This window comes from Streptomyces sp. NPDC051136, assembly GCF_044455745.1.
GTDB lineage: Bacteria > Actinomycetota > Actinomycetes > Streptomycetales > Streptomycetaceae > Streptomyces.
Window position 1 is genome coordinate 38,984 of the sequence record NZ_JBITFE010000011.1, and the last position, 57,671, is coordinate 96,654.

General features: G+C 72.6%; 43 protein-coding genes (1 of these 43 cut by a window edge). 11 read left to right on the forward strand and 32 right to left on the reverse strand.

Annotated elements, in window-relative coordinates; translation table 11 throughout:
• Positions 1-455 precede the first annotated feature (455 nt).
• The 7 genes from ACIBCJ_RS28955 to ACIBCJ_RS28985 form a co-directional block, all read right to left on the reverse strand.
• A complete protein-coding gene (locus ACIBCJ_RS28955) occupies positions 456-2,159 on the reverse strand; it encodes a proline--tRNA ligase (protein ID WP_362103797.1) in 1,704 nt (567 codons plus the stop codon).
• 73 nt (positions 2,160-2,232) lie between these two features.
• A complete protein-coding gene (locus tag ACIBCJ_RS28960) occupies positions 2,233-2,778 on the reverse strand; it encodes a GNAT family N-acetyltransferase (protein WP_362103795.1) in 546 nt (181 codons plus the stop codon).
• A gap of 69 nt (positions 2,779-2,847) precedes the next feature.
• Entirely contained in the window at positions 2,848-3,696 is an 849-nt protein-coding gene (locus ACIBCJ_RS28965) for a GNAT family N-acetyltransferase (RefSeq protein WP_365981526.1), read from the reverse strand.
• A 99-nt stretch (positions 3,697-3,795) separates the two neighbouring features.
• A complete protein-coding gene (gene ispG, locus ACIBCJ_RS28970; RefSeq protein WP_362103792.1) occupies positions 3,796-4,953 on the reverse strand; it encodes a flavodoxin-dependent (E)-4-hydroxy-3-methylbut-2-enyl-diphosphate synthase in 1,158 nt (385 codons plus the stop codon).
• A gap of 252 nt (positions 4,954-5,205) precedes the next feature.
• Positions 5,206-6,498, reverse strand: coding sequence for a site-2 protease family protein (locus ACIBCJ_RS28975; protein ID WP_365981187.1), 1,293 nt, complete (start codon positions 6,496-6,498; stop codon positions 5,206-5,208).
• Positions 6,499-6,506: 8 nt separating this feature from the next.
• A complete protein-coding gene (dxr, locus tag ACIBCJ_RS28980; RefSeq protein WP_362103790.1) occupies positions 6,507-7,763 on the reverse strand; it encodes a 1-deoxy-D-xylulose-5-phosphate reductoisomerase in 1,257 nt (418 codons plus the stop codon).
• 549 nt (positions 7,764-8,312) lie between these two features.
• Positions 8,313-10,286 carry an acyl-CoA dehydrogenase family protein gene (locus ACIBCJ_RS28985; RefSeq protein WP_365981103.1) on the reverse strand — a complete coding sequence of 658 codons (1,974 nt, stop codon included), beginning with the start codon at positions 10,284-10,286 and terminating at the stop codon, positions 8,313-8,315.
• A gap of 290 nt (positions 10,287-10,576) precedes the next feature.
• Between ACIBCJ_RS28985 and ACIBCJ_RS28990 the strand changes: the two genes are divergently transcribed.
• Both ACIBCJ_RS28990 and ACIBCJ_RS28995 read left to right on the forward strand, forming a co-directional pair.
• Positions 10,577-11,590, forward strand: coding sequence for a LacI family DNA-binding transcriptional regulator (locus tag ACIBCJ_RS28990; protein WP_362103785.1), 1,014 nt, complete (start codon positions 10,577-10,579; stop codon positions 11,588-11,590).
• 164 nt (positions 11,591-11,754) lie between these two features.
• Positions 11,755-13,830 (forward strand): glycoside hydrolase family 31 protein, encoded by a 2,076-nt coding sequence (locus tag ACIBCJ_RS28995; protein WP_365981104.1) that lies wholly within the window; start codon positions 11,755-11,757, stop codon positions 13,828-13,830.
• A 57-nt stretch (positions 13,831-13,887) separates the two neighbouring features.
• On the opposite strand, the gene ACIBCJ_RS29000 is transcribed toward ACIBCJ_RS28995, so the two are convergent.
• The 6 genes from ACIBCJ_RS29000 to ACIBCJ_RS29025 are packed head-to-tail and all read right to left on the reverse strand — an operon-like array spanning position 13,888 to position 22,574.
• Positions 13,888-14,610: a hypothetical protein gene (locus tag ACIBCJ_RS29000; protein WP_365981105.1), complete on the reverse strand. Its 723-nt coding sequence runs from the start codon at positions 14,608-14,610 to the stop codon at positions 13,888-13,890.
• Positions 14,611-14,648: 38 nt separating this feature from the next.
• Entirely contained in the window at positions 14,649-16,868 is a 2,220-nt protein-coding gene (locus ACIBCJ_RS29005) for a glycosyl hydrolase family 95 catalytic domain-containing protein (protein WP_365981106.1), read from the reverse strand.
• Entirely contained in the window at positions 16,865-18,859 is a 1,995-nt protein-coding gene (locus ACIBCJ_RS29010; protein WP_365981107.1) for a beta-galactosidase, read from the reverse strand. The genes ACIBCJ_RS29005 and ACIBCJ_RS29010 overlap by 4 nt, the downstream gene beginning before the upstream one ends.
• Complete coding sequence (locus ACIBCJ_RS29015) at positions 18,859-19,830, reverse strand: carbohydrate ABC transporter permease (RefSeq protein ID WP_393528055.1); 972 nt, start codon at positions 19,828-19,830, stop codon at positions 18,859-18,861. Before ACIBCJ_RS29015 ends, ACIBCJ_RS29010 begins: the two co-directional genes overlap by 1 nt.
• Positions 19,827-20,861 carry an ABC transporter permease subunit gene (locus tag ACIBCJ_RS29020; protein ID WP_365981108.1) on the reverse strand — a complete coding sequence of 345 codons (1,035 nt, stop codon included), beginning with the start codon at positions 20,859-20,861 and terminating at the stop codon, positions 19,827-19,829. Before ACIBCJ_RS29020 ends, ACIBCJ_RS29015 begins: the two co-directional genes overlap by 4 nt.
• Before the next feature lie 27 nt (positions 20,862-20,888).
• A complete protein-coding gene (locus ACIBCJ_RS29025; RefSeq protein WP_362513027.1) occupies positions 20,889-22,574 on the reverse strand; it encodes an extracellular solute-binding protein in 1,686 nt (561 codons plus the stop codon).
• Positions 22,575-22,923: 349 nt separating this feature from the next.
• Between ACIBCJ_RS29025 and ACIBCJ_RS29030 the strand changes: the two genes are divergently transcribed.
• Positions 22,924-25,818, forward strand: a complete 2,895-nt coding sequence (locus ACIBCJ_RS29030) for a glycoside hydrolase family 3 C-terminal domain-containing protein (protein WP_365981109.1) — start codon at positions 22,924-22,926, stop codon at positions 25,816-25,818.
• Positions 25,819-25,865: 47 nt separating this feature from the next.
• Here the strand turns inward: ACIBCJ_RS29030 and ACIBCJ_RS29035 are convergent, their stop codons facing one another.
• Both ACIBCJ_RS29035 and ACIBCJ_RS29040 read right to left on the reverse strand, forming a co-directional pair.
• Entirely contained in the window at positions 25,866-26,576 is a 711-nt protein-coding gene (locus tag ACIBCJ_RS29035; protein WP_365981110.1) for a response regulator transcription factor, read from the reverse strand.
• Positions 26,573-27,787, reverse strand: a complete 1,215-nt coding sequence (locus ACIBCJ_RS29040) for a histidine kinase (RefSeq protein ID WP_365981111.1) — start codon at positions 27,785-27,787, stop codon at positions 26,573-26,575. The genes ACIBCJ_RS29035 and ACIBCJ_RS29040 overlap by 4 nt, the downstream gene beginning before the upstream one ends.
• Before the next feature lie 142 nt (positions 27,788-27,929).
• Between ACIBCJ_RS29040 and ACIBCJ_RS29045 the strand changes: the two genes are divergently transcribed.
• Entirely contained in the window at positions 27,930-29,060 is a 1,131-nt protein-coding gene (locus ACIBCJ_RS29045; RefSeq protein ID WP_365981112.1) for a glycosyltransferase 87 family protein, read from the forward strand.
• Positions 29,057-30,229, forward strand: coding sequence for a glycosyltransferase family 4 protein (locus ACIBCJ_RS29050; protein WP_365981113.1), 1,173 nt, complete (start codon positions 29,057-29,059; stop codon positions 30,227-30,229). The genes ACIBCJ_RS29045 and ACIBCJ_RS29050 overlap by 4 nt, the downstream gene beginning before the upstream one ends.
• 58 nt (positions 30,230-30,287) lie before the next feature.
• Here ACIBCJ_RS29050 and ACIBCJ_RS29055 read toward each other — a convergent pair whose 3' ends face one another.
• The 3 genes from ACIBCJ_RS29055 to ACIBCJ_RS29065 all read right to left on the reverse strand — a co-directional run bounded on the left by ACIBCJ_RS29055 (position 30,288) and on the right by ACIBCJ_RS29065 (position 36,377).
• Positions 30,288-31,733, reverse strand: coding sequence for an aldehyde dehydrogenase family protein (locus tag ACIBCJ_RS29055; RefSeq protein ID WP_362513031.1), 1,446 nt, complete (start codon positions 31,731-31,733; stop codon positions 30,288-30,290).
• A 478-nt stretch (positions 31,734-32,211) separates the two neighbouring features.
• Complete coding sequence (locus tag ACIBCJ_RS29060) at positions 32,212-33,870, reverse strand: PucR family transcriptional regulator (RefSeq protein ID WP_362103768.1); 1,659 nt, start codon at positions 33,868-33,870, stop codon at positions 32,212-32,214.
• A 380-nt stretch (positions 33,871-34,250) separates the two neighbouring features.
• Positions 34,251-36,377, reverse strand: coding sequence for an ATP-binding protein (locus ACIBCJ_RS29065; protein ID WP_365981114.1), 2,127 nt, complete (start codon positions 36,375-36,377; stop codon positions 34,251-34,253).
• 295 nt (positions 36,378-36,672) lie between these two features.
• On the opposite strand from ACIBCJ_RS29065, the gene gabT reads away from it, so the two are divergent.
• A complete protein-coding gene (gabT, locus tag ACIBCJ_RS29070; RefSeq protein ID WP_362103766.1) occupies positions 36,673-38,007 on the forward strand; it encodes a 4-aminobutyrate--2-oxoglutarate transaminase in 1,335 nt (444 codons plus the stop codon).
• A 408-nt stretch (positions 38,008-38,415) separates the two neighbouring features.
• On the opposite strand, the gene ACIBCJ_RS29075 is transcribed toward gabT, so the two are convergent.
• Entirely contained in the window at positions 38,416-39,249 is an 834-nt protein-coding gene (locus ACIBCJ_RS29075) for a hypothetical protein (protein ID WP_365981115.1), read from the reverse strand.
• Positions 39,250-39,293: 44 nt separating this feature from the next.
• Here ACIBCJ_RS29075 and ACIBCJ_RS29080 point away from each other — a divergent pair, with 44 nt between their 5' ends.
• Entirely contained in the window at positions 39,294-40,007 is a 714-nt protein-coding gene (locus tag ACIBCJ_RS29080; RefSeq protein WP_365981116.1) for a phosphatase PAP2 family protein, read from the forward strand.
• Here the strand turns inward: ACIBCJ_RS29080 and ACIBCJ_RS29085 are convergent.
• The 8 genes from ACIBCJ_RS29085 to ACIBCJ_RS29120 all read right to left on the reverse strand — a co-directional run bounded on the left by ACIBCJ_RS29085 (position 39,946) and on the right by ACIBCJ_RS29120 (position 49,658).
• Positions 39,946-41,763, reverse strand: a complete 1,818-nt coding sequence (locus ACIBCJ_RS29085; RefSeq protein WP_365981117.1) for a glycoside hydrolase family 18 protein — start codon at positions 41,761-41,763, stop codon at positions 39,946-39,948. The two genes, ACIBCJ_RS29080 and ACIBCJ_RS29085, sit on opposite strands and share 62 nt — an antisense overlap.
• 96 nt (positions 41,764-41,859) lie before the next feature.
• On the reverse strand, positions 41,860-42,318 hold the full coding sequence (locus ACIBCJ_RS29090) for a hypothetical protein (protein ID WP_362103762.1): 459 nt from the start codon (positions 42,316-42,318) through the stop codon (positions 41,860-41,862).
• 123 nt (positions 42,319-42,441) lie between these two features.
• Entirely contained in the window at positions 42,442-43,869 is a 1,428-nt protein-coding gene (locus ACIBCJ_RS29095) for an FAD-dependent oxidoreductase (RefSeq protein WP_365981118.1), read from the reverse strand.
• Between the two features lie 34 nt (positions 43,870-43,903).
• The gene (locus ACIBCJ_RS29100; RefSeq protein ID WP_362508497.1) at positions 43,904-44,704 is read right to left on the reverse strand and encodes an ABC transporter permease; all 801 of its coding nucleotides are present in this window, start codon (positions 44,702-44,704) and stop codon (positions 43,904-43,906) included.
• Positions 44,705-45,634, reverse strand: a complete 930-nt coding sequence (locus ACIBCJ_RS29105; RefSeq protein ID WP_133889431.1) for an ABC transporter permease — start codon at positions 45,632-45,634, stop codon at positions 44,705-44,707.
• Complete coding sequence (locus ACIBCJ_RS29110) at positions 45,634-46,806, reverse strand: ABC transporter ATP-binding protein (protein ID WP_365981119.1); 1,173 nt, start codon at positions 46,804-46,806, stop codon at positions 45,634-45,636. The genes ACIBCJ_RS29105 and ACIBCJ_RS29110 overlap by 1 nt, the downstream gene beginning before the upstream one ends.
• Before the next feature lie 5 nt (positions 46,807-46,811).
• The gene (locus ACIBCJ_RS29115; RefSeq protein WP_365981120.1) at positions 46,812-48,059 is read right to left on the reverse strand and encodes a spermidine/putrescine ABC transporter substrate-binding protein; all 1,248 of its coding nucleotides are present in this window, start codon (positions 48,057-48,059) and stop codon (positions 46,812-46,814) included.
• Positions 48,060-48,122: 63 nt separating this feature from the next.
• On the reverse strand, positions 48,123-49,658 hold the full coding sequence (locus ACIBCJ_RS29120) for a gamma-aminobutyraldehyde dehydrogenase (protein WP_362103757.1): 1,536 nt from the start codon (positions 49,656-49,658) through the stop codon (positions 48,123-48,125).
• A gap of 202 nt (positions 49,659-49,860) precedes the next feature.
• Between ACIBCJ_RS29120 and ACIBCJ_RS29125 the strand changes: the two genes are divergently transcribed.
• The gene (locus ACIBCJ_RS29125) at positions 49,861-50,475 is read left to right on the forward strand and encodes an NADAR family protein (protein ID WP_365981121.1); all 615 of its coding nucleotides are present in this window, start codon (positions 49,861-49,863) and stop codon (positions 50,473-50,475) included.
• A 160-nt stretch (positions 50,476-50,635) separates the two neighbouring features.
• Here ACIBCJ_RS29125 and ACIBCJ_RS29130 read toward each other — a convergent pair whose 3' ends face one another.
• Both ACIBCJ_RS29130 and ACIBCJ_RS29135 read right to left on the reverse strand, forming a co-directional pair.
• Positions 50,636-51,094, reverse strand: a complete 459-nt coding sequence (locus ACIBCJ_RS29130; RefSeq protein WP_362508483.1) for a DUF4190 domain-containing protein — start codon at positions 51,092-51,094, stop codon at positions 50,636-50,638.
• Positions 51,095-51,152: 58 nt separating this feature from the next.
• Positions 51,153-51,866 (reverse strand): DUF4190 domain-containing protein, encoded by a 714-nt coding sequence (locus tag ACIBCJ_RS29135; RefSeq protein ID WP_362508480.1) that lies wholly within the window; start codon positions 51,864-51,866, stop codon positions 51,153-51,155.
• A gap of 157 nt (positions 51,867-52,023) precedes the next feature.
• Between ACIBCJ_RS29135 and ACIBCJ_RS29140 the strand changes: the two genes are divergently transcribed.
• The 3 genes from ACIBCJ_RS29140 (at position 52,024) to ACIBCJ_RS29150 (ending at position 55,132) form a co-directional block, all read left to right on the forward strand.
• Positions 52,024-53,085 (forward strand): adenosine deaminase, encoded by a 1,062-nt coding sequence (locus tag ACIBCJ_RS29140; RefSeq protein ID WP_399283710.1) that lies wholly within the window; start codon positions 52,024-52,026, stop codon positions 53,083-53,085.
• A gap of 14 nt (positions 53,086-53,099) precedes the next feature.
• Entirely contained in the window at positions 53,100-53,840 is a 741-nt protein-coding gene (locus ACIBCJ_RS29145) for a glycerophosphodiester phosphodiesterase family protein (RefSeq protein ID WP_365981122.1), read from the forward strand.
• 125 nt (positions 53,841-53,965) lie between these two features.
• Positions 53,966-55,132, forward strand: a complete 1,167-nt coding sequence (locus ACIBCJ_RS29150) for a serine hydrolase domain-containing protein (RefSeq protein WP_365981188.1) — start codon at positions 53,966-53,968, stop codon at positions 55,130-55,132.
• Positions 55,133-55,164: 32 nt separating this feature from the next.
• Here the strand turns inward: ACIBCJ_RS29150 and ACIBCJ_RS29155 are convergent, their stop codons facing one another.
• The 3 genes from ACIBCJ_RS29155 to ACIBCJ_RS29165 all read right to left on the reverse strand — a co-directional run.
• On the reverse strand, positions 55,165-55,716 hold the full coding sequence (locus ACIBCJ_RS29155) for an HXXEE domain-containing protein (RefSeq protein ID WP_362508474.1): 552 nt from the start codon (positions 55,714-55,716) through the stop codon (positions 55,165-55,167).
• 12 nt (positions 55,717-55,728) lie between these two features.
• Positions 55,729-56,919, reverse strand: a complete 1,191-nt coding sequence (locus ACIBCJ_RS29160) for an extracellular solute-binding protein (protein ID WP_362103752.1) — start codon at positions 56,917-56,919, stop codon at positions 55,729-55,731.
• A 225-nt stretch (positions 56,920-57,144) separates the two neighbouring features.
• On the reverse strand, positions 57,145-57,671 hold the end of the coding sequence (locus tag ACIBCJ_RS29165) for a gamma-aminobutyraldehyde dehydrogenase (RefSeq protein ID WP_365981123.1). The gene runs 913 nt beyond the window's last position; 527 of the gene's 1,440 nt are visible here — the last part of the coding sequence; the start codon falls outside the window, past its right edge; it ends in the stop codon at positions 57,145-57,147.

Consider the following 57,671-nt stretch of genomic DNA (forward strand, 5'->3'; position numbering starts at 1 on the left):
CGGTGGGGGTGCGGGGCCGGGGTGGGGGGTGTCCGTCCTCGGAACGGCGCGGAATCGGTCGGCCACAGAAGTGAACTCCGATGACGCGCCAACCGCTGCGGGCGAACACCCCCCACCCCGTCCCCTCCCCGCCGTACGCGGCTGCCCCCCGCCACCCCCGGCGGCCCTTTCCCGCCGTACGCGGCTTTCCCGCCGCGGCTGCGGGTCGCCGCCCCGTCGCCGCGTAGCTGCGGGCAGTCGTGCCGCTGGGGCGGCACGGGTGGGCGCAGCGGCACCCCGGCAGCGCCGGGCCACGTGTCTCCTCGCGCCCGCACCCACGCCGGGCACCGGGTAAGGCCCGCCACGCAACCCGCCCTCGCCGGGTGCCGCGGGGACGCCGGGTCACGCGACCCGCCCCCGCCGGGGTGGCGAGGGGACGCCGGGTCGCGGGGCGCGGCGCGGTGTGACCGGTCGGGTCAGCTGGTGAGGCGGGTGAGGGCCTCCTCGACCGTTACCTCCTCGCGCTCCCCCGTGCGGCGGTCCTTCAGTTCGACGACGCCCTCGGCCGAGCGGCGGCCGGCCACCAGGATCTGCGGGACGCCGATGAGTTCGGCGTCGGTGAACTTGACGCCGGGAGAGACTCCCGCGCGGTCGTCCACCAGGACGCGGACACCCGCCGCGGCCAGCTTGTCGGAGACGTCGAGGGCCAGCTCGGTCTGCAGGGCCTTGCCCGCGGCGACGACGTGGACGTCGGCGGGGGCGACCTCCTTGGACCAGACGAGGCCCTTGTCGTCGGCGTGCTGCTCGGCGAGGGCGGCCACGGCGCGGGAGACGCCGATGCCGTAGGAGCCCATCGTCACGCGGGCCGGCTTGCCGTTCTGGCCGAGGACGTCGAGCTTGAGGGCGTCGGCGTACTTGCGGCCCAGCTGGAAGATGTGGCCGATCTCGATGGCGCGGTCCAGCTTGAGGCCGGTGCCGCAGTTCGGGCAGGGGTCGCCCTCACGGACGACGACGACGTCGACGTAGGTGTCGACCTCGAAGTCGCGGCCCGCCACGACGTTCTTGGCGTGGGTGTCGGCCTTGTTGGCGCCCGTGATCCATGCGGTGCCGGGCGCGACGCGGGGGTCGGCGATGTACTTGACCTTGTCGCCCAGGCCCTGCGGGCCGACGTAGCCGCGGACCAGGTCGGGCCGGCCCACGAAGTCCTCCGCGGTGACCAGTTCGACGGCGGCGGGAGCGAAGTGCGCCTCCACCTTGTCCAGGTCGACCTCGCGGTCGCCGGGGACGCCCACGGCGACGATCTCGCCGTCCACCTTCACCAGGAGGTTCTTGAGGGTCGCGGACGCCTCGACGCCGAGGGACGCGGCCAGGGTCTCGATGGTGGGGGTGTCGGGGGTCGGGATGTCCTCCGCCGCGGGGGCGTCCGTCGCGTCCACGGGCGTGAGGGCGAAGGTGATCGCCTCCGTGTTGGCGGCGTAGTCGCAGTTCGGGCAGTCCGCGAAGGTGTCCTCGCCGGCCTCCGCGGGGGCCAGGAACTCCTCCGACTTGGAGCCGCCCATCGCGCCGGCGGTCGCCGCGCAGATGCGGTAGTCGAGGCCGAGGCGCTCGAAGATGCGCTGGTAGGCGGCGCGGTGCAGGGCGTAGGACTCGGCGAGGCCCTCGTCGGCGACGTCGAAGGAGTAGGAGTCCTTCATGAGGAACTCGCGGCCGCGCAGGATGCCGGCCCGAGGGCGGGCCTCGTCGCGGTACTTGTTCTGGATCTGGTAGAGGATGACCGGCAGGTCCTTGTAGGAGGACGCCTGGTCCTTCACCAGGAGGGTGAAGATCTCCTCGTGGGTGGGGCCGAGGAGGTAGTCGCCGCCCTTGCGGTCCTGGAGGCGGAAGAGCTCGGGGCCGTACTCCTGCCAGCGGCCGGTGGCCTCGTAGGGCTCGCGCGGCAGCAGGGCGGGGAGCTGGACCTCCTGGGCGCCGATGGCGTCCATCTCCTCGCGGACGATGCGCTCGATGTTGCCGAGGACCTTCTTGCCGAGCGGCAGCCAGCTCCACAGGCCGGCGGCGGTGCGGCGCACGTAGCCGGCGCGGACCAGCAGCTTGTGGCTGAGGACCTCGGCGTCCGCCGGGTCGTCGCGCAGCGTCTTCGCCATCAACTTCGACATGCGCTGGACCGGTGCGTTGGCCATGGTTCTCGTGTCTCCTGCTGCGTAAGGGTGGTGCTAGGAGGTTAGCCGGGCGGTCCGGTGCGGTGGAAATCGGTTATCGACCGGCCGGCGGCCGCCTGCGCAGCGGGAGCGTGGCGCCCATCACCGCGTACGGCTTGGGGGCGCTCGGGAAGTGGACCTGGCGGGCGAGGTCCTGGTAGCCGAGGGAGCGGTAGAGGCCGCGGGCGGGGCTCTCGGTGTCGATGGCGGAGAGGATCGAACGGGGCTCGGCGGCGCCGTCGGTGATCCGGGTGATCAGGGCGCGGCCCGCGCCGCGGTTCTGGTGGGCCGGGTGGACGTGGAGTTCCGTGATGACGAAGGAGTCGTCGAGCCAGTCGTCGGTCCCCTGGGCGCGCAGGCAGGGCTCGACGACCGTGGACCACCATTGGGTGCGGTCGTTGGGCATGCCGTAGACGAAGCCGACGAGACGGTCCCCGTCGGTGGCTCCGAGGGCTCTGGCGCCCGGCTGGGTCATGTGGCGCAGGACGATCTGACGGCGGACGGCCACCTCGTCGGGGCCGAGGCCGAACGCGGCGGCTTGGACGGACAGCGCCTCGTCGACGTGCGCGGACAGGTCCAGTGGGCCGATCACGAGGTCCATGGCCGGGAGCCTACAGGGGGGACCCGGCCGGTGGACGGTGCGGTTCGTGCGCCGGGAACGCGGGGGGTTTCAGAACAGCACGCTCATGAAGGCGTCGACTTCACGGAACCCGACGCGCCGGTACGTACGCCTCGCCGCGGTGTTGAAGTCGTTGACGTAGAGGCTCGCCACCGGGGCGACGTCGGCGAGGGCGTAGCGCAGGACCGCCGCCATGCCGGGCGCCGCCAGGCCCTTGCCGCGGTACTCGGGAGCCACCCACACGCCCTGGATCTGGCAGGCGCGGTCGGTGGCGGCGCCGATCTCGGCCTTGAAGACGACCTTGCCGTCGGCGTCGAAGCGGGCGAAGGAGCGGCCGGAGCCGACGAGTTCGGCGACCCGGGCCTGGTAGAGCAGACCGCCGTCGCCGGCCATCGGGGAGATGCCGACCTCCTCGGTGAACATCGCCACGCAGGCGGGCATGATCCGTTCCATCTCGTCCTTGCGGACGCGGCGGACGTACGGGTCGGGGGCGACGTCGTCGGGGAGGTGGTCGGTGACCATGAGGGGCTGGTGGGCGCGGACCTCACGGGCGGGTCCCCAGCCCGGTTCGAGCAGCCCCCACAGCTGGGCGGTGGGTTCGGCGGGGCCGACGATCGAGGAGCAGCGGCGGCCGGCCCGGCGGGCGCGGTCGGCGAAGGCACGGACGGCACGCTCGGTGGCACAGATGGGGACGAGATTGGCGCCCGCGTAGCACAGGGACGTGAGCATGCCGTGCTCGTACCAGCCCCACATCTCGCCACCGAGGCGCCACGGGTCGAGTCCGGCGATCTGCACGCGGGCGGTCACGAAGGCGTTCGCGACCGGCTCGCGGTCGAGGACGGCGAGCGCGGCTTCCAGGTCGCTCGGTTCGAGCACGCGGGAGGTGGTCTGCGTCAACACGTGCGGGGGCCTCACCCTGAGATCTGCTGGTCTCCGCACTGTACCTGTCGTGCATATGCCGCGCCGCCCCCCGGGGGTGACGCGGCATCGGCGGGCGGTTCAGCCGGCGATGGAGACCGAGGGTTCGCCGGAGGTCACGCCGTCCTTCTCCATCTGTTCGGCGATCTTCATGGCCTCCTCGATGAGGGTCTCCACGATCTTGGACTCGGGCACGGTCTTGATGACCTCGCCCTTGACGAAGATCTGGCCCTTGCCGTTGCCGGAGGCGACGCCGAGGTCGGCCTCGCGGGCCTCGCCGGGACCGTTGACGACGCAGCCCATGACGGCGACGCGCAGCGGCACCTCCATGCCCTCCAGACCGGCGGTGACCTCCTCGGCCAGCTTGTACACGTCGACCTGGGCGCGGCCGCAGGACGGGCAGGAGACGATCTCCAGGCCGCGCTGGCGCAGGTTCAGCGACTCGAGGATCTGGATGCCGACCTTGATCTCCTCGACCGGCGGGGCCGAGAGGGACACCCGGATGGTGTCGCCGATGCCCTGGGAGAGCAGCGCGCCGAAGGCGACGGCCGACTTGATGGTGCCCTGGAAGGCGGGGCCGGCCTCGGTGACGCCGAGGTGGAGCGGGTAGTCGCACTGGGCGGCGAGCTGACGGTAGGCCTCGACCATGACGACCGGGTCGTTGTGCTTGACCGAGATCTTGATGTCCCGGAAGTCGTGCTCCTCGAAGAGCGACGCCTCCCACAGGGCCGACTCCGCCAGCGCCTCCGGCGTCGCCCTGCCGTACTTCTGGAGCAGGCGGCGGTCCAGGGAGCCCGCGTTCACGCCGATGCGGATGGGCGTGCCGTGGTCCTTCGCCGCCTTGGCGATCTCCTTGACCTTGTCGTCGAACTGCTTGATGTTGCCCGGGTTGACCCGGACCGCGGCGCAGCCCGCCTCGATAGCGGCGAAGACGTACTTGGGCTGGAAGTGGATGTCCGCGATCACCGGGATCTGCGACTTCTTGGCGATCACCGGCAGCGCGTCGGCGTCGTCCTGCGTCGGGCAGGCCACCCGGACGATCTGGCAGCCCGAAGCCGTCAGCTCGGCGATCTGCTGGAGGGTGGCGCCGATGTCGGAGGTGCGGGTCGTGGTCATGGACTGCACCGACACGGGGGCGTCGCCGCCCACCGCCACGGAGCCGACCTGGATCTGCCGGCTCTTGCGGCGCTCCGCGAGCCTGGTCGGAACGTCCGGCATGCCGAGAGAAATCGCAGTCATCTGCTGTGCAACCCCAAGTCGTGGATCAAGGTCCGGTCCCGTTCAGCGGCGGGCTCCGGCAATCGAGATTACGGCACCGACGTGAACGCCGGGCACGCGGCGTACGGGAGATGCACCCTTTGGCGTCCATCTGCCGGGCGGGGCGAGTGAAGCCCGGTCCGGAGGGACAGGCTCTCCGGATCGGGCTTCTCATCTGATCGGTCGGACGGTCCGCAGATCGGGTGGTCGGGCCGGTGTCGCGGGCGTCCGGCGTCAGGTGATGCGCACCGGGTTGACGACGTCCGCCACCAGCACGAGCAGCGTGAAGCAGACGAAGACGCCCGCCACCACGTAGGCCACCGGCATCAGCTTCGCCACGTCGAAGGGGCCCGGGTCGGGCCTGCGCAGCACCTTGGCCGTGGCGCGGCGCAGCGACTCCCACAGCGCGCCCGCGATGTGACCGCCGTCGAGCGGCAGCAGCGGGAGCATGTTGAAGAGGAACAGGGAGAGGTTGAAGCCGGCCACCAGCATGACGAACATGGCGAGCTGCTGGGTGGGCGGGATGTCCAGGGTGGCGATCTCGCCGCCGACGCGGGCGGCGCCGACGACACCCATCGGGGAGTCGGCCTCGCGGGGCCCGTCGCCGAAGGCCGCGTCCCACAGGGCGGGGATCTTGGCGGGCAGCGCGGCGAGGTTGTCGACGGCGTCGCCGATCCGGTCGCCCATCCAGGTCACGGACTGGCCGAAGTCCTGCTTCACCACGCCGTTGGCGGAGCTGAATCCCAGGAAGCCGGCCGTGACGTACTCGCCCTGGACGATCTGCCCGTTGGAGTCCTTCTTGGCGACCTTGTTGGTGGCGATGGTCGCGTGGAGGGTGATCTCCTCACCCTTGCGCTCGACGACGACCGGCACGTCGTCGCCGGGGTTGGCGCGGATCAGGTCGGAGAGCTTGTCCCAGTCGTCGGTCCGTACGCCGTCGAAGGCGACGATCTTGTCGCCCGCCCTGAGACCCGCCGCGGCGGCCGGGGAGGCCGGGTCGGACTTGGTGCAGTCGTCGCGGTTCTCGCTCTGTGAGATGACGCACTGCGAGACGGAGCTGACGGTGGTGGTCTGCTGGGAGATGCCGAAGCCCATCAGCACGGTGAGGAAGAGCACCACCGCCAGAATGAGGTTCATGAACGGGCCGGCGAACATGACGATGACGCGCTTCCACGGCTTGCGCGTGTAGAAGAGGCGCTTCTCGTCACCGGGCTGCAGTTCCTCGAAGGCGGCCGAGCGGGCGTCCTCTATCATCCCGCGCCAGGGCGAGGTGGAACGTGCCTCCATGCGGCCGTCGGGCCCGGGCGGGAACATGCCGATCATGCGGATGTAGCCGCCGAACGGGATGGCCTTGACCCCGTACTCGGTGTCGCCCTTCTTCTTCGAGAAGATCGTCGGTCCGAAGCCCACCATGTACTGCGGCACGCGGATGCCGAACATCTTGGCCGTGGACAGGTGGCCCAGCTCGTGCCAGGCGATGGAGAACAGCAGTCCGACGGCGAAGAGGACTATGCCGAGGATGAACATCAGGGTCGTCATGCACGGGCCTCCGCCGTCTGTGCCGCCAGTTGCCGGGCCCGGGCGCGTGCCCAGGTCTCCGCTTCGAGGACGTCCGCGACGGTGAGCGAGGTTCCCGTACGGGGGGTGCCGTGCTCCTCGACCACCCGCGTGACGGTCTCCATGATCCCGAGAAACGGCAGCGCGCCGCGTCGGAACGCCTCGACGCACTCCTCATTGGCGGCATTGAACACCGCCGGGGCCGTGCCCGCGAGCTGTCCGACGTGCCGGGCCAGGCCGACGGAGGGGAAGGCCTCGTCGTCCAGCGGGAAGAACTCCCAGCTGGACGCCTTGCTCCAGTCGAAGGCGGGGGCGGCGTCGGGGACGCGTTCGGGCCAGCCGAGGCCCACGGCGATGGGCCCGCCCATGTCGGGGGGCGTGGCGTGCGCCAGCGTCGAACCGTCCGTGTACTCGACCATCGAGTGGACATACGACTGCGGGTGCACGACCACCTCAATGCGGTCGAAGGGAATGTCGTAGAGCAGGTGGGCCTCGATCACCTCCAGGCCCTTGTTGACGAGGGTCGCGGAGTTGATCGTGATCACCGGGCCCATGGCCCAGGTGGGGTGGGCGAGGGCGTCCTCGACCGTGACGGCGGCCAGCTCGGCCTTCGTACGGCCCCGGAACGGACCGCCGGACGCCGTGACGACCAGCTTGCGCACGTCGGCGCGGGTGCCGGCGGCCAGCGCCTGGAAGAGGGCGGCGTGCTCGGAGTCGACCGGGATGATCTGGCCGGGCTTGGCCAACGCCTTGACCAGCGGGCCGCCGACGATGAGCGACTCCTTGTTGGCCAGCGCGAGGGTGCGGCCCGCCTCCAGCGCGGCAAGGGTCGGCGCGAGTCCGATGGAGCCGGTGATGCCGTTGAGCACGGTGTGGCAGTCGGAGGCGGCGACCTGGGTGGCCGCCTCCGGTCCGGCGAGGATCTCGGGGAGCGGCTCCCCGGCGCCGTACTGGGCGCCGAGCGCCTCCCGGAGCGCCGGCACGACGTCCTCGCGGGCGACGGCGACGGTCCGTGCCCTCAGCCGGTACGCCTGCTCGGCGAGGAGGGCGACCCGGCCGCCGTTGGCGGACAGGGCGGTGACCCGGAAGCGGTCCGGGTTGCGCAGCACGAGGTCGATGGCCTGGGTCCCGATCGACCCGGTGGACCCGAGGATCACCACGTCCTTCGGGCCGTCGCCCGCCACCGGGTCGTAGACGAGGTGGGGGTCGGCGAGTGGGGCTGGACTGTCGCTCATCCCCCCATTGTGTCCGCAACGGCCCTCCGGGAGGACAGCGCGTCCCTCGCACGGGTGTCGCGCCCGCGCGCGAGGCGCAGCCGACGCGCGTCCCTCCGATCGCTGCCGCCCGGCCGTCGCCTCCTGTCCCGCCGTTGGCGGCCTGTCCCGCCGTTGGGGGCGGGACGGGCGGCGCCCGGGTGGCGGGGGTCAGGTGGCGGGGGCCGTCGCGCACCCGCACGACGGATCGCCGGACGGCCTGCCGCCGGCTCCTGTCCGACCGGTTGCACCGTCTCCGTCGGCGCGCCCCGCTGCGGGCGGCTCTGTTCAGCGGGCCCGTGGGCTGCCCCGGCGTCCGTCCGGGAGCGGGGGCGCGACGGCCTCCGTCCGGGGTCGGGGGCGTGGCCCCGGACGGTGCGAGCGGCTCGGGACGCCGCGGCTTCCGCGGCCCCGCCGCCGAGGCGCCACCCGCCCCTGTCGGCGGGACGCCCGGGTTCGCCCTCTCACGGCGCACCCCTGTGACGGGACCGCGGCCCGGCACCGCCTTCCCGTTCCGGCCGGGCCCACGGCTCAACCGATGGCGCGGCGGACGTTCTCCCGCTCGGAGGGGCCCGGTGCAGCGTCCGCGATCCACGGGCCGTTGCCCGACGGGTCGACGACGCCTTCCTCCAGCCACTCGTACGCGCCGCCCAGCACGCCCTTGACCACCTTGCGGTCCAGGTCGTCCGTGTTGCTCCACAGGCGGCCGAAGAGTTCGTCGACGCGGATGCGGGACTGGCGGCAGAAGGCGTCGGCGAGCTGGTACGCCTCACGGCCGTGTTCGCCCTTGGCGCGCAGGTGCTCGGCGCGGACACAGGCGGCGCTCATCGCGAACAGCTCCGCGCCGATGTCGACGATCCGGCCCAGGAAGCCCTGCTTGGTCTCCATCCGGCCCTGCCAGCGGGACATGGCGTAGAAGGTGGAGCGGGCGAGCTTGCGGGCGGTGCGTTCCACGTAGCGCAGGTGCCCGGACAGGTCGGGGTGTCCGGACGGGTGGAAGTCGGCGTACGAGCGCGGGAGTTGGCCGGGCCCGGCGACGAGCTTCGGCAGCCACTTCGCGTAGAAGACGCCGGCCTGTGCGCCCGCCCGCGCCTTGTCGGAGAGGGTCTTGTCCGGGTCGATCAGGTCGCCGGCGACCGAGAGGTGGGCGTCGACGGCCTCGCGGGCGATGAGCAGGTGCATGATCTCGGTGGAGCCCTCGAAGATGCGGTTGATGCGCAGGTCCCGCAGGAGTTGCTCGGCGGGGACCGCGCGCTCGCCGCGGGCTTCGAGGGAGGCCGCGGTCTCGAAGCCCCGGCCGCCGCGGATCTGGACCAGTTCGTCGGCGATCAGGCAGGCCATCTCGGAGCCGTAGAGCTTGGCGAGGGCGGCCTCGATGCGGATGTCGTTGCGGTCCTCGTCGGCCATCTGGGAGGAGAGGTCCACGACCGCTTCAAGGGCGAAGGTCGTCGCCGCGATGAAGGAGATCTTGGAGCCGACCGCCTCGTGCAGCGCGACGGGCTTGCCCCACTGCTCGCGCACCGCCGACCACTCGCGGGCGATCTTCAGGCACCACTTGCCGGCCCCCACGCACATCGCCGGGAGCGACAGACGGCCGGTGTTCAGCGTGGTCAGGGCGATCTTCAGGCCCGCGCCCTCGGGACCGATGCGGTTCGCGGCCGGGACCCGGACGCGGTGGAAGCGGGTGACGCCGTTCTCCAGGCCGCGCAGGCCCATGAAGGCGTTGCGGTTCTCGACGGTGATGCCCTCGGAGGCGGCCTCCACGACGAACGCGGTGATGCCTCCCTTGCCGCCCTCAGCGCTCTCGCCGCCCTGCGGCTTCGGGACACGGGCCATGACCACGAGGAGATCGGCGACCACGCCGTTGGTGGTCCACAGTTTCACTCCGTCGAGCACGTAGTCGTCGCCGTCCCGGACCGCCGTGGTGGCCAGCCGCGCCGGGTCGGAGCCGACGTCCGGCTCGGTCAGCAGGAAGGCGGAGATGTCGGTGCGGGCGCAGCGCGGCAGGAACGTGTCCTTCTGCTCCTGGGTGCCGAACATCTTCAGCGGCTGCGGCACGCCGATCGACTGGTGGGCGGAGAGCAGCGCGCCGATCGCGGGGTTCGCCGATCCGACCAGGGCGAGGGCCTTGTTGTAATAGACCTGGGTCAGGCCCAGGCCGCCGTACTTGGTGTCGATCTTCATGCCGAAGGCGCCCAGCTCCTTCAGCCCGGTGATCACGTCGTCGGGGATCCGCGCGTCCCGTTCGATCACCGCTCCGTCGATCTTCGTCTCGCAGAAGTCGCGCAGCTTGGCGAGGAACTCCTCGCCCCGCTGGACGTCCTCGTCGGGAGGGAGCGGGTGGGGGTGGAGGAGGTCGAGGCGGAAGCGGCCGAGGAAGAGCTCCTTGGCGAAGCTGGGCTTGCGCCAGTCCTGCTCGCGAGCCGCCTCCGCGACCTCGCGGGCCTCACGTTCGGTGACGGTGGGTCGAGTGGATCGGGAGGAAGGGGTGGATGGTGCGGACATGAGGCTCACCTCGCCACGAATCGTCCTGCACGAACATGCGGACGTACGTTACCGGTTGGTGCTACTCGATCGTATGTACCCGATTCCGGGCACCCCAGCCACCCCTCGCGCGGCCGTTCGGCCGATACTGCGGGAGGGACCCGGCGTGGAGAAAGCAGAGGAAAAGGCAGTCGAAGCGCTTCGACGGGCTATGGACACCCATCCGCACTGAGGCTACTGTCGAACCACCCTCGCCCGCCCCTGTCCGTACCGCGCGCTGTCGAAGCGCTTCACAATGCTTGGAGAGCTGGATGGTCACTCTCGCCGAGGTCGCCCAGCACGCCGGAGTCTCGGCCAGCACGGTGAGCTATGTCCTCAGCGGCAAGCGGTCCATCTCCACCACCACCCGGCAGCGGGTCGAGGAGAGCATCAGGAAGCTCGGCTACCACCCGAACGCCGGCGCCCGGGCTCTGGCCAGCAGCAGGTCGAACATCATCGCCCTCATGATCCCGCTGCGCACCGACATGTACGTGCCGGTGATGATGGAGATCGCCATCGCGGTCGCGGCCGGTGCGCGCACCCACGGGTACGACATCCTGCTGCTCACCGACGAGGAGGGCCCCGACGCGGTGCGCCGCGTCACCGGCAGCGGTCTGGCCGACGCGATGATCCTCATGGACGTCGAACTCGACGACGAGCGGCTCCCCCTGCTGCGCGCCACCGACCAGCCCTCCGTCCTGATCGGACTCCCCGCCGACACCGAGGGGCTGACCTGCGTCGACCTGGACTTCCGGGCGACCGGCGCGCTGTGTGTGGAGCACCTGGCGCAGCTGGGGCACCGCGACGTCGCCGTCATCGGCGAGGCCGCCGCCGTCTACGAACGGCACACCGGTTTCGCCGAGCGCACCCTCGACGGTCTGCGCTCCCGCGCGCGCGAGCTGGGCCTGCGGCTGCTGCACCGGCCCTGCGACGGCGGGTACGACGCGATGGCGGCGACGCTGGCCCGCGTCTTCGACGAACGCCCGGACACCACGGGGTTCGTGGTCCAGAACGAGTCGGCGGTCGAGCCGCTGCTCGCCCTGCTGCGCCAGCAGGGCCGGGCCGTGCCGGAGGACGTGTCGGTGGTCGCGGTCTGCCCCGAGCAGGTCGCCACCCAGGCCTCGGTGCGGCTCACCTCGGTCGCGGTGCCCGCGCAGGAGATGGGGCGGCGCGCCGTGGAGCAACTGGTCGCCAAGCTCGACGGCCGCGGGAGCGACGAGGTCGTACTGCTCGCGCCGGAGCTGACCGTCCGGGCCAGCACGGGGCCGGCGCCCGCCCGGCCGTAGCGCCCGGCCGAGCCGCCCTGCCGCAGCGCCCGTTCGCCGCACGTCCGCACCCCGCTGTCCTCGTCGCCCCACTGCCCTCGTCGCCCCGCTGCCCTCGTCGTTCCGCTGTCCTCGTCGCCCCGCTGCCCTCGTCATCCCGCAGGACTCTCCCAGGAGCGTGCCTCGTGACCCAGCCTGCCCAGACACCGTCCAAGGTCAGCCTCGCCCAGTCCTCCCCCACCGTCGGCACGCTCCGCGAGCGGGACGGCGCCCTGGAGTGGAGCGGTCGTCAGGAGACCGTCCGGATCGAGCCGTGGGGCCCCGACGCCGTCCGGGTACGGGCCCGGCTCGGCGGCCCGGTGCTGGAGGACCTGCCCGGGGCGCTGCTGCCCGAGGCCCCCGCGACCGCGAGCGCCGTCAAGATCGAGGACGGGCACGGTTCGCTCACCGTCGGCGCGCTGACCGCGCAGGTCGGCCCCGAGGGGCTGGTGCGTTTCGTGCGCACGGCGGACGGCGGTGAGCTGCTGGCCGAGGAGCGCGCCCACTTCTGGTGGCCCGGCCCGCGCCTGTACACGGCGGCCGGAGGCGGGCACCACCGGCTGGAGCAGCGTTTCGCGGCGTACGAGGACGAGAGGCTGTACGGCCTCGGTCAGCACCAGCACGGCAGGCTCGACCAGAAGGGCCTGGTCGTGGACCTGGTCCAGCGCAACGCCGAGGTCTCCATACCGGTCCTCACCTCCAGCCGCGGCTACACGCTGCTGTGGAACAACCCGGCGATCGGCCGCGTGGAGCTGGCGCTGGGCGGCACCCGGTGGGTCGCCGACTCGGCCCGGCAGATCGACTACTGGATCACCGCCGGAGCCCCGGCCGACACCCAGCGCCGCTACAGCGCGGTGACCGGTCGTACGCCGATGCTGCCGGCCTGGGCGGCGGGCTTCTGGCAGTGCAAGCTGCGGTACCGCACCCAGGACGAACTGCTCGCCGTGGCCCGCGAGTACAAGCGGCGCGGACTGCCGATCGACGCGATCGTCTGCGACTTCTTCCACTGGACGCACCTGGGTGAGTGGAGGTTCGACCCCGCCGAGTGGCCCGACCCTGCGGCGATGGTCCGCGAGCTGGACGAGCTGGGCGTCAAGCTGGTCGTCAGCGTCTGGCCGTCGGTGTCGCCGCTGTCCGAGAACCACCCGGTGATGGAACAGCGCGGCCACTTCATCGGCACCGAGTACGGTCCCCTGGCGCACGCCGACTGGCCGGACAAGGGGGTGGCGTCCACGGTCCAGGTGGCCTTCTACGACGCCACCAACCCCGGGGCCCGGGAGTTCGTCTGGTCCAAGGTCAGGGAGAACTACCTGGACCCGTACGGCATCACGGCCTTCTGGCTGGACGCCTGCGAGCCGGAGCTGAAGCCGGGCTTCCCGGAGAACCTGCGCTACTGGGCGGGTCCGGGCCTGGAGGTCGGCAACCTGTACCCGGCCGAGAACGCGCGCACCTTCGACGAGGGACTGCGCGCCTCGGGCGTGGACGAGGTGATCACCCTCAACCGCTCGGCGTGGGCGGGGAGTCAGCGCCACGGCGCCGCCCTGTGGTCCGGTGACATCGGTACCGACTTCGCGACCCTGCGCCGCCAGATCGCCGCCGGTCTCAACACGGCGCTCTCCGGCATCCCCTGGTGGAACACGGACATCGGCGGCTTCCACGGCGGCGACCCGGACGACCCGGCCTACCGCGAGGTGCTGGTCCGCTGGTTCCAGTTCGGGGCGCTGTCCCCGCTGATGCGGCTGCACGGCTTCCGCGACCCGGGCATGCCGCTCGGCCCGGACATGACCGGCGGCCCGAACGAGGTGTGGTCCTACGGCGAGCAGGCCTACCCGATCCTGGAGAAGTACCTGCGGCTGCGTGAGCGGCTCAAGCCGTACGTGCTCGACGTCATGCGCGAGGCCCACGAGGAGGGGCTGCCGGTGATGCGGCCGCTGTTCCTGGAGTTCCCCGGGGACGAGGCGGCCTGGGCGGTGGACGACGCCTACCTCTTCGGCCGGGACCTGCTGGTCGCGCCGGTGCTGGCGGCGGGCGCGACGGTCCGGACGGTCCACCTGCCGGCGGGGGCGCGCTGGACGGACGCGTGGACCGGTGAGGCGTACGAGGGCGGGGCGGCCGTGACGGTGGACGCGCCGCTGGACCGGATCCCGCTGTTCCTCAGGGACGGCGCCCGGCTGCCGATCGTGGCGGACGCGGACAGGGCCACGGACAGGGCCGCGGGGTGAGCGAAGGGGCCGGTCCCCAGGACCGGCCCCTCGGCTGGGTGGTGCGGCCTGCCGCGGTCAGCCGCCGCTGACGGTCAGGTTGTCGGTGCGGAAGTCCAGGCCGTCGGCGGACGAGGTGATCTCGTAGCCGAACTGCACGTCACCGATGGTCTCGTTGCCCATCCAGCCCTTGGTGTCCTTGATCCACTTCAGGATCGGGAGGATGTTCACCGTGCCGGCGTCCGAGTCCGAGGTGCGCAGGAACGAGAAGACCTCGTTGGCGCCGTTGTTCCCCTTGTAGACGTTCCAGGTGTGGCCGCCGAGGCTGACGGTCCCCTGCGAGGTGCCGAGGGGGCCGACGGCGCCGTTGTAGTTGACCCAGAGCATGATCTCGTAGTCGTAGTCCGTGTCCCAGATGTCGTACGACGTGTTGTACGCGCCGGACGACGGGACCGTGACGTCGTAGGTGCTGGTGAGCGAGGAGAGGGACGCGATCGGCTTGTTGATCACCTTCTTGGCGTTCGGGTAGGACTTGATGCCGCCGGTGTTCGGGTGGTCGGCCCAGACGCCCCAGTTGGTCCCGGAGTTGGCCCACACGCACTGGCTGCCGGCGCCGGAGCCCCAGATGTTGTTGTAGAGCGTGTAGCCGTTCAGCGTGGTGTTGCCCCACTGGTCGCAGGAGTTCCAGACGGCGGCCTGGGCGGGTGCGGAGGCGAGCCCGACGGTGGCGCCGAGCGCGAGGGCCGGGGCGAGGAGGGCGGTCAGGGTGCGCGTGCGGGTGGTGCGGGTGCGTGGTGCCATGGCGTTTCCTTCCATGGGTGGGGGGACGTGCGCTGGTGTCACCGCGCCTCGACGTGGACGACGCGGTCCTCCCCGGCGACGAGGTCGAGCGGTTCGGCGCCGGAGGGAGTCCTGAGTTCGATGCGGTGGGTGCGGTCCGGGCGCAGGACGGCCCGCGCGCTGCCGTCCGGCGTCCAGGTGAGGTCGAGCGAGGCCCCGAACCGGGTGCGTACGCCCGCGAGTCGGCCCTGTGGGCAGGCGGCCGGGAGGGCGGGGAGCAGGACCAGGCGGCCGGGGGTGGACTGCACGAGCATGTCGATGAGCACGGCGGGCAGGGCGTGTGCGGCGTCCGCGTTGTAGACGTCACGGTGGGGGTAGTGCGCGCTCATCAGGGAGGCGTGGAAGAAGTCGCCGTCGAGCACCTGGCCGAGGGCGTGGGCGACCCGGGCGCCGTCCCTCAGGCGGGCGGCGACCAGGGCGTGGTGGAGGTGGCCGTGGGCGGAGTCGTTCTCGGCGCCGCGCAGTTCGAGGGCCCGGCGGGCGGCCTCGGCGAGGTCGGGGGTGTCGTACGGGTTGATCTCGTCGAGGGGCCAGACGCCGTAGAGGTGGCTGAGGTGGCGGTGGTCGTAGGTGTCCGCCAGGCCGGGCCGCGCCCACTCGGCGAGGGCGCCGTCGGCGTTGACCCGGTGCGGGGGGAGGCGGTCGGCGAGGGCGCGCCATCCGTCGGCGTGCTCGGGGTGGTGGTCGGCGGCGGTCAGCAGGGCGTGCCGGGCGGCGGAGAGGTCCATGGCCGCGTCGAGGGTGCCCCAGCTCGCGTTCGCCGGGCGGTTCTCCGGTGAGTAGGAGGGGACGACGACCAGGTGCCCTTCGTCGTCGGTGCGGGTGAGGAAGTCCTCGTAGAAGAAGGCGACTTCGGCGAGCGCGGCGACGGTGCGCGGGTCCCGCGTGCCGTAGGTCTCGTCGTGGTCGACGAGGGGCTTGAGCAGCCAGTCGGCGCCCGCGGTCCACAGGTGCAGCGGGTAGGCGCGGCTGAAGTGGTAGGTGTGGCCGCTCTCGCCGTCGGTGTGGGAGGGCGCGACGACACCCCGGGCGCCGAAGATCTCCCGGGCGTTGTCCCGCCAGTGCGGGAGCTGGCGGTGGACCAGGGCGGCGTGGGCCTCGGTGACCTCGGGCAGGGCGGCGGCCGCGGCGGAGGCAGTCTGGAGGTTCAGGTTGGCGTTGGTGGTGAAGGCGCCGGACCAGGCGGTGTTCCAGTCGCCGGTCCACAGACCGGTGAGGCGGGGCGGCAGCAGGCCGCTCGCCGACAGCAGGTGGTAGCGGCCGGCGGCGAAGAGCCGCTCCAGCAGGGCCGCGCCGCCGGGCCGGGCGAGCAGCTCGGAGCCGGGCAGGGCGCGCTCTGCGGGGTCGGCGGCGAGATCGAGGGTGACGCGGTCGTAGGCGGTGCGGTGGCGGGCCAGGTGCCGGGCGAGGAGGTCGTCGTACGTGGCCGCGTACGGGGTCCGGCCCAGCAGCTCGCGCAGGGCGCGGCCCGCGGCGACGGTGTCCAGCTCGCCGGTGTGGCGCCGCACCCGGGTCAGCAGCAGCACCTCGGTGGCGCCCTCGACGAGGACGCCGGGCGGCACGAGCCGCGTGGTGCCGCCGGTGACGGCGACGAGGGTGACGCCGGTGTAGGAGAGGTCGCTGCCGGGATAACGGGCGCGCAGGGTGAGCTGGGCGCCCTCGGGGGTGCGGACGGTGCCGTGGCCGACACCGAGTGCGGCGGGGGCGCCGGGGAGGCGGGGATCGAGGGACAGGTCGAGGGTGAGGTGCGGGGCGGTGACGTGCTGGACGATCACGTCGTCGGCGCGGGAGACGAAAACGCGGCTGGTCCAGCCGGCGCGGGTGGCCGTGATCTCGCCGGTGGTGAAGTCGACGGTGCGGCGGTAGGGGGCGGGGCGGGTGTCGTCGGCGGGCGGCCGGTTCAGGCGGAGCTGGAAGGCCGGGTGGAAGGGGCGTACCCATTGCAGCGGCCGGCCGTCGGTGAAGGCCTCGGCGGCGGTGGTGTCGCCGGCCAGCAGACGGTCCTGGAGGGCGGGGAGCGCGGCGGCGAGCGCGGGCGGGCGGCGGTGCTCGTCGCCGCCGTTGGGGCGGACGAGGGTGTGGTGCGTGACGACGACCCGGTCGGCGTGCGGATCGCCGAACACCAGGGCGCCGTGGTGGCCGTTGCCGCTGAGGAAGGCGTCCTCCCAGCGGGCGGCGGGCTCGGGCTCCCAGGTGCCGTGGACGGGCGTGGTGCTCATGGCCTCGGCACCGCCGGGCCGTTTGGCCGCAGCACCGCCGCGCCGTAGCGGCCGAGGGTGATCCGGCCGGTCACGGTCGTCTCCGTCAGCAGGTCGTGGTGGGTGCCCGTGAGGTCGACGGCGACCGGTTCGCGGCCGTGGTTGAGCAGGAACAGCAGCGGGCCGCGCCGGACCGCCTCGACGCCGTCCGGGAGTCCGTCGAGCACCGGCCGGACGCCCGCGTCCGCGGCGACGCGGGCCAGCAAGGCGCGCAGCGCGTCCGGCTCGGGGAGTGTGGAGACGTACCAGGCGCGGCCCTTGCGCAGGACGGCGGGGAGTCCGTCGAGTTCCCCGCCCCGGTAGGCGAGGGTCTCGTCGGCGGTGCCGTCGGGCTCCAGCTCCTCGGACCACAGGGTGCCGCGCAGGCCGCCCTCGCACGCGGCGCCCTCGCCCGGCTCCAGCGGCCACCACTCGTGCAGGGTGTGGATGCCGAACAGCTCGCGCAGCCGGGCGTCCATGGCGCCGGGCCGTACCCGGTCGTCCTCGTCTGCGACGCCGGTCAGGAAACCGCAGACGAGGGCGCCGCCGCCGTGCACGTGGGCGAGGAGGTTGTCCACGGCGGCGTCGGTGAGGAGGTAGAGCTGCGGGGCGACCACGAGCCGGTAGCCGCTCAGGTCGTGCCCGGGGTGGGCGAAGTCGGTGGTGAGGCCGGCCTGCCACAGCGCGCGGTGCCAGGCGCCGAGGACGTCCGGGTAGTCGACCTCGCGGGAGGGCCGGGCCTCCTGGTCGCCGGCCCACCAGGAGTGCCAGTCGTGCAGGACGGCGACGTCCGCGGGGACCGCGGTGCCGGCGACGTGCGGGGCGATCCGGGCCAGGTCGGCACCGAGCTGCTTCACCTCCTGGTACGTACGGCCCTGCTCGCCCGCGTGGGAGACCATCCCGGAGTGGAACTTCTCCGCTCCCTGCCGCGACTGGCGCCACTGGAAGTGGCAGACGGCGTCGGCGCCGCGGGCCACCGCCTGGAGCGACCAGAGGCGGTTGAGGCCCCGCGGCTTGGGGTGGTTCACACCCCGCCAGTTGACGGGTCCCGCGGCCTGTTCCATGAGCATCCACGGGCCGCGTGCCTGGGAGCGGGTCATGTCCTGGACGAGCGCGCCGTGCTGGGCGCCGGACGGGTCGCGGGGATCCGGGTAGAGGTCGACGGAGACGACGTCCTCTTCCTCGGCCCAGCGCCACGCGTCCTGTCCCGCCCACAGCGGCATGAAGTTGGTGGTGACCGGGATGTGCGGGGAGTGGCGCCGGACGATGTCGCGCTCGGCGATGCAGCACTCCAGGAGCATGTCGGAGGTGAACCGACGGAAGTCCAGGACCTGGGCCGGGTTCTTGAGGTAGTGGGTGCGGCGGGCCGGCAGGATCTCCGCCCAGTCGCCGTATTCCTGGCTCCAGAAGGCGGTGCCCCAGGCGGTGTTGAGGGCGTCCAGGGTGCCGTAGCGGTCCCGCAGCCAGCGGCGGAAGCGGTCGGCGGCCTCGTCGCCGTGGTCGTAGGTGCAGTACTCGTTGTTGATGTGCCACAGGGTGAGGGCGGGGTGGTGCGCGTAGCGGGCGGCCAGGGCCTCGGTGATGGCGGCGGCGTGGCGGCGGTAGACGGTGCTGGAGTGCGAGAAGTGCTGCCGGCCGCCCCACCACTCGGTGCGGCCGTCCTCGTCACGGGGCAGGGTCTCGGGGTGGAGCCGGCCGAGCCACGGCGGGGGCGAGGCGGTGGGGGTGGCGAGTACGACGCCGATGCCGCTCGCGTGCATCAGGTCCATGAGCCGGTCCAGCCAGGCGAAGTCGTGGACGCCGGGGCGTGGTTCGAGCTTGGACCAGGAGAAGACGCCGAGAGTGACGGAGTTGACGCCGGCGGCCTGCATCAGGCGGACGTCCTCGGGCCAGGTCTCCTCGGGCCACTGCTCGGGGTTGTAGTCGCCGCCGTAGAGGATGCGCCCGCCGGTGGCGTTGGACAGGTCCGGCATCAGCCCTTCACCGCCCCGGTGAGCATGCCCTTCTTGAAGTGGCGCTGGACGAAGGGCGACAGGACGGCGACCGGCAGCAGGGCCATGACCATGACGGCCATCTGCACGGCCAGGCCGGACAGTTCACCGGTCTTGATGGCCTGGCCGAGGCCGACCGGCGCCTCCTGCTTCTGCACCAGCTGGATCATGACGTTCTGGAGGGGCAGCATGTCCTGGTCGTTGAGGTACAGGGAGGCGTTGAACCAGGCGCTCCAGTAGCCCACGGCGTAGAACAGCGTGATCACGGCGACGACCGCACGGGACAGCGGCAGCACGATCTGCCACAGGATGCGCAGGTCGCCGGCGCCGTCGATGCGGGCGCTGTCGGTCAGTTCCTGGGAGATCCCCATGAAGAAGCCGCGCAGCACCAGGATGTTGAAGACGCTGATCGCGCTCGGCAGGATCAGCGCGAGGTAGCTGTCGGTGAGGCCGAGGGACTGCACCAGCAGGTAGGTGGGGATGAGGCCGGCGCTGAAGAACATCGTGGCGAGCAGCACCATGAGGATCCAGCGGTGGCCCAGCGAGCCGCTGCGGGAGAGCCCGTAGGCGCACAGCACGGACACCGCCATGGAGAACAGGGTGCCGACGAGGGTGATGCCGACGCTGACGATCGCGGCGCGGGTGACCTGGCCGCCGCTGAGCAGCTCCTGATAGGCGACGAAGGTGATGTCCTTGGGGATCATCACCAGGCCGCCGGCCTCGTCGATGGCCCTGCGGGTGGACAGACTGGTGACGACCACGATCCAGAGCGGGAACAGGATGCCCAGGCAGGCCAGGAGGAGCACGAGTCCCTTGCCGGTGAGTCCGGCCCTGCTGGGCGGCTCCTCCCACACGGGCCGGGGCGGGGCCGCCCACCGGCGCGGGGTGCGCGCCGGTCCGTCGGCCGCGGGGGCCGTCTCGCGTGCGGCGCTCGCTTCGGGTACGGCGGTCACTTCTTGTACACCCCCTGCTCGCCCATGAGGTGGGCCACCTTGTTGGCCGCGAGGACCAGGCCGAGACTGATGACGCCCTTGACGAGGCCGGCCGCGGCCGCGTAGCCGAAGTCCTGGTTGCGTACGCCGTTCCACCACACGAAGGTGTCCAGGACCTCGGCGGCGCCCGGTCCCACGGCGTCGCGTTGCAGGAGGATCTGCTCGAACCCGACGGTCAGGGCGTCACCGACGCGGAGCACCAGGAGCAGGGCGACGACCGGACGCAGGGCGGGCAGGGTGACGTGCCACATGCGGCGCCACCGGCCCGCGCCGTCCATCGCGGCCGCCTCGTAGAGGTCGGGGCTGACCGAGGCGAGGGCGGCGAGGAAGACGATGATCCCCCAGCCGGCGTCCTTCCACACGCTCTGCGCGGTGATCAGGAACTTGAAGGTCTCGGGGTCGGTCATGATGTCGAGCCCGTCATACCCGTGCTGCCGCAGCAGCTGGGAGAGCAGCCCGGCGCCGCCGAGCAGTTGCTGGAAGACGGCGACCACCAGCACCCACGAGAAGAAGTGCGGCAGGTAGAGGATGGCCTGCGAGACCGCGCGCACCCGGGGCCTGACCACGCTGTTGATGAGCAGGGCGAGCAGGATCGGGATGGGGAAGTACAGCAGGAGCTGGAGGACGAAGAGCACGAGGGTGTTCCGGACCGCGTTCCAGAAGGCGGAGTCCTCGAAGATCCGCTGGAAGTTCTCCAGGCCCACCCACGGGCTGTGCAGGATGGAGACGACGCCGTTGTCGCTGAGGTAGGGGTCGTACTCCTGGAAGGCGACCACGTTGCCGAGGATCGGTACGTAGTTGAAGACCAGGAGCAGCACGACGGCCGGCAGCGTCATCAGCAGCAGGACGCGGTCGCGCCGGAATCTCAGCCGCAGGCTCAGCTTTCCGGCGGCCGGCTTCCTCGGCGCCTGCGGGCCGCCGCCCCGCGCCTTCGGGAGCTTCTTCTTGACTTCGGCCTCGGTGTCGGTCCGAGGCACCGTGCTGTGGGACACGGCGGTTCTCCTTGCCTCGGTACCCGGTCAGCCGGCCGCCGGACCGTTCTCGTCGAGGATCTTCCGGTACCAGTCGCGCAGCTTGTCCCCGCCCTTGCTCTTCCAGTCGGAGACGGCCTGCTGCACGTCGCCGATCTTCTTGCGGCCGCGGACGACGTCGTCCTCCAGCTGCTCGAAGTCGTTGGAGAGGTTGGTCCAGCGGGCGGGCTCGGTGATCTGCATGCCGTAGAACGAGGGCTTCTTCGTGACGGCGCCCATCCGCTGCTGCCACTCGACCTGCCCCTTGGCGACCTCGGGGAAGTCGGGGTGGGCGATGGTCGCGGCGGGGCTCGCCACCATCACGTAGGCGTTCATCACGTCGATGTTGCCCTGGTCGGTCTTGGTGGGCACGCCGTCCTTGACGGTGTAGTGGGTGCCCTCCAGGCCGTAGTTGGTGGCCATGTACTCCTTGGTGCCGTACGGAGCGGCGGTCACGTTGGCGACGGCCAGCACGTCACGGACGACGGACTCGGACGCCTTCTTGTTGACGAAGGCGAAGATGCTCGCCGGGTTCTGCGCCCACAGGGTGGGGGCGCCGCCGTCGTGCCCGAAGAAGTCCATGCCCCAGATCTTGAACTCGGGGTTCTGCGTGGCCTGTTCGGCCGTGCGGCTCCACCACTGGGAGATGTCCTGGTTGTAGATGATGAACTCGCCGGCGGCGAACTTGGGCCCGGGGTCGGCGGCGTTGCTCTTGCCCAGCATGGCGTCGGGGTGCACGACGCCGGCGGCGAACAGCTTGCGCGTCCACTCCAGGGCCTCGAGGTACTCGTCGGTCTCGATGCGGTGGACCAGCTTGCCGTCGACCTCGTTCCAGCCGAGGGACTTCTCGTTGCCGGAGAGCACGCCGAAGGCGTTGAAGGCGGTCCACTTCATGTCCAGGCAGGCCCAGCGCTTGGCCTTGGCGTTGGTGGCCTCCTTGGCCAGCGCCATGAACTCGTCGCAGGAGCGCGGGACTTCGTAGCCCTCCTTCTCGAAGACGTCCTGGCGGTACAGCGGCAGGATGCCGGACACGTACGAGGACGGCATCGGCAGGCCGCGCAGCTTGCCGCCGAAGATCGACCGCTGCCAGGCGTCGGTGGGGATCGCCGCGAGGTTGGGGTACTCCTTGACCGCGTCACCGGAGAGGTAGGGACCGAGGTCGGCGAACTTGCCGATGATGGCGCTGGGGATCTTGCCGGTCATGTTCCAGCCGGGCACGACCACGACGTCGGGCACCTCGCTGGAGGCGAGCACGGCCCCGAGCTTCTGGTCGTAGGTGTTGCCGTCCTGGTTCTGCCAGACCACGTCGACGCCGATGAGGTCGTTCATCGCCTTGTAGTAGGCGTTGCCCTCCTTGGGCGGCGAGCCCCAGAACGGCGACATGACGGTGACCTTGCCGCCCTTGCCGAGCTTCTCGGGCACCGAGGTCTTCAGACCGGCCAGGTCGAGCTTCCCGGTGAAGCCGACCGCGGAACCGTTCTTGCTCGGGATGTCGGGCGTGACCACGTTGCTCGCCACGTACGCCGGGAGAATCCTCTTGGCGTCCTTGCCCGACGTGGTGCCGTCGCGCGAGCCTCCGTCGGATCCGCCGCAGGCGGAGAGCAGCGGCACCCCTCCCGCCACCGCTGCGGTGGCGACCGCGGTGGAGGCGAGGAAACTTCTCCGGCTGGGTCCGGAGGCGGCGTTCGGCGTCATTTTGCGTCAACCCTTCGTGCCTTCGTGGCGCACCGGAACGCCGACGGGGACCGCCGGCCGCGGTGTCTTGAGGGAACTGGGAACTGCTGAACTCGGCTCGCGTCAAAGCGTCGAAGCGCTTCGATGTTGCAGCGAGGTTAAGTTAACCCCTCGGGGGGCACAAGGGCCGTCCACAAGATTCCTGCGCGGCCCCGCCGCGAACGACCTTGGCCGAACACCTCCGTTCCACGTTGCAATGCTTCCGGGGTCACAGCGCGATACACCGCGGTGTCTTGACACTCACCCGGCGCTGCGCCGAGCATCGAAGCGCTTCGACGTCCTACCCGCTCCATCGCAAGGGGACTTCCACGTGACCGCACCCACGCCGCCGTTCCGTGATCCGCACCTGCCGTTCGCGAAGCGCGTCGACGACCTGATGTCGCGGCTCACGCTCGACGAGAAGACCGCTTTCCTGCACCAGTTCGCCCCCGCCGTCGAGCGCCTCGGGATCGCCGCCTTCCGCACCGGTCAGGAGGCGCTGCACGGCGTGGCCTGGATGGGCCCGGCGACCGTGTTCCCGCAGGCCGTGGGGCTCGGCGCCACCTGGAACGAGGACCTTGTGCGCCGGGTCGGCGAGGCGGTCTCCAGGGAGGCCCGGGCGATGCGGGCACGGGACGAGCGGGTGGGCCTCAACGTCTGGTCCCCGACCGTGAACCTGCTGCGCCACCCCCTGTGGGGCCGCAACGAGGAGGGCTACTCCGAGGACCCGAGGCTCACCTCGGCCATCGCCACCGCGTACACCCGGGGGCTGCGCGGCGACCATCCGACGTACTGGCGCACCGCGCCCGTCCTCAAGCACTGGCTCGCGCACAACAACGAGACCGCCCGGGACACCTCCTCGTCCTCCGTCCGCCCGCGCGTGCTCCACGAGTACGACCTGCGGGCCTTCCGCGAGACGGTCGAGGCGGGCGCGGTGGCCGGGGTGATGCCGGCCTACAACCTGGTCAACGGCCGCCCCAACCACCTCTCCCCGTACCTCGGGCGGCACCTGCGCGCCTGGACGGAGGACGACCTCCTGGTCTGCTCGGACGCGGGCGCGCCGTCCAACCTGGTCGACTCGGAGCACTACTTCGACACCCACGAGGAGGCGACCGCCGCCGCCCTGCGGGCCGGGGTGGACAGCTTCACCGACCACGGCACGGACTCCTCCAAGATCGTCGCGCGGGTCCGGGGCGCGCTGGAGCAGGGCTTGCTGACGGAGGCGGACGTGGACGCGGCCGTGCGCCGGCAGTTGTCGGTGCGCTTCCGGCTCGGCGAGTTCGACCCGGAGCACGACCCGCACGCGGTGCGCGACGGGGGCACGGCGGACGACGGGGGCGCGGCCGGCACCGCCGGGGACTTCGACACGCCGGAACACCGGGCGCTCGCGCGGGAGTCGGCGGAGCAGGCGGTGGTCCTGCTGAAGAACGACGGCGTCCTGCCGCTGGCCCCCGGCACGCACGTGGCCGTCGTCGGGCTGCTCGCCGACGAGTGCAAGCTCGACTGGTACAGCGGCACGCTCATCCACCGCTCCACGCCCCTGGAGGGCCTGTACGAGCGGTTCGGTGCCGACCGGGTGAGCTTCGCGGAGGGCGTGGACCGCATCCGGCTGCGCCGGACCGACGGTACGTACCTGCACGTCCTGCCGTCGGACGGCTCCCCCGCCCGGGCGCACGGCACGGAGGCCGCCCTCGACCCGGCCCTGCTCGCCGGGCGGACCGACCTGCCGCCCCTGACCACCGACGCCGTCGGCACCGAACTGGCGCTCGTCGACTGGGGCGAGGGCGTGCTCACCCTGCGCGCACCCGACGGCCGCTACCTCTCCGTCGCCGAGGACGGTTACCTGCGCGCCTCCGCCGACCAGCCCGGCGGCTGGGTCGTGCAGGAGACCTTCCGGCTGGAACCCCATGCGGGCGGTCACCTCCTGAGGCACACGGGAACGGGTCGCCTCGTCCAGGTCGCCGCCGACGGCGTGAAGGTTGCCGCGGACACCGAGGCCGGCACCGCCGCCACGGACACCGAGGTCTTCGAGGTGGTCGTCACCGAGCGCGGCGAGGACGCGGTGGCGCGGGCGGCGGCCGCCGCGGACGTGGTCGTGGTGGTCGCGGGCAACGACCCGCACATCAACGGCCGGGAGACCGAGGACCGTACGACGCTCCGGCTGCCCGGCCACCAGGAGCGGCTGCTGCGAGCGGCCCGCGCGGCCAACCCGGCGACCGTGCTGGCGCTGGTGTCCGCCTACCCGTACGCGGTCGACGTGGAGACGCTCCCCGCGGTGCTGTGGACCGCGCACGGCGGTCAGGCGGCCGGCACCGCGCTGGCCGCGGTCCTCGCCGGCGACGTCTCCCCCGCCGGGCGGCTCCCGCAGACCTGGTACGCCGACGACGCCGACCTGCCCGGGCTGCTCGACTACGACGTGATCGGCGGCCGTCAGACCTACCTGTACTTCGAGGGGACGCCGCTGTTCCCGTTCGGGCACGGCCTGTCCTACGCGTCCTTCGGGTACGCGGACCTGAGCGCGCGGGTGCGGGACGAGACGGTGTCCGTGTCCTTCACGGTCACCAACACCGGCGGGATACCCGCCGACGAGGTGGCCCAGCTCTACGTCCGCGCCGAGGCACCGTCGGTCCCGCGCCCGCGCCGCGAACTGCTGGCCCACCGCCGGCTCCCGCTCGCCCCGGGCGCGTCGGCGCGGGTCTCCTTCGAGGTCCCGCTGGCCGCCTTCGCGTTCTGGGACGTCGCACACGACCGGTGGCGGCTGGAGCCGGGCCCGTACGCCCTGCTGGTGGGCGCTTCGAGCGAGGACGTGCGCCTGTCGGCGACCGTCACCCTCGACGGCGAGCCCGCTGTGCCGCGCCCGGTCCGCGAACGCGGTCTGGAGGCGGTCGACTTCGACGAGCAGAGCGGCACGATGATCGTCGACCGCACCAAGGCGGTGGGCGACGCGGTGACGCCCGATTCCGACTCCCCCGGCGAACTGCTCTACCGCGACTGCGACTTCGGCGCCGGTGTCGGCGGGGTGACCGTGTCGGTGGCGGGCGGCGGCACGGTCGAGCTCTCCCTGGACGGCGGCCCCGCGGTGGCGGTGCTGTCGCCCCACGCGCCCACGGCGGGCCCGTACGACTACGTGGACCTGGACGGCGCCTTCACCGCGGAGGGCGTCCACGACCTCCGCGTCAGACTGCGCGGCGCACTGCGGCTCGCGCACGTCGGCTTCTCCGGTTGAGGGTCCGGAGAAGCCCGGCCCGAGGACGGGGCCCGGCACCGGTGTGCCTACCGGTACCGGGCCCCCGACTCACCGCCCGCCCTGACCAGGCCCAGCTCGTAGGCGACGATCACGGCCTGGGCCCGGTCGCGCAGCCCCAGCTTGGCGAACAGCCGGTTGATGTGGGTCTTCACGGTGTGGTCGGTGATGGTGAGACGCTCCGCGATCTCCGTGTTGGACAGCCCCCGCGCGATCAGGGTCAGTACCTCCGTCTCCCGGGCGGTCAGGTCGCCGGCGGCGGGGACGGGAAGCCGCGAACCGCGCGCGTGCACGAACTCGGCTATCAGCCGTTTGGTGATCTCGGGCGACAGCAGGGCGTTCCCGCTCGCCACCACCCGCACGGCGTGCAGCAGTTCGGGGAAGGTGGCGTCCTTGAGCAGGAAGCCGCCCGCTCCGGCCGCGAGCGCGTCGTACACGTACTCGTCGAGGCCGAAGGTCGTCAGCATCAGGACCTTGGTGGCGCCGCCCGAGGCGGTCAGGATCTCGCGGGCCGCCTCGATGCCGTTCTTGTGCGGCATCCGGATGTCCAGGAGCGCGAGGTCGGGCCGGGTCGTGGCGGCCGACAGCACCGCCTGCACCCCGTCCTCCGCCTCGGCGACGACCTCGATGTCCTCCTGGGTGCCCAGGAGGTTCACGAAGCCGGTGCGGACGACCGCCTGGTCGTCCGCGACCAGTGTCCGGATCACGCGCGCCTCCTCCCCCCGCTCCACGGCACTCATCCGCTCCCCCACGGAAGCACCGCCTCCACCACGAAGCCGCCGTCCGGACCGGTCCCGGCGCTGAGCCGGCCCCCGACCAGGGCCGCCCGCTCCCGCATCCCGGTCAGGCCGTGCCCCGTGCCCGTACCGGGACGGGAGCCGGGGCCGGTGACGGCTCCGGCACCGGGTCCGTCGTCGCGGACCCGGAGGGTGAGCAGCCGGCCGGCGCCGTAGTCCACCTCGACCACGGTACGGGCGCCGGGGGCGTGTTTGCGGGCGTTGGTCAGCGCCTCCTGCGCGATCCGGTAGGCGGACAGCTCCCACGCGGCGGGCAGCGCCACCCGCTGTCCGGTGATCCGCAGCTCGGCCGTACCGCCCACGGCCCGGTGCTGGTCGACCAGTTCGGCCAGGTGGTCGAGGGTCGGCTGGGGGGCGGTGAGGGCGGTGTCGCCCCGGGGCGTGCGCAGGACACCGAGGAGGCGGCGCAGTTCCGCCATCGAGGAACGGGCGGTGGCGGCGATCTGCTGGAAGCCGTCGCGGGCCTCGGCGGTGAGGCCGGGCGTGGTGTACGTGGCACTCTCGGCCTGGACCGCGATCATCGACACCGAGTGCGAGACGATGTCGTGCAGTTCACGGGCGATCGCGGCGCGCTCCGCCTCGGCGGCCTGCTGCCGCTCCATCGCTATCAACTGGGCCTGTGCCAGTGACCGTTCGGTGCGGGTCTCCTCCCGGGAGCGGACCGCGTCGCCCATCATCACCGCGCCGAAGAGGACCACGGTCAGCAGGAAGGACTCGGCGAACAGGCTGAGCGACCCCCGCTCCCACAGCGCGGGCACCGGCAGGTCCATCCGCGACCACGTGTTGATGTGCACCAGGTTCACGCACAGCGCTCCGAGCGCGCCGCCCGCGACGGTGAGGGCCGGGTGCAGCACCCGGTTGCGGCCCAGCGCGTAGCAGCCGGTCAGCCCACTCACCATGATCGAGACGTACAGGTTGACGTCCCCGGCGAAGCCGATCAGCCCCGCCGCGACCGTGAGCACGGCGACGGGCGGGAAGGAGCGCCGCCACATCAGCGAGGCTGCCGACAGCAGCGCCCCGGCCGTGGTGGTCACCCCGCCCGGGACGACGACCAGCTCCACGACCGCGCCCGCCGTCACGGCGGCGCCGGTGATCCACGGGTAGGCGGGCGCCGCGAACCAGTCGCGCAGCCGCTGTTGGGGCGACGTACTCATCCCCCCATGATCCCGACCGGGGCCGGAGCGCGCGTCGCCGCCCGGGTGGAGTCTGCGGGCCGCCGTCGTACCACGGGTTGACTCCCGGGTGCGGAGCCTCGGTTGACGCCCTTCGACCTGCGGATTCCTAACGTCGACTGACATGATGAAGAGCTTTGGGGAGCGGGTCGCGCCGACCACCCGGCGGCCCGTCGAACGGTATGCGTGGGCCGGGTGTGCGGTGGCGGCGGCGGGCTTCGCGTCGGTGTCCGACCTGGCGGCGCATCAGGTGTGGGGGTGGTCGGCCGGTGCGGGGTACGCCCTCGCGGCGTTACTGGCGACGGGGTCCGCGCCGCGTCCGGCCGCCCGGGCGGTGGCCTTGGCGGGGGCCGCCCTGCTGCCGCTCGTCGGCATGGTGCTGGCGGGGCTCGGACAGTCCGAGGTGTCCGTGATCGAGCGGTCGGCGCGGCTGCTGACCGCCACCGGCAGCCCCTACCTCACGACGCCCGCGACCGTGGGCGACTTCAACCCCTACCTGCCGGGGATGGCGCTCTTCGGACTGCTGCCCGGAGACCCCCGCTGGTGGCTGGGCGGCGTGTTCACCGCGTCCCTCGTCGCCGCTGGGCTGCGCCGCGTCGGGCTGCTGCTCGCGTGCCCCCTGGTCGCGTTGCCCCTCGCGGTGGGCGGCGTCGACCTGCCGGTGGCCGGCCTGATGTGCCTCGGTCTGGCGCTGGCGGGGCGGGGGCGTCCGGGCAGGTCCGGCCTGGCGCTCGGGGCCGCCGCAGCCCTCAAGTGGACCGCCTGGCCCGCCCTGCCGGTGGCGCTGGCCCTGGTCGCCGTACGGCAGGGCGGCCGGCCCGCGCTGCGGTGCGCGTGCGTGGGCCTGAGCGCCGGGGCGGCGGTGGTCCTGCCCTTCGCCCTCACCGACCCCGCCGGCTTCCTCCGCAACGTCGTCGCCTTCCCCCTCGGGCTGACCGCCACCGCCTCGCCCGCCGGCAGCCCGCTGCCCGGGCACCTGCTCGCGGCTCACGTCCCCGGCGGCACGGTGATCGCGCTCTCGCTCCTGACGGTCGGCGCACTGCTGGTCGGTGTCTCGCTCGCGGTACGCCCTCCGCGTACCCCGGAGGCGGCGGCCGGCCGGCTCGCACTCGGCCTGGGCCTCGCGACGGCCCTGATGCCGGCGACGCGCTTCGGCTACCTGGTCTACCCGCTGGTCCTGGCCGCCGTGGCGCACCGTACGACGCACCGGGGACCCCAGGTCACCGGCCGTCCGGCCGAGAGGACTTCCGCATGACGCGCGACGCCGGTGCCGGTGCCGGTGCCCGCACGCTGATCGTCACCAACGACTTCCCGCCCCGGCAAGGGGGCATCGAGACCTTCGTCCGCGAACTGGCCGACCGCTTCCCGCCCGACGAGGTGGTCGTCCTCACCTCCGCGCCGACGGTCGCGGTCGACGACGAGCAGCCCTTCCCCTACCCGGTGGTCCGGCACTCGGCCCGCACCCTCCTGCCGACGCTCCGGGCGACCGCGCACGCGGCTGCGGTGGCCCGCCGGTACGGCTGCGACCGGGTGTGGTTCGGAGCGGCGGCGCCCCTCGCCCTGATGGCGGGGCGGCTGCGGCGCACGGCGGGGATCCGCACCGCCGTCGCCACCACCCACGGCCACGAGGTCTGGTGGGCCCGTACCCCGGGCACCCGCGGCCTGTTGCGCCGCGTCGGCGCGCAGGTGGACACGCTGACCTGGCTGGGTGAGAGCACGCGGGGCCCGATCGAGGCGGCCCTCGCCCCGGGCGCCCGGACCGCCCGCCTCGTCCCCGGCGTGAACACCGAGGCCTTCCACCCCGGCGCCGACGGCACCCGGATCAGGACCGGGTACGGCCTGGGCCACCGCCCCGTGATCCTGTGCACGGCCAGGCTGATCCCGCGCAAGGGCCAGGACACTCTGATCAGAGCGCTGCCCTGGGTGCGCAGGGCGGTCCCGGACGCCGTACTGCTCCTGGTCGGCGACGGCCCCTACGCGGCCGGGCTCCGGCAGCTGGCGTTGCGCGAGGGCGTCATGGACGCGGTCTTCTTCGCCGGCGGCCACGCCCACCACGCGCTGCCGTCCTTCTACGCCGCCGCCGACGTCTTCGCGATGCCTTGCCGCACGCGCAGGGCCGGTCTCGAGGTGGAGGGCCTCGGGATCGTGTACCTGGAGGCCGCCGCGTCCGGGCTGCCGGTCGTCGCGGGTGACTCGGGCGGCGCTCCGGACGCGGTGCGGGACGGCGTGACGGGGCACGTCGTCGACGGCCGCTCGGTGGCGGCGACGGCGGACCGGCTGATCAGGCTCCTGCGCAGTCCCCGTCTCGCCCGCGCCATGGGCGGCCGGGGCCGCGACTGGGTGCGTACGGCATGGTCCTGGGACCACTCGTACGCGACGCTGCGGGACCTGCTGGCAGCCGGCCCGAGGTCGCTCGGCCCCTGACAGGAGAGTCGCCGAGCCGCTGTCCCGAAGGCACGGCTCGGCGACGGGTGGGGAGGGATCAGAGCGCGAGGTCCGTCAGGACCAGCACGCGCTCGTAGGTGTAGTCGTCCATCGCGAACCTGACGCCCTCGCGGCCGACGCCGGACTGCTTGGCGCCGCCGTAGGGCATCTGGTCGGCGCGGTAGGAGGGGACGTCACCGATGACCACGCCGCCGACCTCCAGGGCGCGGTGGGCGCGGAAGGCGGTCTGGAGGTCGTGGGTGAACACGCCTGCCTGGAGGCCGTACTTGGAGTCGTTGACGGCGGCGAACGCCTCGGCCTCGCCGGTCACCTTCCGCACGCTGAGGACGGGACCGAAGACCTCCTCGCGGGCGAGGGTGGTGTCGGCGGGCAGGTCGGCGAGGACGGTCGGGGCGTAGGAGGCCCCGTCGCGCTTGCCGCCGGTGAGGAGCTGCGCGCCCGCGGCGACGGCCTCGTTCACCCAGGACTCCACCCGCTCGGCGGCGGCCTCGCTGACCAGCGGGCCGACGTCCGTCGCGTCGTCGTTCGGGTCGCCGGTGACCTGGGCCTCGACGGCGGCGACGATACGCGGCAGCAGCCGGTCGTAGACGGCGGCGTCGGCGATCACCCGCTGCACCGAGATGCAGGACTGGCCGCCCTGGTAGTTGGAGAAGGTCGCGATGCGCGCCGCGGCCCGGTCCAGGTCCTCGTCGCTCGCCCAGTCGGCGAGGACGACGGCAGCACCGTTGCCGCCCAGCTCCAGCGTGCAGTGCTTGCGGGGCACCGAGTCCATGATCGCGTAACCGACCGTCTCGGAGCCGGTGAAGGAGATGACCGGGAGGCGCTCGTCCTGGACCAGGGCGGGCATGCGGTCGTTGGGCACCGGGAGGATGCTCCAGGAGCCGGCGGGCAGCTCGGTCTCGGCGAGGAGCTCGCCGAGGATCAGGCCGGACAGGGGGGTGGCGGGGGCCGGCTTGAGGACGATGGGCGCGCCGGCCGCGATCGCGGGGGCGATCTTGTGGGCGCACAGGTTGAGCGGGAAGTTGAAGGGCGCGATGCCGAGGACGACGCCCTTCGGGAAGCGGCGGGTGAGGGCGAGGCGGCCCTGACCGCCGGCGTCGGTGTCCAGGCGCTGGGCCTCCCCGCCGTTGAAGCGGCGGGCTTCCTCGGCGGCGAAGCGGAAGACCGACACCGCGCGGCCGACCTCGCCGCGGGCCCACTTGATCGGCTTGCCGTTCTCGGCGGAGATCAGCCGGGCGATCTCCTCGGTGCGCTCCACCAGGCGGCGGCTGACGTGGTCGAGGGCGGCGGCCCGCACGTGGGCGGGGGTGGCGGCGAATTCGTCCCGTACGGCGTACGCGGCGGCCACGGCCTCTTCGACCTGGGCGTCGGTGGGGAGGCTCACCGTGCCGACGGTGCTGCCGTCCCAGGGGGAGGTGACGTCGAAGCCGGACTCGCCGGTGGCCTGGCGGCCGGCGAGCCAGAAGGCGTGGGTGGAAGTCATTGTCGAGTCCCGGCCCTTCCGCGTTGAGGTGGGGTGGTGTGCACGGGTGCGGGGTCCACGGTAGGGCGGGGCGGGGCGGCGGGCGTTTGTCCGGCGTGTAGTGGTGCGGGAGCGGTGTTCGACGCGGCGGCCAGGTGCGCGGGCCGCGACCTCGCCGGTCGGCGGGCGGGGCCTCGACCTCGGCGGTCGGTGAGCGGACCGTGACTCCGCCGGCCGGCGGGCCGGGCCTCGATCTCGGCGGTCGGTGAGCGGGCCGTGACCCCGCCGGTCGGCGGGCCGGGCCTCGACCTCACCAGTCGGTGAGCAGCGCCGCGACTTCGGCGGTCGGTGAGCAGCGCCGTGACCTCACCCGCAGGTGGGCGGGGCCGCGACTCCGCCGGTCGGTGAGCAGCGCCGTGACCTCACCCCCGAGTGAGCGGGGCCGCGACTCCCCCGGTCGGCGGACGGGGCCGCGACTCCCCCGGCCGGGGGGGCGGGACTATTCGGATGCCGTGGCCTTCAAAGCCAGCCACAGCTCCATGCGGACGTCCGGGTCGTCCAGCGAGCGGCCGAGGATCTCCTCCACCCGGCGCATCCGGTAGCGCAGGGTGTGCCGGTGGACGCCCAGGTCGGCGGCGGCCGCGTCCCACTGGCCGTGGCGGGAGAGCCAGGCGCGCAGGGAGGCCACCAGGTCGCCGCGGCCGGTGGCGTCGTGGTCGCGCAGCGCCCGCAGGAGGCCGTCGGCGAAGGCGCGGACCGCGTCGTCGGCGAGCAGCGGCAGGACGGAGCCTGCCGCCAGGTGTTCGTGCTCCACGCAAACCCGGCCGCGTCGGCGAGCCACCGACAGGGCCTGTTCGGCCTGCTTGTAGGCGGTGGTCGCGGCGATGGGCCCGGACGGTGCCGACAGTCCGACGACCAGGCTCTCCTCGTCGCCGCCGGTGCGGGGCTCGGGCGCCGGGCGGGCGGCCTCCAGCGCCGAGGCGTGCTCGACGCAGGCGGCGACGGCCGCGCCTCCGTCGGTGGCCAGCACCACCAGACGTTCGCCCTCGGGGACCACCAGCACCGCCTCGCCGGCCCGGGCCGCGGCGGACTCCGCCGCCTCGGCGAGCGCGTCGAGGGCGCCGAGCGGGTCGCCGCCGGTGTCGCCGCCCTGGTCTCCGGCGGCCTGGGCGGCCGTGCCGTTCCTGGCCCTGACCCCCGCCGACTCGGCGACGATGATCCGGAACGGGGCGTCCAGCAGCCCGCCGTACAGGTCGCCGGCGACCGTCCGCGCGTGGTCGGGCTCACCGGCCAGCAGCATGCGCAGTACGGCCCTGTCGATGCGCAGCCCGGCCTCGTGCAGGGAGCGGGAGCGTTCCGTGGTGAGGGTCAGCAGGGCGATGGCGGAGTGGACGGCGTACCGCTCGGCGGTGCCGGGGGCGGCGGCCGTACCGACGGCGAGCGCGGAGCGGGGCCTGCGGGAGGTGCCCAGGGAGTGCAGCTCGACCCGGTCGGCGTTCTCGGGCTGCTCGGGGCTGTGGCCTCCGCCGACCACGGAGGAGGCCGGGGCGGGACGCTCGCGCAGCCGCTGCACGTCCGCGGTGAGCCGGGCCGCCCTGCGGCCCGCCCACTCCGGTGCGGTGGCGACGACGGCGCCCGACGCGTCGTACAGCGCCGCCCAGCCGTCGACCTGCGCGGCCAGCGCGGCCAGCAGGCCCTCCGGGCCGTCGGCCAGGGCCCGCCGGGTCAGCTCCCGCTGGGCGGCGAAGCCCGCGGTGACGGCGCGGTACTGGTCGGCGGCGATGGCGGCGGAGACGGCCTTGCTGATGGCGAGGAAGGGGGTGCGCCGCGGCACCTCCAGGAGCGGCAGCCCTTCCTTCCGGGCCGCGTTCACCAGAGCCTCCGGGACCTCGTCGTAGTTGACCCCGACGGCGAATCCGAGGCCGACCACTCCGGCGCCCGCCAGCCGCTTCACGTACCGGTGCATCACCTCGGGGTCCTCGGCGTCCAGCTTGAGGGCGGTGATCAGCAGCAGCTCCCCGCCCTCCATGTACGGCACGGGGTCGGCGAGTTCGCTGACATGGGCCCAGCGCACCGGCACGTCGAGGCGGTCCTCGCCGGCGCGCACGGTCAGCTTGAGCGCCGAGTGGTGGACGAGCGAGGCGAGCGTCGGGGGCATGGGGCCTGGACCTTCGGGTCTGCGTCAGGGGCGCGGGAGGCCGCGCGTGAGGGCGGGCGGTGGCAGGTGCCGGCGGTGGAGCGGTGTGGCGTGTGGGGAGTGGCGTGGTGTGGAGTCGCTGTGATCTTTTGGCCGCCACGTATGAACGGCCTGTGTCGATTCTGCCTCACTGTACGGTCCCCGGCTGCCCACCCGGGGACCGAGGGGCCACTCACCCGGGTGCGTCGCCCGCCCTGAACGAGCGAGTACGCGCCCGCCCTGAGCAAGCGGGTACGCACCCGCTCGGAGCCGGCGGATGCGTCGCCCGCCCGAGCCGTGCGGTCACCCGCGCAGGCCCGCCGCCTGTCCGGCGTCCGGGAGCCCCACCCGGACCCGCGCCCTCACCCGCGCAGGTCCACCAGCAGCGGCGGCGCGTGCTCGCCTTTGACGCTGGTCAGCGACAGCACGGCGTGTCCGGCCGGTACGGCGTGCGCCAGCTCGGAGGCCGACCAGCGTTCCCGTTCGACCTGCCGGACGGTCACCGCGCGCGCGGTGGGCGCCTTACCGGTGATCACCCTGCGGAGCATGTGCACAGCCTTGCCCGCCGGGGTCTCGGCGATGATCTGGCGGTCGGTGACGTCGCGGGCCTCGGTCCACTCCTTGCCCCACACCTCGGCGAAGTCCTGCCCGTCCCAGGGGGTGAGCCCGGACAGGGCCATCCGGCACCCGATGGCCCCGAGCAGCGGCCCGCGCAACGGGCGCGGTACGTCGTCCAGGGTGCGCAGGGTCAGGACCACGCCGGCGCCGGCCGAGCGCAGCCGCTGCACCGCCCGTACCGCCTCCGGCGTCACCACGCCGCTGGCGTCGTCCAGCACCAGGCAGGCGAACAGCGACCGGTCCTCCCGCACCGAGACGCTGGCCGTGAACTGGGCGAGCACCAGCCGCGCCAGCATCCGGGAGGCGTCGGCGTGACCGCGCTGGGGCAGGTCGATGCGCACCCGCACCGGATGGTCGAGGGCCTTGAGCGAGAAGGGCCGCGACTGCCCGGAGGTGTCGAAGAAGGGGGCGAAGGCGGGGCGGTCCAGGAGCGCCACCCGGTCGGCCAGGACGCCGCCGACGTCGCCGGGCCGCCCCATCTGCCGCTCGCGCGCGTCCAGCTCCCGCAGCAGGGAGTCCTGCCCGGCCGCGCGCAGCCCTTCGCGCAGCTCGGCCAGCGGACCGGCAGCGCCGTCCAGCAGCTGCCGCAGCTCCGGCACGCCGGGGAAGCGGCCGTGGACCGCGCGGAAGGGGCCGAGCAGCTGGGCGAGGACGGTCGTGGACCGGCGGGTGTCACCGCCCTGGTGCTGGTCGGTGAGGTCGCCGACCAGGGCCTCCGCGAGCACGACGGCGGCCTCGTCCGGGTCGGTGGTGCCGCCGTACAGGTCCAGGTCGTAGACGGAGTCCGGGTTGCCGATCCGTACGACCACGTCGTAGGCGTCGGCCGGGCCGAGGTCCGATCCCGCCGCGCCGACCACGACGACCGCGGCCCGCCCGGCGAGCGCGTGCAGGCACAGCGACTCGGTGAGCGGCCGCACCAGGCTCCCGGTCTTGCCGGAGCCCGCGGGGCCGACGGCGAGCAGGGAGGTGCCGAGCAGGTCGGGACCCAGGGCGAGGCCGGCCCCGCGGTAGGCGTAGGGGTTGCGGGCGTCGTCGGCGGCCGTGCCGATGCGCACCTGGCCGGTGACGAGGTCGTGCCGGGCCTGCCGGACGGGCAGGTCGCGGGCGCCGGAGGGGTGCGGGCAGGCACCCGCGCCGTGGCTCAGCACGGCGCCCGTGAAGGTGGCGAAGCTGTGCCGTCCGCGCTGCACGCCCTGCCAGGCGCGGGTGATGCGGGCGTGGTCGACGTCCCGCATGAGCCCCGAGCGGGCATCGGCGGCGAGCCGCTCGGCCGCGTCGTGGGCACCGGCGGCGCGGAGCGCGGGCCAGGCGGCGGGGTCCTCGCCGGGGGCGGGCGGGGGGACCGTTCCGGGGGCGGCGCCGCGCCAGGCGGGCGGGCCGTAGCGCCGCCAGATCTCGCTCCAGCGGCCGAGCCGGCCGACGCCGACCATGATGATGCCGGCGACCAGGGCGTAGTAGGCGTACACGACCACGACGGAGGAGAAGCTGTGGGGCTCGGCCCAGGAGTCCGGGATCATCGCGAAGAGGGGCAGCAGCCACCAGCCGCCCAGGTATCCGTTCCACAGCAGCGACCAGATCAGCCAGCCGACCAGGAACGCGATCACCGCGCCGCTCAGCAGCTGCCTGCCCGGGACCCGCTCGGGCTCCTCCTCGGGCCGCGGGCGGTGCCCGAAGCGCCACACGCCGGGCAGGGCCTGCGGGCGCGGGGTGCGCAGCCAGGTCAGGAAGGCCGAACCGTCCGTGGTTCCCGGTGCCCGCGTCGGCCGCGGCGGCACCGTGGGCGCCCGTGGGGGCACCTCGGGCGGTCCCGCCGGACGCGGCACCGGATTCGCGTGCGTGCCCCGTGCGTCCCGGTCGCCGTCGCCGTCCATCGCCCTTGCCCCCTGACCTGCCGCTCCGTCCACCATCAGCGAGCCAATCTAACGCGCTCCCCTGGGGAGTTCACCGCTTACGCGGCCGGGCCCGCGCCGACGTGTCCGGATGCCACCGTTCCCGGCACCTGTCCATGTCGGACAACCGACTGCCCGGACAACGCCCACATGGAGCATGCCCACCCCACGCCACCGGTCCTAGCCTGCGAGAAAAGAAGGCAAGCGTCCGTAAGATCCCGCGGATCCCGCAGGTCCACCAGGTCCCGCGGATCCGGCACGACCCCAGGAGCCCCCCATGACCGCACTTCCGCAGGAGCGCCGCGTCGTCACCGCCATTCCCGGCCCGAAGTCGCAGGAACTGCAGGCCCGCCGTACGGCCGTGGTCGCGCAGGGTGTGGGCTCCACGCTGCCGGTCTTCGTCGCGCGCGCCGGCGGCGGTGTCATCGAGGACGTCGACGGCAACCGCCTGATCGACTTCGGTTCCGGCATCGCGGTGACCTCCGTCGGCGCCTCCGCCGAGGCCGTCGTACGCAAGGCGTCCGCGCAGCTCGCCGACTTCACCCACACCTGCTTCATGGTCACGCCGTACGAGGGCTACGTGGCCGTCGCCGAGGCGCTGGCCGAGCTGACGCCGGGCGACCACGCGAAGAAGTCGGCGCTGTTCAACAGCGGCGCCGAGGCCGTCGAGAACGCCGTCAAGATCGCCCGTGCGTACACCAAGCGGCCTGCCGTGGTCGTCTTCGACCACGGGTACCACGGCCGGACCAACCTGACGATGGCGCTGACCGCGAAGAACATGCCGTACAAGCACGGCTTCGGACCGTTCGCGCCGGAGGTCTACCGGGTGCCGGTCGCCTACGGCTACCGCTGGCCGACCGGTGCGGACAACGCGGGTCCGGAGGCCGCCGCCCAGGCGATCGACCAGATCACCAAGCAGGTCGGCGCCGAGAACGTGGCCGCGATCATCATCGAGCCGGTGCTCGGCGAGGGCGGCTTCATCGAGCCGGCCAAGGGCTTCCTGCCCGCGATCCGCGAGTTCGCCTCGGACAACGGCATCGTCTTCGTCGCGGACGAGATCCAGTCCGGCTTCTGCCGTACCGGCCAGTGGTTCGCCTGTGAGGACGAGGGCATCGTCCCGGACCTGATCACCACGGCGAAGGGCATCGCGGGCGGTCTGCCGCTGTCCGCGGTCACCGGCCGCGCGGAGATCATGGACGCCGCGCACTCCGGCGGCCTCGGCGGCACCTACGGCGGCAACCCGGTGGCCTGCGCGGGTGCGCTCGGCGCCATCGAGACGATGAAGGAGCTGGACCTCAACGCCCGCGCGAAGAACATCGAGGCGGTCATGAAGTCCCGCCTGGCCGCCATGGCCGAGAAGTTCGACATCATCGGCGACGTCCGGGGCCGCGGCGCGATGATCGCGATCGAGCTGGTCGAGGACCGTGCCACCAAGCAGCCGAACCCGGCGGCGACCGCCGCGTTGGCCAAGGCCTGCCACGCCGAGGGCCTGCTGGTGCTGACCTGCGGCACGTACGGCAACGTGCTGCGCTTCCTGCCCCCGCTGGTCATCGGGGACGACCTGCTCAACGAGGGCCTCGACATCATCGAGCAGGCGTTCTCCGCCATCTGAGCGGGCGGGTGCGCGAGGATCCGAACGCGCATCTGAGCTGCGCTTCGCACGCCTGGCGCAGCGACCGGCAGAGCGTGTGAAGAACGTGTGCGAGGTGGATGTCAGGACGCCGGTGCCCCTGTCCTGAGCGCACCCCCTGTCGTAGGTTCTACGCAGATGAGAGATGGACCCGCCCACAGGGGACTGTGGGCGGATCATCAGGCGGGGCTTCCCCAGCTTCGACCTGGTCGTGCCTCGCGCACACAACCGGAGCCCGCGGGTTCCGGCTTCCTCACCGATCGGACGGTCGCCCGCCCCAAACCCCCCGGGGCGCGCGGCGTTCCGATCAGGACGGCCGCCTCGGCACTCGGGACGGTGGTTCACCGAAGGGCCGACACACTCCCCCCCTTGTGCCGGCCCTTCGGTGTCTCACTCCCCGCTTTCCTCTCGTGATCCCTCGTGCGGTTCCTCCCCGGTGACGCGGGCGAGCAGGGCGCGGGCCTCGCCGGTGCGCGGGTGGGCCGGGTGCAGCCGCCGCTCGCAGTCGACCAGGGCGCGCCGTGCGGCGGTCTCCGCCTCGGCTCGTCGTCCCAGGCCGAGCAGGGCCTCGGCGGTGACCAGGTCCGCGTACCCGGCGGCGTACCGGGGCGACTGCGGTCCGCTGCCGCCGACCTCGGCGAGGGCCTCCTCGTGACGGCCCTGCCCGTTCAGGCTGCGCGCCAGCGTCGTGCGCAGGACTCCGACGGCGGGTCCGTTCGCCCGGGGCAGGTTTCCGCGGGCGACGGCCTCCGCCTCCTCGTGGCGGCCCAGCCCGCACAGCACGGTTGCCAGGTGCGCCAGGGTGTTCAGTTCGAGCGCCGCCACCGGGGCGCGGTCGGCGATCCGGTTCAGCTCGCCCAGGACGGCGAGCGCCTCGGTCTCCGCCTCCGCGTAGCGCCGCAGGCCGGACAGGGCCACCACGCGGTTGCTGCGGGCGATCAGGCGGAGCATCAGGGAGTTGAGGCCGACCGGCTCCAGTTCCGCGATCAGGGCGTCCAGTTCGTCGAGTGTCTCGGCCGTCCGGCCGTGCATGACGGCCGTTCCGGTGGCGAGGACCCTCGCCTCCCAGTGCGGCGGGCGCCGGCGCCAGGGGCGTCGCGGGAGCGCGGCCAGGGCCCGCGCCTCGGACTCGACCTCCTCGTACCGGCCTTCTCCGCTCATGCTCCGCAGCCGGGTGAAGGTCTCCTCCCACCGGCTGTCCCGTGCCGTTCGTATGGTTGTCACGGGCGGTGAGACTACGCGACAGCCGGCCTGCGAAGCTGGGCGTCATGCCGGTCTCCGCCCCTCCCCGCGCACGGTCCGCGCTCGCTCTTCGCGCGCGGTCCGCCCTCGTCGCGCTTCCCGTGCTCCTCTTCGCGCTGATCACCTGGCAGGTCGTCGCCGACGGGCCGCTGGTCGGGGTGGACGAGCGGCTGAGCGCGCGGCTCGTCCACCCCGACCGGTTCTCCGAGCTGCTGTCCGACCTGGGCAACGTGCAGGTGGCCGTGCCCGTCCTCGTCGTGGCGCTGGCGTACACGGCGTGGCGGGGCCGCGCCGCGGGTGCGGACCGCTGGTGGCTGCCGCCGCTGGCCGGGGCCGTGGCGATGGTGCTGGTCCCGGCTCTGGTCGTGCCGCTGAAGGAGTGGACCGACCGCCCCGGCACCCCGGCGGTGCCGCCGGCGACCGGCTACTACCCCTCCGGTCACACCACCACGGCGGTCGTCGCGTACGGCGCGGCGACGCTGCTGCTGCTCGGGCGGCTGCGTGCGCCGGCCGTACGCCGTGCGCTGGTCGCGCTGTGCGCCGTACTGGTCCTCGGCACCTCCTACGGCCTGGTGCGGCGGGGCTACCACTGGCCGCTGGACGTGCTGGCCGGCTGGTGCCTGGGGGCGGTGCTGCTGGCCGGGGTCGCCCTCGTGGCGGGCCGGGGTCCGGCGGGCGTCAGCCGAAGTACGCGTCGAAGTTCTTCTGGAACTCCCAGTTCGCGTAGCGGTCCCAGTTGATCGACCACGTCATCAGGCCGCGCAGCGCGGGCCAGGTGCCGTGGGTCGCGTACGACCCGCAGTCGGTCTTCCTGGTCAGGCAGTTCAGCGCCTTGGTGACCTCGGCCGGGGAGACGTGGCCGTTGCCCGCCTGGGTGGAGGCCGGCATGCCGATCGCCACCTGGTCCGGGCGCAGCGGCGGGAAGACGTTGTTCGCGTCGCCCGCGACCGGGAAGCCGGTGAGCAGCATGTCGGTCATGGCGATGTGGAAGTCGGCGCCGCCCATGGAGTGGTACTGGTTGTCGAGGCCCATGATGGAGCCCGAGTTGTAGTCCTGGACGTGCAGCAGGGTCAGGTCGTCGCGCAGGGCGTGGATGACGGGCAGGTAGGCCCCCGCGCGCGGGTCCTGGCCGCCCCACTTGCCGGTGCCGTAGTACTGGTACCCGAGCTGGACGAAGAAGGTCTCGGGCGCCATGGTCAGCACGAAGCCGGCGCCGTACCTGGCCTTCAGGGTCTTCACGGCCGAGATGAGGTTGACGACGACGGGGGTCTTCGGGTTCTTGAAGTCGGTGTCGTCGGCGTTCAGGGAGAGCGAGTGGCCCTCGAAGTCGATGTCCAGGCCGTCCAGGCCGTACTCGTCGATGATCGCGGAGACGGACGAGACGAACCTGTCGCGGGCGGCGGCGGTGGTGAGCTGCACCTGGCCGTTCTGGCCGCCGATGGAGATCAGCACCTTCTTGCCGGCTGCCTGCTTGGCCTTGATCGCGGCCTTGAACTCGGCGTCGCTCTCCACGTTCGGGCACTCGGTGACCGGGCAGCGCTCGAAGCGGATGTCCCCCGAGGTGACCGAGGTGGGCTCGCCGAAGGCGAGGTCGATGACGTCCCAGCTGTCGGGCACGTCGGCCATGCGGGTGTAGCCGGAGCCGTTGGCGAAGCTGGCGTGCAGGTAGCCGACCAGGGCGTGCGCCGGGAGGTCGGAGGAGCCGCCGCCGTCGTCGGGGCGCTGGGCGGTGGTCGCGGTGACGGTGGCCGAACGCGCGGACTCCCCCGCTTCGTTGACCGCGGCGACCTGGAAGGAGTAGGCCGTCGAGGGGGTCAGGCCGGTCACGGTGGTGGAGGTGCCGGTGACCGTGCCGACCTTGGTGCCGTCGCGGTAGACGGCGTACCCCGTCGCGCCCGGCACCGGTGACCAGGACAGGGCGACGCTGGAGGAGGTCACCGAGCCGGCCTTCAGGCCGCCGGGAGCCGCCGGGGGTTGGCCCGTCCCGCCGCCCGGTCCGGTGAGGGAGATGTCGTCGGCGTGGTAGGCGCCGGTGCCGTACCAGCCGTGGGTGTAGATGGTGACCTTGGTGGTGGACGGGCCGGTGCGGAAGGTGGTCGTCAGCCGCTGCCAGTCGGGGGCGGACTGGGCCCAGGTGGAGACGTCGGTGGTGCCGGTGCCGCTCGCGCCGAGGTAGACGTAGGTGCCCCGGACGTAGCCGGAGAGCGTGTACTGCGCGTCCGGTTTCACGGACACCGTCTGGGAGCAGCGCGCGTTGTCGGCGCCCGCGGGGGTGGCCTTCAGGGCGGCGGTGCCGCTGTGGACGGGCGAGGTGACGGTCGTACCCGCCGTGCAGGTCCAGCCGTCGAGCGCGGACTCGAAGCCGCCGTTGCGGGCCAGGTCCGCGTCGGCCGCACGGGCGGCCGACGTGAGCGCGGTCAGGCCGGACGCGGCGAGGGCCGCCGCGGTGAGCAGCGTGACGAGCGGGCGACGGGCGAGGGGTCTGGCGCGTTCCACAAGTGCCTCCGGACATGGGGGAGATGGGGAGGACGGAGCGCGCCCAACTTGGTCCAGACCAATTCGGTTGTCAACCCCTTGCGCACGTCACACCCGCTATCCCTCGCCCCCCTCCCCCGCGAGGGCCGCCGCCGCCTCGTGCATCGCCAGCTCCAGGAGCGAGGGATCGGAGAGGGTGCCGGTCCCGTCCGGCGGGATCAGCCAGCGGGTGCCGCCGGACGACAGCCCGCAGGGGTGGGGCACCACGATCCAGGTGCCGGGACCGGCGGTCCGGATGCCGGTGCCGACCCAGCGGGCCGCCGTGCCGGCCGGCACGAAGAAGCCCGTGCGCGCGTCACCGAAGTCGGCGAGGACCGGGCCGGGCTGGTCGAGCACGCGGGAGAGCACGTCCAGGGTCGGATAGCCGAGCCTGCTCGGCAGGATGAGCACGTCCCAGGCCTTGCCTGCGGGCAGCAGCGCGACACCCGAGGGGTCGCGCTCCCACTCCCGCCGGCAGGACTCGGGATCCGGTGCGACGGATGCCAGCCAAGCGACCGCCGTCTTGGCACCAGGCATGGAAAACCTCCCTTTCTCTCGTGGACGCGGGGTGCGTCACGAGGGAGAGGGAGGTCTGCCGGTGGCATTACGCGGGTTGCCGTGACTCGTTGGGGTGAACCGGATCACACGCCGGCGGGCCGCTCAGCTGTCGAAGCCGAGTCCGAGCCGGTCCATCGTCCGCAGCCACAGGTTGCGCCGGCCGCCCTGCGCGTCCGCGCGGGCCAGCGACCACTTGGTGAGCGCGATGCCGGTCCAGGCGAAGGGCTCGGGCGGGAACGGCAGCGGCTTCCTGCGCACCATCTCCAGCTCGGTGCGCTCGGTGCGCTCCCCCGACAGCAGGTCGAGCATCACCTCGGCGCCGAACCGGGTCGCGCCCACCCCGAGGCCGGTGTACCCGGCCGCGTACGCCACCTTCCCCCGGTGCGCGGTGCCGAAGAACGCGGAGAAGCGGGAGCAGGTGTCGATGGCGCCGCCCCAGGCGTGGCTGAAGCGGACGCCCTCCAGCTGCGGGAAGCAGGTGAAGAAGTGCCCGGCGAGCTTGGCGTAGGTCTCGGGGCGGTCGTCGTACTCGGCGCGCACCCGGCCGCCGTACGGGTAGATCGCGTCGTAGCCGCCCCACAGGATCCGGTTGTCGGACGACAGCCGGAAGTAGTGGAACTGGTTGGCGCTGTCGCCGAGGCCCTGCCGGTTCTTCCAGCCGATCGAGGCGAGCTGCGCGTCGGTGAGCGGCTCGGTCATCAGGGCGTAGTCGTAGACGGGGACGGTGTACGGGCGCACCCGCCGGACCAGGTTCGGGAAGATGTTGGTGCCGAGCGCGACCGTGCGGGCGCGGACCCCGCCGTAGGGGGTGCGTACGGCCATGCCGGCGCCGTACGACTCAAGGGTGAGCGCGGGGGTGTTCTCGTGGACGCGGACACCGAGGTCGAGGCAGGCCCGCTTGAGGCCCCAGGCCAGCTTGGCGGGGTTGACCATCGCCACGCCCCGCCGGTCCCAGAGGCCCGCCCGGAAGGTGGGTGAGTCGACCTGGTCGCGCACGGCGTCGGCGTCCAGGTACTCGATGCCCTCGGCGAGGCCCTTGCCGCGGATCTCCTCGTACCACTCCTCCAGCTCCCGGGCCTGGTAGGGCTCGGTGGCCACGTCGATTTCGCCGGTGCGCTCGAAGTCGCAGTCGAGTCCGTGGCGGGCGACCGCCTCCTCGATCGCGTCGAGGTTGCGGACGCCCAGCTCCTCCAGCTTGCGGATCTCGCCGGGCCAGCGGGTGAGGCCGTTGGACAGTCCGTGGGTGAGGGAGGCGGCGCAGAATCCGCCGTTGCGGCCGGAGGCGGCCCAGCCCACCTCGCGGCCCTCGATCAGCAGCACGTCCCGGCCCGGGTCGCGCTCCTTGGCGATCAGCGCGGTCCACAGTCCGCTGTAGCCGCCGCCCACCACCAGCAGGTCGCAGGTCTCGGCTCCGGTGAGGGCCGCCTCGGAGCGGGGACGGCCGGGGTCGTCCAGCCAGTACGGGACCGGCTGGGCGTCGGAAAGGGATTTCGTCCAGTCGTTGCTGCGGCTCATGGCGCTCGGGGCCATGATTTCAACTCCCTACGGATACGGCTGAGGTGCTCTATGCCTTGCGGCGGTTTCGGCGGTTGCCGATGATCATGGAGGTCAGGACGAACAGTACGGCGATGACGAACATGGCCGTGCCGACGACATTGATCTGAACGGGCGTTCCGCGCTGCGCCGATCCCCAGACGAACATGGGGAAGGTGACGGTGGAACCCGCGTTGAAATTGGTGATGATGAAATCGTCGAAGGACAGTGCGAAGGCGAGTAGCGCGCCGGCCGCGATGCCGGGAGCGGCGATCGGCAGGGTGACCCGGACGAAGGTCTGGAAGGGACCGGCGTACAGGTCCTGCGCCGCCTGCTCCAGTCGCGGGTCCATCGACATCACGCGCGCCTTGACGGCCGTCACGACGAAGCTGAGGCAGAACATGATGTGGGCGATCAGGATCGTCCAGAAGCCCAGCTGAGCACCCATGTTGAGGAAGAGGGTGAGCAGCGAGGCGGCCATCACGACCTCGGGCATCGCCATCGGCAGGAAGATCAGCGAGTTGATCGCGCCCCGCGCGCGGAAGCGGTAGCGCACCAGAGCGAAGGCGATCGCGGTGCCGAGCGCGGTGGCGCCCAGCGTCGCCCACAGGGCGATCTGGAGGCTGAGCGAGAGGGAACCGCACAGCCCGGCGACCCCGCACGGGTCCTTCCAGGCGTCCGTGGAGAATTGCTGCCACTCGTAATTGAAGCGCCCGTTCGGCTTGTTGAACGAGAACACCGTGACGACGACGTTGGGCAGCAGCAGATAGGCGAGTGTCAGCAGTCCGGCGATCACGACCACATGGCGCTTGAACCAGTTGACGAAGGTCATTTAAACGAGATCCTCCGTCCCGGACCTGCGGATGTAGAAGGTGACCATGGCCAGGATCGCGGCCATGAGGATGAACGAGAGCGCCGCCGCCGTCGGATAGTCCAGCACCCTGAGGAACTGGGACTGGATCACGTTTCCGATCATTCCGGTGTCGGCCGAGCCCAGCAGGGAGGCGTTGACGTAGTCGCCGGTGGCCGGGATGAAGGTCAGCAGCGTGCCGGAGACGACGCCCGGCATCGACAGCGGGAAGGTGACCTTGCGGAAGACCGTGGACGGCTTCGCGTACAGGTCCCCGGCCGCCTCGTGCAGCCGGCCGTCGATGCGCTCCAGGGAGGTGTAGAGCGGCAGGATCATGAAGGGCAGGAAGTTGTACGTCAGACCGCAGACCACCGCGAGCGGGGTGGCCAGCACGCGGTCGCCGGAGGTCCAGCCCAGCCAGCCGGTCACGTCCAGGACGTGCAGCGTGTTCAGGGCGCCGACGACCGGGCCGCCGTCGGCGAGGATCGTCTTCCAGGCCAGGGTGCGGATCAGGAAGCTGGTGAAGAACGGCGCGATCACCAGGATCATGATCAGGTTGCGCCAGCGTCCCGCGCGGAAGGCGATCAGGTACGCGAGCGGGTAGCCGAGGAGCAGGCACAGCACGGTCGCGGAGGCGGCGTAGGCCACCGAGCGCAGGAACTGCGGCCAGTACTCGGACAGCGCGTCCCAGTAGGTGGCGAAGTGCCAGGTGACCTTGTAGCCCTCCTCCAGCGAGCCCGTCTGCACGGAGGTGGAGGCCTGGTAGATCATCGGCGCCGCGAAGAAGACGACCAGCCACAGGATGCCGGGCAGCAGCAGCCAGTACGGCGTCCAGCGGCCCCGCTTGCGCGGGGGCTTCTTCTCGGGCGCGGCCGGGGTCAGGGGCGGCGGCGCCTCGGTGAGGGTGGACATCAGGCGGTCTCCCCCTCGGTGACTCCCGCGTCGATGTCCTGGTCGGCGTCGAGCCCGAAGGTGTGCGCCGGGTTCCAGTGCAGGACGACCTCGGCGCCGGGTGCGAGGCGGGGGTCCCGGTCGATGTTCTGGGCGTAGACCTCGAACTCGGGGCAGGCCGCGCAGTCCACGACGTACTGGGTGGAGACGCCGATGAAACTGGTGTTGCTGATCCTGCCGGTGATGCGGTTGCGGCCCTCGGGGATGGAGCCCGCGTCGTCGGCGTGGGTGAGGCTGATCTTCTCGGGGCGCACCCCGACCAGCACCTTGCCGCCGGCCTTCGCCGGCGCGGTGCACCGGGCGCCGGGCAGCACCAGCTTGTCGCCGGCCGCCCTGACCACGACGTCGTCGCCGCTGCGGGTGTCGACCTCGGCCTCGATGAGGTTGGAGGTGCCCAGGAAGTTGGCGACGAACGTGGTGCGCGGGTTCTCGTACAGGTCGGCGGGGGCGCCCAGTTGCTCGACGCGGCCCGCGTTCATCACGGCGACCCGGTCGGCCATGGTCATGGCCTCCTCCTGGTCGTGGGTGACGTGCACGAAGGTGATGCCGACCTCGGTCTGGATGCGCTTGAGCTCCAGCTGCATCTGGCGGCGCAGCTTGAGGTCGAGGGCACCGAGGGGCTCGTCGAGGAGCAGCACCTTGGGGTGGTTGATCAGGGCGCGGGCGACCGCGACGCGCTGCTGCTGGCCGCCGGAGAGCTGGTGCGGCTTCTTGCGGGCCTGCTCGCCGAGCTGCACCAGGTCGAGCATCTCGCCGACCTGCTTCTTCACGCTCTTGATGCCGCGCCGGCGCAGGCCGAAGGCGACGTTCTCGTAGATGTCGAGGTGCGGGAAGAGGGCGTAGGACTGGAAGACCGTGTTGACCGGCCGTTTGTAGGGCGGCAGCGCGGTCACGTCGTGGTCGCCGAGGTGCACGGTGCCGCTGCTGGGCTCCTCCAGTCCGGCGATCATGCGCAGGGTGGTGGTCTTGCCGCAGCCCGAGGCGCCGAGCAGGGCGAAGAAGGAGCCCTGCGGCACGGTCAGGTCGAGCGGGTGCACGGCGGTGAAGGAGCCGTAGGTCTTGCCGATGCCGGTGAGGCGGACGTCGCCGCCGCCCGTCGCGTCCGGCTGGTTCTTCGTCGGGTTCGTCGTCATCGTCGTCACGCCCCAGTGAGCTTCGCGAACTTTTCTTCGTAGGCCGTCTCTTCCTTCGCGCTCAGGGAGCGGAAGGAGCGCGACTTGGCCTGCATGGCCTTGTCGGGAATGATCAGCGGGTTGTTCGCCGCGTCCTCGTCGATCTTCGCCAGGTCGTCCTTCACGCCGTCGACGGGGCAGACGAAGTTGATGTAGGCGGCGAGTTCCGCGGCCGGGCCCGGCTCGTAGTAGTAGTCGATGAGGCGTTCGGCGTTCGTCTTGTGCCGTGCCTTGTTGGGGATCAGCATGTTGTCGCTCGACGTGACGTAGCCGCTGTCCGGGATGACGAAGTCGATGTCGGGGTTGTCCGCCTTGAGCTGGACGACGTCACCGGCCCAGGCCAGACAGGCCGCGAAGTCGCCCTTGCTGAGGTCGGACGTGTAGTCGTTGCCGGTGAAGCGGCGTATCTGGCCGCGGTCGACGCCCTTCTGGAGCCGGGCGATCGCCGCGTCGTAGTCGTCGTCGGTGAAGCGGGCCGGGTCCTTGCCCATGTCGAGCAGCGTCATGCCCATGGTGTCGCGCATCTCGGTGAGGAAGCCGACCCGCCCCTTGAGCTTCGGGTTGTCGAGCAGGTCGGAGACCGTCCCGACCTCGATCCCGTCCAGCGCCTTCTTGTTGTAGGCGATGACGGTCGAGATGCCCTGCCAGGGGTAGGAGTAGGCGCGGCCGGGGTCCCAGTCGGGGGTGCGGAACTGGGACGACAGGTTGGCGAAGGCGTGCGGCAGGTTGGCCGGGTCGAGTTTCTGGACCCAGCCGAGGCGGATCAGGCGGGCGGCCAGCCAGTCCGTGAGGACGATGATGTCGCGGCCGGTCTCCTGGCCCGCGGCGAGCTGCGGCTGGATCTTGCCGAAGAACTCGCTGTTGTCGTTGATGTCCTCGGTGTAGGTGACCTTGACGCCGGTGCGCTTGGTGAACGCGTCCAGCGTGGGATGCCGGCGGCCGCTCTCGTCGACGTCCATGTACTCGGTCCAGTTGGAGAAGCGGACCTGCTGCTCCTCCTTGGAGTGGTCCTCTGCGGAGACACCGCCCTCGGCCTTGCCGGCCGCCGGGATGCCGCACCCGCTCAGCAGACCGAGTCCGCCGGCCGCGAGCGCGCCGCCCGTGGAGGCGCGCAGCAGCGAACGGCGGGTGAGGGCGGCCCTGCCGCTCCTGAAACTGCGCCGCACGGCGGCCACTTGGGCGGTCGACAGGCGGTCGGGCTCGTACTGCTCCATGCGCGTGGGTGCCCTTTCGGGTGCGTCGGCCGTGGTCGGCGGCCTGTGTGACGGCTGTCGGTCCTATCGGTCCCCGAAGACGGTGCGGTGCCAGTCCTTGGCCGCCACCGCGGTGTTGTCGAACATGACGTGCTTGACCTGCGTGTACTCCTCGAAGGAGTAGGCGGACATGTCCTTGCCGTAGCCGGACGCCTTGTAGCCGCCGTGCGGCATCTCGCTGATGATCGGGATGTGGTCGTTGACCCACACGCAGCCCGCCTTGATCTCGCGGGTGGCGCGGTTCGCCCGGTACACGTCCCGGCTCCAGGCGGAGGCGGCGAGCCCGTACGGCGTGTCGTTGGCCAGCCGGATGCCCTCGTCGTCGGTGTCGAAGGGCAGCACGACGAGGACCGGACCGAAGATCTCGGACTGGACGACCTCGCTGTCCTGCGCGGCGTCCGCGACGAGGGTGGGCCGGTAGTAGGCGCCGTCCTTCAGGTCGCCCTGCGGTGCCTCGCCGCCGCACACCACGCGCGCGTAGCCGCGGGCCCGCTCGACGAAGGCGGCGACGCGGTCCCGCTGGACGTGGCTGACCAGCGGGCCGAGGTCGGTGCCGGGGGCGAAGGGGTCGCCGACGCGGACGGTGTCCATGAGGGCTGCGGTCCGCTCGACGAACGCCTCGTACAGGGGCCGCTGCACGTACGCGCGCGTGGCGGCCGTGCAGTCCTGGCCGGTGTTGATGAGCGCGCCCGCGACCGCGCCGTGCACGGCGGCGTCGAGGTCGGCGTCGTCGAAGACGAGGAAGGGGGCCTTGCCGCCGAGTTCCAGGTGGAGGCGCTTGACGGTGGCGGTGGCGACCTCGGCGACGCGCTTGCCGACGGCGGTGGAACCGGTGAAGGAGGTCATGGCGACGTCGGGGTGGCCGACGAGGTGCTCACCGGCCTCCCGTCCGGTGCCGCTGACGATGTTGATCACGCCGTCGGGGATGCCCGCCTCGGTCGCTGCCTGGGCGAACATCAGGGAGGTCAGCGGGGTGATCTCGGCGGGCTTCAGGACGATGGTGTTGCCCGCGGCGACGGCCGGGAGGATCTTCCAGGCGGCCATCTGGAGCGGGTAGTTCCAGGGCGCGATGGAGCCCACCACACCGATCGGCTCGCGCCGTACGTACGAGGTGTGCTCGCCCGAGTACTCCCCCGCCGACTGCCCCTGGAGGTGCCGGGCGGCGCCGGCGAAGAAGGCCGCGTTGTCCACCGTGCCCGGCACGTCGAACTCACGGGTCAGCTTCAGCGGCTTCCCGCACTGCAGGGACTCGGCGCGGGCGAAGTCCTCGGCACGGTCGGCGAGGACGGCGGCGAACCGGTTCAGGGCGTCGGATCGCTCGCCCGGGGTGGCTCCGGCCCAGCCGGGGAACGCCTCCCGGGCGGCGGCGACGGCCGCGTCGACGTCGTCGGGACCGGCCAGCTCGTAGGTCAGGACGTCGTCGCCGGTCGCCGGGTCGACGACGGTGTGCGTGCGTCCGGAGGTGCCCTTGGTCAGACGGCCCGCGATGTACTGGGCCCCGTCCGCGAAGCGGTCCTGGGCCGGGAATCGGTCCGGGGTGGCGTTGCCCGGGTTGTGCATGTCGGCTCTCCTCGGTCTCCCCGTGGTGGGGGCCGGCGTGGCTCAGGCTCGATGTGAGTGCCGATCCTGACAGAGCACTAGGCCTCCAACAAGTGATTCCGTTGTTGCCATTTGGTTACGCGACGGAATCTGTCGACCAGGTGTCGAGTCACCACGGAAAAGGCCGGACGGAGTGTCCGTGGCGCGTGCCAGACTCGCGTGCATGGCGAGAGTCACGGGGACAGAGCAGGTCACGGGGGTGGCGAGGGTGGGGACGGAACACATCGACGGCAGGGAGGCGCTGGTCGCACGGGCCCGGGCCGGCGAGCGGATCAAATACCTCTGCTTCTGGGGACACCGGCCGCTCCCGGACGGCGGGCTCGGGCCGAGCTGCCTGAGCCAGTGGTGGCCGTCGCCGTTCACCGTCGACCGGGTGGAGTACGCGACGGCGGAGCACTGGATGATGGCCGGCAAGGCCCGGCTGTTCGGGGACGCGGAGGCCGAGCGGCGGGTGCTGGCGGCCGGTCATCCCGCCGAGGCGAAGAAGGCGGGCCGGCTGGTGCGCGGCTTCGACGAGGCGGTGTGGGAGCGGGAGCGGTTCCGGATCGTGGTGGAGGGCAGCGTCCACAAGTTCGCCGCCGACCCGGCGCTGCGGGCGTTCCTGTTGAACACCGGCGAGCGGGTGCTGGTGGAGGCGAGCCCCCTCGACCGGGTGTGGGGCATCGGCCTGGCCGCGGACGACGGGGCGGCGACCGACCCGGAGCGCTGGCGGGGACCGAACCTGCTGGGCTTCGCGCTGATGGCGGCCCGGGAACGGCTGCGCGCGAACGGTGCGTGAGGGACGGCCCGGACCACCGACGGCGGGGGCGGCCCCGGACCACCGACGGCGGGGGCGGACCCGGAGACCGGCTGAGGGGGCGGACCCGGACCACCGCTGAGGGGGCGGTCCCGGGCCGCCCCCTCGCACAGCATGGGTCAGGCGGGTGGCACGGCCTGGATCAGGCGATGCTCATCAGGCTCGCGAAGGCGAGGAAGCCGAGCAGCGGCAGGATCACGGTGGCCGTGATGCCGAGCACGAGTCCGGCGGTCGCGGACCCCTTGTTGGTGGCCTCGCCCCGGGTGGCCCGTCCCCGGCCGATCGCGCCGAAGATGATCGCGAGGATGCCCAGGATGACGCCGAAGAACCAGAGGAAGAAGGTCAGGCTGCACACCACGCCGATGATGCCGAGGACCAGCCCCGTGGTGCCCATGCCGTTGCTCGGCTGCGGCGGCATGGCGTAGCCCGGAGCCTGCGGATAGCCCACCGGCGGGGCCGCCGGGTATCCCGCCCCCGCGTTCGGATAGCCGTACCCGGGCGTGCCGGGCCCGGACTGCGGGTACGCGTAGCCCCCGGCCGGCGGCTGTCCCGGCTGCGGCGGTGGCCCGTACCCCTCGGGTCCGGGATTGGTGTGCGACATGAAGTGCTCTCCCCTCGCTGGCGCTTGACATCGTAGAGGCAACCTCGCGGGGAGGAACTCAGCTTTCCGCGGTCACGGCGACCGGTGCGGGGCGCGGGGCGCCGTAGTAAGGGTCGTCGTAGCCCGAATCCTCGTTGATCGCGGCGGTGATCCCGATGGCGAGCAGCACGATCACGGCCACGCCGAGGACGATGCCGACGATGCCCATGACGAACCCGGCCTGCGCCTGCCCGTGGTTGTCGGCCAGGCCGCTCTCCGCCTTGCGGCGGCCCTTGACGCCGAAGACCACGGCGAGGACGCCGAGCACCAGGGAGACCACGCCGTACAGGCAGAACAGGGCGCAGGCGAGGATGCCCAGCACCATCGACGCGGTGCCCAGCCCGTTCTGCGGGGGCGCCTGCATGCCCGGCCAGCCGTAGCCCTGGCCGTATCCGGGGTAGCCGTACCCGCCGGGGACGCCGGCGCCCCCGGAGGCACCGGGGTGGCCGTACCCGTCCGGGACGCCCGGGCCGCCGGGCGCGATGGGCGGCGGTGGCACCGCGGCGTCGGAGGGGTCGAACCCGGCGCCGGGCATCGACGTGACCGTGGCCTGGTCGTGCAGGCCCGCCGGCGGCGGCCAGGGCGGCGGCGCGTCCGAGGCGGGAGGAGGCCCGAGCGGGTCCCGCGGCTGTGCCGGGCCCGTGCCCTTGTCCAGGGAGGGCCCGCTGCCCGGGGGCGCCCAGGGGTCGCGGTCGCCGGGGGACTCCCCGTCCGGCCGTATCTCGTCCGTCATGTCCTGTCCCCCCGGGTCGTTCGTGCCCGCCATGCTACGGTCCCGGGCCGCCGGCCGTCAGACCGGCCTACGATGATCCCCGAACGACCGATCAGCCGATCACCCGCGTCCCACCGCCGCCTCGTCCGGGGCCGGGGCGCCGCCCTGGGGAGGAACCTTGACCGAGCACCTCGTCGACCCCGACGTCCCGCGCGACCTGCACGCCTTCATCGCCGGACTGCCGAAGGCCGAACTGCACGTCCACCACGTCGGCTCCGCCTCCCCGCGCATCGTCTCCGAACTGGCCGCGCGCCACGCCGACTCCAAGGTCCCCACCGACCCCGAAGCCCTGGTCGACTACTTCACCTTCACGGACTTCGCGCACTTCATCGACGTGTACCTGTCCGTGGTCGACCTGATCCGCACCCCGGAGGACGTCCGGCTGCTCACCTTCGAGGTGGCCCGGGACATGGCCCGCCAGCAGGTCCGGTACGCCGAGCTGACCATCACGCCGTTCTCCTCCACCCGGCGCGGCATCGACGAGGGCGCCTTCATGGAGGCGATCGAGGACGCCCGCAAAGCCGCCGAGGCCGAGTTCGGGACCGTGCTGCGCTGGTGCTTCGACATCCCCGGCGAGGCCGGTCTGGAGTCCGCCGAGGAGACGACACGGCTGGCCACCGACGACCGGCTGCGCCCCGAGGGCCTGGTCTCCTTCGGTCTCGGCGGGCCGGAGATCGGCGTGGGCCGCCCCCAGTTCAAGCCGTACTTCGACCGGGCCATCGCCGCGGGCCTGCACTCGGTGCCGCACGCCGGCGAGACCACGGGACCGCAGACCGTGTGGGACGCCCTCACCCACCTGCGCGCCGAACGCATCGGGCACGGCACCAGTTCCGCCCAGGACCCCAAGCTCCTCGCCCACCTCGCCGAGCGGCGCATCCCGCTGGAGGTGTGCCCGACCTCGAACATCGCCACCCGCGCGGTGCCCACCCTGGACGAGCACCCGATCAAGGAGTTCGCCCGCGCCGGGGTCCTGGTGACGATCAACTCCGACGACCCGCCGATGTTCGGCACCGACCTCAACAACGAGTACGCCGTCGCCGCGCGGCTCCTCGGCCTCGACGAGCGGGGCCTGGCCGGCCTGGCGAAGAACGGGGTCGAGGCGTCCTTCCTCGACGCGCCGGGCAAGGCACGGATCATCGACGAGATCGACACGTACACCGCCGCCTGGCTCGCCTCCTGAGAGTTGCCGCCACCATGGACACCCCGCACGCCCTGACCGCCGTCGCCCACCGCGGCGATCCCTACCGGCACCGCGAGAACACCGTCGACTCGCTGCGTTCCGCCCTGGACCGGGGCGCGGACGCGGTCGAGACCGACGTGCGCCTGACCCGGGACGGCGTGCCGGTGCTGCTGCACGACGAGACGCTGAAGCGGCTGTGGCAGCACGACCGGCCGCTGCGCTCCCTGTCGGCCGAGGAGGTGCGCGGGCTGACGGCGGGCCGGGTGCCGACGCTCGCCGAGGCGCTGGCCGCGACCGGGGACGGCCGGCTGATGCTCGACCTGCCCGGCGGACCGGGCGAGCGGGCGGTGCGGCGCGTGGTGGACGTGGTGCGCGCGTGCGGGGCACGGGACCGCGTGTACTACACCGCGGGCGCCGCCGCCATGCTCGCCGTGCGCGCCGCCGACCCCGCCGCCGAGATCGCCCTGACCTGGACCACGGCGGCCCCGCCCCGGCCCGCGCTGCTGGCGGCGGTGCGGCCGCGCTGGCTCAACTACCGGTTCGGTTTGGTGAACCGGGCTCTGGCCGAGCGGGTCCACGCCGACGGCCTCCTGCTGTCCGTGTGGACGCCCGACACCCGTCGCACCATGCGCCGGCTGCGCGCCCTGGGCGTCGACTCGATCACCACCAACCGCATCGACGTCCTGTGCGCGCTGCGCGACCGAGGCGCGGCACCTCCCGTAGGGGGCACCCCGCACAACTTCCGCCACTCGTAGGGGCGGTCCCTGACCCCGGGGCCGGGGGTGCGGGCCCTCCTCGCCGACGATCCGGTGTGCCGCGGGGCGCGGTGAGGATGATCGACGACCGTCCGCCCCGGAACCTGGAGTCGTCGATGCCGTCGATGCGTGTCCGTACCTCCTTCGTCCTTGCCGCTTCCCTGGTACTCGCGCCGGCCGCGGGCCCACTGGCCGCCCCCGCGTTCGCCGCGCCGTCCACCACGACCGCCGGCGCGCACCGGCCGGACGCTCCGGACGTGCCCGACGCGAAGGCCCTGCGGGCCGCCCTCGCCATGGTCCCCGGCGAGGACGCCACGGCCGCTCTCGTCCGGGTCGGGCACCGGGACGGCAACTGGCACGGCAGCGCGGGCGTGCGCGAGCTGGACAGTGGCCGGCCGGCCCGCGCGGACGCCGTCTTCCGCGCCGGTTCGGTCACCAAGGTCGTCACGGCCGCCACCGTCCTGCGGCTCGCGGCCCAGGGCGACATCGACCTGGACGCGCCGGTGCAGGGCTGTCTGCCCGGCCTGTTCACCCCGGCCTTCGACAAGCCGATCAGCGTCCGCAACCTGCTCAATCACACCAGCGGCATCAAGGCGGGCGACGGGCTCGGCGACGACTTCGCCGAGCTGTACGCGCACCGCTTCGACACCCTCACCCCGCGCCAGGACGTGGCGTCGGCGATCGCGAAGGGGCCGGAGTTCGACCCGGGCGACCAGCAGCACTACCTCAACGTCAACTACACGATCCTCGGTTTCCTGATCGAGAAGGTGACGGGCCACTCCTACGCCGCCGAGGCCACGCGCCTGGTCCTGCGCCCGGCCGGGATGCGGCACACGTACTTCCCGGGCACCGACCCGCGCATCCGGGGCCCGCACAACCGGGGGTACCAGGCGGTGGAGCGGCCGGACGGGACGACGGAGCTGCTCGACGTGACCGAGTGGAACCAGGCGGACCGCTGGGCGGCCGGCGACATGATCTCGACGACGGCCGACCTGGAACGGCTGCTCACCCAGCTGTTCCGGGGCCGCATCGTGCCCCAGCCGCAGCTGGAGGAGATGTTCACGACCCCGCCGAACCTCCCGGATGCGACCCGCAGCGCGGGACTGGAGTACAAGAAGGTGGGCGACCAGGTCTTCTGGGGCAAGTCGGGCTCGCGCTACGGCTACAGCGCGCTCGTCGGCGCCACCCGCGACCTCTCGCGCACCCTGGTGTATTCGGTCAACTCCACCGACGCCAAGGATGCGGCGCCCGACCCGGTGCTCGACGCGATCACCGCGGCCGCGCTGAAGTAGCGCCGCGTCAGAGTCCCGCCGGCCGCCCCGCGTCAGTGTCCCGTCAGCCGCCGCGCCACTCCGTGCGCCACGACCGTCGCCGCTCCCGCGAAGCCCAGCGCCACGGCGAGGTCGCGCGGGCGGGTGGCGCGCAGGACGCCGGCGCGGCGCAGACGGCGGCGGGCCCAGAGGGTGAAGGGGACCACGACCAGGGGCGAGGTGACCGACCCGGGTGTGTAGCCGCGCACCAGTCCCGCCTGGGCGAGATGGACGAGGCCGTGCAGGCCGAAGGCGTTCAGCGCAGTCTGGTACGCGGCCGAGCGGCCGTCGGTCAGCCGTCCCGCGGCGGACGCGGCGGCCACCACGGCGGCCACCACGCCGACCGCCACCGCGAACTCCTGCCCGTCCACCGACCCGGCCCGCCGCCACACGGCCTCCGGCACGGCCGGGAACCGCTCGCGCAGGGCGGGGAGCCGGCGCCGCCACCAGCCCGGCACGGTCGCCAGCTCTTCGAGGTCGTGGAGGGCCCAGGCGGCCAGCAGGCCCAGGGTGACCGTGCCCCCGACCGCGCCCCCGATCCGTTCATCACGCGATGAATTCTGCACGTGATCAGTCTGCTACACGCCGACGATTCCGTTCCACCGCTTCGCGAACTCCGTCCGGTCCCCCGCCGGGATGTCCCGGGCGATCGCGAGCCGTTCGCGCATCGCCGCGTCCGGGAAGATCAGCGGGTCCTCGGCCAGGGCGGCGGTCTCCTCGTCGCCGGAGGAGGCGAGCACGTCCCGGGCGGCGGGAACCGGGCAGACGTAGTTGACCCAGGCGGCCAGCTCCGCGGCGACCTCGGGCCGGTAGTAGTGGTCGATCAGCCGCTCGGCGTTGGCCTTGTGCTCGGCAAGGTCGGGGATCATGAGGGACTCGGCCCACAGCTCGGCCCCCTCCTCCGGGACGACGAACTCGATGTCCGGGTCGTCCGCCTGGAGCTGGATCACGTCGCCGGAGTAGGCCTGACAGGCGAGGACGTCGCCGCTGGAGAGGTCCTTGATGTAGTCGTTGCCGGTGAACCGGCGGATCTGGCCCTCGGCGACCTGCTTCTCCACCTGGTCGCAGATCCGGTGGAAGTCGTCCGTCCTCCACCGGGTGATGTCCACGCCGTTGCCCTGCATGAGCAGCGCGAAGGCCTCGTCCATGCCGGACAGCAGGGTGACCCGGCCCTTGAGGTCGGCGGCCCACAGGTCGGACACGTGCCGGATCTCCCGGCCGAGCCTGCGCCGGTTGTACGCGATCCCGGTGATGCCCGACTGCCACGGCACGGTGAACTTCCGGCCGGGGTCGAAGGCAGGCGAACGCAGCAGCGGGTCCAGGTACTTGGCGACGTTCGGCTGGCGGGAGCGGTCCATCTCCTGGACCCAGCCCAGCCGGACGAACCGTCCGCACATCCAGTCGCTGATGACGATCAGGTCGCGGTCGGTGGGCTGGTGGTTCATCAGGGACGGGCTGATCTTGCCGAAGAACTCGTCGTTGTCGTTGATCTCCTCGATGTAGTCGACGGAGATGCCGGACTCCTTCTCGAACGCCGCAAGCGTGGGCCGCCGGCTCGGGTGCTCGTCGTCGGTGTCGATGTACAGCGGCCAGTTGGCCCAGGTCAGCCGCCGCTCGGTGGCGGACCGGTCGGTCGTGGACCGGTCGCCGGGCGCGACGTACGCGGCGGGGACACCACAGCCGGCCAGGGCACCGAGCGCGGCGGTGCCGCCCAGGCCGCGCAGCAGGGTACGACGGGAGAGCGAGGGCGTCCTCGGGAGCAGGGGCATGGCCGCAGGATGCCGGGCGCGCACGCACGCGGGCAATCGACGCTGCGTCGAGCGGGCCCGGCCAGGCCCGACACCCTGTCGAGCGCGCGGAGTTCACCAACACGGGCCGCGCCCGGCGGCCGGGGACCGGAGCGGAGGCGCGCCCCGCACCGGAGGGAGACGCACCGCGGCCCCGGACGGAGGCTCAGGCCTGCGTCCGGGGCCGCGCGCACCCTCAGGGGCCGGTCACGCGTCCAGCGACGTCATCACGTGCTTGATCCGCGTGTAGTCGTCGAAGCCGTACCCCGACAGGTCCTTGCCGTAGCCGGACTTCTTGAAGCCGCCGTGCGGCATCTCGGCGACCAGCGGGATGTGGGTGTTGATCCACACGCAGCCGAAGTCCAGCTTCTTGGACATCCGCATCGCGCGGCCGTGGTCCTTGGTCCACACCGAGGAGGCCAGCGCGTACTCGACGCCGTTGGCCCACTCGACGGCCTGGTCCTCGTCGCGGAAGGACTGGACGGTGATGACCGGGCCGAAGACCTCCTGCTGGATGATCTCGTCGTCCTGCTTGAGGCCGGAGACGACGGTCGGCGCGTAGAAGTAGCCCTTGTCGCCGACCCGGTGACCGCCCGCCTCGACCTTGGCGTGGGCGGGCAGGCGCTCGATGAACCCGGAGACCTGCTTGAGCTGGTTGGGGTTGTTGAGCGGGCCGTAGGCCACGTCCTCGTCGTCGGGCTGACCGGTCTTGATCTCGGACGCGGCCTTGGCGA

Excerpts from the sequence above, each read along its gene's own strand:
- ACIBCJ_RS28955 (WP_362103797.1), bottom strand. The coding sequence starts at position 2,159 with ATGGCCAACGCACCGGTCCAGCGCATGTCGAAGTTGATGGCGAAGACG.
- ACIBCJ_RS28960 (WP_362103795.1), bottom strand. The coding sequence starts at position 2,778 with ATGGACCTCGTGATCGGCCCACTGGACCTGTCCGCGCACGTCGACGAG.
- ispG (WP_362103792.1), bottom strand. The coding sequence starts at position 4,953 with ATGACTGCGATTTCTCTCGGCATGCCGGACGTTCCGACCAGGCTCGCG.
- ACIBCJ_RS28975 (WP_365981187.1), bottom strand. The coding sequence starts at position 6,498 with ATGTTCATCCTCGGCATAGTCCTCTTCGCCGTCGGACTGCTGTTCTCC.
- dxr (WP_362103790.1), bottom strand. The coding sequence starts at position 7,763 with ATGAGCGACAGTCCAGCCCCACTCGCCGACCCCCACCTCGTCTACGAC.
- ACIBCJ_RS28985 (WP_365981103.1), bottom strand. The coding sequence starts at position 10,286 with ATGTCCGCACCATCCACCCCTTCCTCCCGATCCACTCGACCCACCGTC.
- ACIBCJ_RS28990 (WP_362103785.1), top strand. The coding sequence starts at position 10,577 with ATGGTCACTCTCGCCGAGGTCGCCCAGCACGCCGGAGTCTCGGCCAGC.
- ACIBCJ_RS29000 (WP_365981105.1), bottom strand. The coding sequence starts at position 14,610 with ATGGCACCACGCACCCGCACCACCCGCACGCGCACCCTGACCGCCCTC.
- ACIBCJ_RS29005 (WP_365981106.1), bottom strand. The coding sequence starts at position 16,868 with ATGAGCACCACGCCCGTCCACGGCACCTGGGAGCCCGAGCCCGCCGCC.
- ACIBCJ_RS29010 (WP_365981107.1), bottom strand. The coding sequence starts at position 18,859 with ATGCCGGACCTGTCCAACGCCACCGGCGGGCGCATCCTCTACGGCGGC.
- ACIBCJ_RS29025 (WP_362513027.1), bottom strand. The coding sequence starts at position 22,574 with ATGACGCCGAACGCCGCCTCCGGACCCAGCCGGAGAAGTTTCCTCGCC.
- ACIBCJ_RS29035 (WP_365981110.1), bottom strand. The coding sequence starts at position 26,576 with ATGAGTGCCGTGGAGCGGGGGGAGGAGGCGCGCGTGATCCGGACACTG.
- ACIBCJ_RS29040 (WP_365981111.1), bottom strand. The coding sequence starts at position 27,787 with ATGAGTACGTCGCCCCAACAGCGGCTGCGCGACTGGTTCGCGGCGCCC.
- ACIBCJ_RS29045 (WP_365981112.1), top strand. The coding sequence starts at position 27,930 with ATGATGAAGAGCTTTGGGGAGCGGGTCGCGCCGACCACCCGGCGGCCC.
- ACIBCJ_RS29050 (WP_365981113.1), top strand. The coding sequence starts at position 29,057 with ATGACGCGCGACGCCGGTGCCGGTGCCGGTGCCCGCACGCTGATCGTC.
- ACIBCJ_RS29055 (WP_362513031.1), bottom strand. The coding sequence starts at position 31,733 with ATGACTTCCACCCACGCCTTCTGGCTCGCCGGCCGCCAGGCCACCGGC.
- ACIBCJ_RS29060 (WP_362103768.1), bottom strand. The coding sequence starts at position 33,870 with ATGCCCCCGACGCTCGCCTCGCTCGTCCACCACTCGGCGCTCAAGCTG.
- ACIBCJ_RS29065 (WP_365981114.1), bottom strand. The coding sequence starts at position 36,377 with ATGGACGGCGACGGCGACCGGGACGCACGGGGCACGCACGCGAATCCG.
- gabT (WP_362103766.1), top strand. The coding sequence starts at position 36,673 with ATGACCGCACTTCCGCAGGAGCGCCGCGTCGTCACCGCCATTCCCGGC.
- ACIBCJ_RS29080 (WP_365981116.1), top strand. The coding sequence starts at position 39,294 with ATGCCGGTCTCCGCCCCTCCCCGCGCACGGTCCGCGCTCGCTCTTCGC.
- ACIBCJ_RS29090 (WP_362103762.1), bottom strand. The coding sequence starts at position 42,318 with ATGCCTGGTGCCAAGACGGCGGTCGCTTGGCTGGCATCCGTCGCACCG.
- ACIBCJ_RS29095 (WP_365981118.1), bottom strand. The coding sequence starts at position 43,869 with ATGGCCCCGAGCGCCATGAGCCGCAGCAACGACTGGACGAAATCCCTT.
- ACIBCJ_RS29100 (WP_362508497.1), bottom strand. The coding sequence starts at position 44,704 with ATGACCTTCGTCAACTGGTTCAAGCGCCATGTGGTCGTGATCGCCGGA.
- ACIBCJ_RS29105 (WP_133889431.1), bottom strand. The coding sequence starts at position 45,634 with ATGTCCACCCTCACCGAGGCGCCGCCGCCCCTGACCCCGGCCGCGCCC.
- ACIBCJ_RS29110 (WP_365981119.1), bottom strand. The coding sequence starts at position 46,806 with ATGACGACGAACCCGACGAAGAACCAGCCGGACGCGACGGGCGGCGGC.
- ACIBCJ_RS29115 (WP_365981120.1), bottom strand. The coding sequence starts at position 48,059 with ATGGAGCAGTACGAGCCCGACCGCCTGTCGACCGCCCAAGTGGCCGCC.
- ACIBCJ_RS29120 (WP_362103757.1), bottom strand. The coding sequence starts at position 49,658 with ATGCACAACCCGGGCAACGCCACCCCGGACCGATTCCCGGCCCAGGAC.
- ACIBCJ_RS29125 (WP_365981121.1), top strand. The coding sequence starts at position 49,861 with ATGGCGAGAGTCACGGGGACAGAGCAGGTCACGGGGGTGGCGAGGGTG.
- ACIBCJ_RS29130 (WP_362508483.1), bottom strand. The coding sequence starts at position 51,094 with ATGTCGCACACCAATCCCGGACCCGAGGGGTACGGGCCACCGCCGCAG.
- ACIBCJ_RS29135 (WP_362508480.1), bottom strand. The coding sequence starts at position 51,866 with ATGACGGACGAGATACGGCCGGACGGGGAGTCCCCCGGCGACCGCGAC.
- ACIBCJ_RS29145 (WP_365981122.1), top strand. The coding sequence starts at position 53,100 with ATGGACACCCCGCACGCCCTGACCGCCGTCGCCCACCGCGGCGATCCC.
- ACIBCJ_RS29150 (WP_365981188.1), top strand. The coding sequence starts at position 53,966 with ATGCGTGTCCGTACCTCCTTCGTCCTTGCCGCTTCCCTGGTACTCGCG.
- ACIBCJ_RS29160 (WP_362103752.1), bottom strand. The coding sequence starts at position 56,919 with ATGCCCCTGCTCCCGAGGACGCCCTCGCTCTCCCGTCGTACCCTGCTG.